Below are 57,671 nucleotides of genomic sequence, written 5' to 3' on the forward strand. Positions count from 1 at the left end.
AAAAAGAACCTTTTTCGCGAATGAGGTTTAGGGGGGGGGGGGGGGGGGGGGTTTTGGGGGGGGGGGGGGGGGGGGTTTTTGGGGGGAAACCCAAAAACCCCCCCCACGACCCTCTCGGGAACCCTGCATATAGGTATCAATCAGACATTCAATCGCCATGAAGTGTCCCTTGTGGACGAATGGGGTGCGAAGGCCGCCCTCTGCCTCGAAACCGGCAAAGAAGGTCTACGTGGCAGAGGGCCTCGCGGTCGCGCAACGTTTGCCTTGTCCCTCTATAGGCCCTGTATCTGTGGCGCCCCAGTGGGTCACCGGTCCCGGTCGGCGAGGGCGGAGGCGATCAGCGCGACAGCCGGATTGGGGTCCCCGGCCAGCAGCTCCAGCATGCCGCCCGCCTTGGCTCCTGGAATCTCCGCCAGGGCTTGGACCACGCGGATCCGGACCGCGGAATCCCCGGTGTGCGCCGCGAGCGCGTCGGCCAGGGCGGCCATGATCCGTTCCTCGGAGCCGGGAAGCTCCACCAGCGCGCCGAGGACCTCCGCGGCTTCGACGTCGTTCGTGCCGTCGACCACCATGCCGACGAGGGTGGGGATGGCCGCGGTCGTGCCCCTCCCGCCCAAGGCGAGCGCGGCGGGCCCGCGCACCCTCGCGTCGGAGTCCCCGAGCGCCTCCGTGAGCGCCTTGCCCGCTTCCTCGCCAGGGATCTCGGCGAGCGCCAGTACCGCGCGCTGCCGGACGTCCGCGTCCTCCGCGTGCAGTCCTGCCGCCACCTCGGCCACCCCGTCGCCGCCCGCCCGCGCGAGAGCCCAGCGCAGGGCTCCGGCGACGTTCGGGTCGGCCTCGGTCAGGATCGCGTCGGCGATCCGGTCGGCGGGAACCGGCATTTCTTCGGCGGGGTTCAGGGCGGCCTGCTGGCGGCGCGCCGCGTGAGGCGAAGTGAGCCCTCTCAGGAGCTCCACGATCCGAAGGGCGTCCTGCCAGTCCGAGGGGGCGGACGCGTCGACCGTACGCAGCCGCGCGAGCAGCTCCCGTTCCCGGTTCAACCGGTCCTCCGCCTGACGGATGAGATCGCCGACCAGCGTCGACGGCGTGAAGGTCGGATCCTCCAGCGCGCGCGAGATCTGGCGCAGGGACAACCCGAGTGAGCGCAGGCTCTCCACATGGAAGATCCTGCGGATGTCCTCGTCCTGGTACTCCCGGTAGCCGCCGACGGTGCGTCCCGTCGGCCGCACCAGCCCGAGGGAGTCGTAGTGGCGCAGCATCCGCGAGCTCACTCCCGAACGCCGCGCCACCTCGCCGATCAGCACGCCGATCCTCCGGCCCCTTGCGGACCGAGCGCCATGATCCGTTTCGCCTCGTCCGCCGTCACGTCGAACCCCGCTTCCGGGTCGAGCAGGAGGCGTTCCGTGGCGACGGCGTGCGCGCGCACCGCGTCATCGCGGCTCTCCGATGCCTTCCGCAGGGCTGGCTCGCAGGCGTCCCCGAGCGCGACGAGCGCCCGGCTGAGGCTCAGCCGCCTGTTCCGGTCACCACGGCCGAGCTCGATCGCCAGTTCAGCGGCCAGCCCGGCTCGTTCCCCCTCCGGCACGAGGATGACGGCCGCACGCCAGGCGCTTCGCGCCACCTCGTCGTCCGCGTCGTGCAACAGGGATGCGGTGATCGCGGGCCAGGCGGCGCGGTCCCCGATCTTCGACAGGGTGTGCAACGCCTGGCTCCGTGCTTGCGCCCGCTCGGATCGAAGCTCCACCAGGAGCCGGGGCACCGTGCTCGACGGCGGGAGACGGGTCAGCGCCCAGGTGAGCATGTCGCGGACGAAGAAGTCGGGCTCGATCGCGCATCGCGCGACCAGGGCGTCGGTGAAGCGCGGGTCGGGCCGAGTGCCTGCGGCCATGGCGGCCTTGAGCCGCGTCGACGAGTCCTCGGCACCGAGAGCGTCGAGCAGCGGTGTGTCCGTGGTCGGGTTCATGGGAACCACCTCCTGCGCTTCAGTGAAGACCTTGTCACGATGTCAAGGTCAACCCTCAAGCTCCGGAACCCGGCGTGTCGGCCTCAGCGCAGCTTGTCGACCTCGGCGATCCGCTCCCAGCGGGCGCCCAGCGCGTTGAGCAAAGCCGCCATGTCGATGTCGTCGTCGCCGTCGAGGAGTGCCTTGTCCAGACGGCGGGCGCGGCGGTTCACCTGGCTCAAGACCGACTTGCCCTCGTCGGTGAGCGAAAGCAGTTTGCGCCGCGCGTCGTGAGGGGATTCGACACGCCGGATGAGCCCCCGCCGTTCGAGCCTGCGGCACAAATCGGCCATCGTCGAGGTGTCGAGCGCGACGGCGCCCGCGAGTGAACTCTGGTCGCTGCCGGGATAGGCGCGGACCGCCGACAGGACCGCGAACTGCGGACCGGTCAGCACCGGATCCACATGGCGGTTCCACGCGGCGAGGTACGCCTGGTACAGCCTGCGGGCGCCGTAGCCGGGAGCGGCCAGCAGGTCCGACGGCGGCGCGGGAGTGACGGCCGGTGTGTCGTCCCTGCGCCGGCCCGTGCGCGCCGATTCACCCATCGCTGCTCCTTGTCGGCTCCGACCCGCTGCCCGGGCCCCCGCGGTGATCCTACGTGTCCGGACGGTCGCTCAGTGGCAGGCCGCCGAGATCTGTCCACGGTCACCTCTTGCGTATCCGGATAGTACGTGTTCGGATGAAGGTCCGACTGAACTCTTGCGTACCCGGATAGTACGTGCTCGGATCAATATGGAGGTGGTCGAGGATGGACCGGAACCTGTTCAACGACATCTGCTTGCGCCAGTTGACGTTCTCGGGGGTGCACGAGGGCGAGACCGTGGTGGTGCTGACCCGCGGCGGGGAGCGCGCGGAGTACGCCGACGCGTTCCTGTGGGCCGCCCAGCGGCTGGGTGCCTCGGCGTACCACATGCGGCTGCCGTCACCGATCAGCGCCGCGGGGGCGTGGGCGGTCGGCGACTCGGGGCTCGGGAACATTCCGCTGGCGGTCGAGGCGCTCAAGAGCGTGGACATGGTGGTCGACTGCACGTTCCTGTTGTTCAGCAAGGAACAGTTCGCCATCCAGGACGCGGGCACCCGGATCCTCACCGCCGTCGAACCGCCCGAGCTGCTGGCCCGGCTCATGCCGACGAAGGAACTGCGCGAGCGGGTGGAGATCGGCGCGGAACTTCTCGCCAAGGCGGGCACGATGCGGATCACCAGCCCGGCGGGCACCGACGTCACCTATCAGCTCGGCGTGTACCCGACGCTGTCCGAATACGGCTACACCGACACTCCCGGCCGCTGGGACCACTGGCCGGCGGCGTTCGTGTTCACCGGCGGGGCCGACGACGGTGTCGACGGGAAGATCGTGCTTTCGCCGGGGGATGTGCTGCTGCCGTTCAACACCTACGTACAGACACCGGTGGAGATCACCATCGAACAGGGGTTCATCCGGGACATCCGCGGCGGCGCCGGATCGTCCGGGCTGGACGCGGATCTGCTGCGCTCGTACATCGAGAGCTTCGACGATCCGCGAGGCTACGGCATGAGCCACGTGGGCTGGGGGCTCGACGAGCGCGCGCACTGGCACGGCCTGACCCAGTTCCCCGGCGGGATGGGCATGGAGCTGCGGAGTTTCTACGGCAACGTCATGTTCTCCATCGGCCCCAACAACGAGCTCGGCGGACCGAACGACACGCCTTGCCACTTCGACATCCCGATGCGCGGCAATTCCCTTTACCTGGACGACGAACTGATCGTCGACAACGGTGAGCTGACCGTCGCCGAGATGCGCCCGGCGGCCCGCCGATGAGCGACCACCACATCGGGATGATCGTCCCCAGTTCGAACCTCACCATGGAGACCGAGCTGCCGCGGATGCTGCGCGCCAGGGAGGAGGCCGAACCGGGGGACCGGTTCGTGTTCCACTCCGCGAGGGCCAGGATGCGGCACGTCGAACCCGAACAGCTGCGGGCGATGAACGCCCAGGCCGGGCGGGCGGCGGCCGAACTCGCCGACGCGCGGCCCGACGTCGTCGCCACCGCGTGCCTGGTGGCGATCATGGCCCAGGGGCCCGGTTACCACTGCACCGCCGAGGACGACATCACGCGCGTGCTGCGCGAAGAGGGTTGCGAGTCACCGGTCGTCTCCAGCGCCGGCGCGCTGTTGTCCGGGCTGAGCGCGCTCGGCGCCCGCAAGGTCGCGATCATCACGCCGTACATGAAGCCGCTGACCACGGCGGTGGCGGAGTACATCGAGGACGCCGGGTTCGAGATCGCCGACGCGCTTTCGCTCGAAGTGGCGGACAATCTCGCCGTCGCCCGGCTGGATCCCGCCGGGCTGCGAGAGCACCACCGCAGACTGAATCTGTCCGATGTGGACGCTTTGGTGCTCTCCGCCTGTGTCCAGATGCCTTCGCTGCCCGCGATCCAGCCGGTGGAGGACGAGATCGGGATCCCGGTCCTCTCGGCGGCGACGGCCACGACGTTCCGGATCCTCTCGGAACTCGGCGTGGAGCCTTGGGTGCCCGGTGCCGGCAGCTTGCTCAGTGGCGCGAAAGCTATGACGAAGACGGGAGGCGGGCATGGCCGCGAGTCAGTCGTTTGAGGTCGTTGTCGTCGGTGGCGGGCTCGGTGGGCTCTGTGCCGCGTTGTCCCTGCGGCAACGGGGTCTGCGCGTCACCGTGGTCGAAGCCGCCCCTGAGCTGGGCGAGATCGGCGCGGGGATCCAGACCGCGCCGAACGCCAGCCGGATCCTCATCGGGCTCGGCCTGCGCGCCCGGCTCGAGCGGGTGCGGACCGAGCCGCAGGACCAGGTGCGCCGTCGCTGGGCCGACGGCAGCATCATCGCCCAGCTGGCGCTGGGCAGGCGCGTGACCGACCAGTACGGCGCGCCCTACTGGCACTACCACCGCGCCGACCTGCACGGAGTGCTGCTGGACGCCTGCCTCGATCCGGAGGTCCCCGGTCCGGTGGTGCGAGTGGCGACCGGCGCGCGGGTGGTCGACCTCGACCGGTCGGTGCCGGACCGGCCGACCGTGATCACCGCCGACGGACGCCGGTTCACCGGTGACATCGTGGTCGGGGCGGACGGCATCCGGTCTTCGGTGCGCGACCTCGCCGGCTTCGACGACACCCTCGCGTTCTCCGGAGAGATGGCGTACCGGGCCTTGATCTCCGGCGACCTGATCGCGCAGGATCCCGCCACCCGGTTCCTCGTCGACCGGTACCACTCCACGATCTGGTACGGCCCCAACAAACACCTGGTGCACTACATGATCCGCGGCGGGGAGTACCTCAACGTGGTCGCGATCGTGCCGTGCACCGAAGCGGTGGCCAAGGACTGGAGCGGCCCGGCCACCGCCGCCGAACTCGCCGCGGAGTACCACGACTGGGACGATCGGGTACCGACGATGCTGGCCAAGGCGAAGGACGAGGACGTCTCGGTGTGGGCGATGTACCGCCGCCGCCGCGATCCGGTCTGGGTCGACGGCCGGGTCGCCCTGCTCGGCGACGCGTGCCACGCGATGCTGCCGTATCAGGCGCAAGGCGCGTCCCAGGCGATGGAAGATGCCGCGGTGCTGGCCGAGGAACTGGGGCGCGTCACCCGCGACGGGATCGACGGTGCTTTGATCCGCTACGTGGACCGGCGCGCCAAGCACGCGGGCATGGTGCAGGACGCCTCGCTGCAGAACATGGACTTCTATCACCTGCCCGACGGTCCCGAGCAGCGCGAGCGCGACGAGAAGCTACGGCGCTTCGACGGCGAATCCGACGTGTCCTACGACTGGCTGTGGAACGGCAGCCCGCTCACCGACCCCGACACCGAGTCCATCCACTACCAGTTCGCCCGCTGAGGCGCGCTGGCCGGCAATCGCATCGGAGTGGTTCATGCGTACTGGTGATCAGATCGTCCAGGACCTGCCCTGGCGTTGGAGCGTGCAGGGAAAGATCTTCCTCATCGGCGGGCTGGGCTACATGTTCGACGCCTGGGACGTCGCGCTGAACGGATTCCTCACCCCGCTGGTCGGGGCGGAATTCGGGTTGTCCGCCGGCGCGAAAGGGCTGGTGGCGACCGCGAACCTGATCGGCATGGCCGTGGGGGCGGTCGCCTGGGGCACGGTCGCGGACCGGATCGGCCGGAAACGGGCGTTCAGTGTCACGCTGCTGCTGTTCGCGCTGTTCTCCGTGCTCGGGGCGTTCGCCCCGAACGTCGAGACGTTCCTTGCCCTGCGTTTCCTGGCGGGTATCGGACTCGGCGGCTGTATCCCGGTCGATTACGCGATCGTCAGCGAGTTCTCCCCGCGCCGCCATCGAGGCCGGGTGCTGTCCGCGATGGACGGCTGGTGGCCGATCGGGACCACGCTGGCCGCCGTCACCGCGACGCTGCTGCTCCCGGTCGAGGGGAACTGGCGCTGGATGCTGGTGCTGATGATCCTGCCGGCGCTGCTGCTGTTCTGGGTGCGGCGTGGCGTCCCGGAATCACCGCTGTACCTGGTGCGCAAGGGGCGCGAGGCGGAGGCACGCGCCGTGATCGACGATCTCGTGCGCCGCACGGGCGCGACACCGGAGCCCTACTCGGTCCCGCCCGCGGTGGTCGAGGACACCCGCGGTGGCGCGGTCGCGGCCGCGTTCGATCAGTTGCGCCGGGTGTGGGCGTTCAACCCGCGGATCACCGCGGTGGCGTGGTCGCTGTTCATCAGCGTCATGCTGGTCTACTACGCCGCGCTCAGCTGGATGCCGTCCATCCTGCGGGCGCAGGGATTCGGCGAGATCGCCGCCTTCGCGTCGACCGCGCTCATGAACGCGACCGGCATCGTGGGTGTCGCGGTGGCCGTGCTCCTGGTCGACAAGGTCGGCCGCAAGCGGATCATCATGGTCGCCGGTCCGCTCACCGCACTGTCGCTGGTGGTGTTCTCCCTGCTGCTCGACACGCCTGCCGCGGCGGTCGTGGCGATCGGCGCGTTCGGCCTGTTCGCGCTGGTGGTCATCCCGGTGATGTACGCCTACGTCTCCGAGCTGTACCCGACGGAACTCCGGGCTTCGGGGTTCGGCTGGGCGTCGTCGTCGAGCCGGGCGATCACCGGTTTCGCGCCCCTGCTGTTCGGCAGCGTGCTGTGGCCGGTGCTCGGGCTGCCGCTCACCTTCACCGTGCTGGGTGTGCTCGTGGTGGCCGCGGCCGTGTTCATGATGACGGGCGCGCCGGAGACCCGCGGCCGCGAACTCGACCGGATCGTCGACCCGGCCGAGCCTGCCGCCGAGACCAGGCCGGCTCTGTGAAGCCCGCCGCGTTCCGGTACCACCGGGCCCACGACGTCACCGACGCCGTCGGCCTGCTCGGCGAACTCGCCGCGGCGGGCGAGGACCCGAAACTCATCGCCGGCGGCCAGAGCCTGATGCCGATGATGAACTTCCGGCTCGCCCGGCCGACGGCGCTGGTGGATCTGGGCCCGTTGCGGCGGGAACCGGCGCTGAACTCGTTCCGGCGTAACGGTTCCAGCCTCACCATCGGCGCGATGGTCACCCATCGGGCGGTCGAGGTCGCCGAGCTGGGACCGGATTTCTCCGTGCTCTCCCGCGCGATGCGGTGGGTGGGGCATCTACCGATCCGGTCCCGCGGCACGGTGGCGGGCAGCGTCGTCCACGGTGACGCGACCGCCGAATGGTGCCTGCTGGCCCTGCTGCTCGACGCGGTGATCGTCGCCGAAGGTCCGGGCGGGCCCAGGGAGATACCGGCCGCGGAGATGTTCCACGGCTTCTACACCACGGCCGTCGAACCGGACGAGGTCGTGACCGCGGTGCGCTTCACCCGCCCGTCGCCCCGGGCCGCGCTGACCGAGTTCGCCCGCCGCCACGGCGATTTCGCGATCGTCGACGCCGCCGTGAGCATCGACGCGGAGCACGGGGGCCGGGTCGTGCTCGGCGGCGTGGCGCCCGCGCCGGTCAGGGTTCCCGAGGCCGAGGCGCTGCTCGACGGCGGTGTCCCCGGACCGGATCTGTTCGCCGAGTGCGGGGAGGCCGCCGCGGCGGCCATCGATCCGCCCGACGACGCGGCGGGCGGTGCCGCCTATCGCCGCCGCCTGGCGCGCACCCTCGTCATCCGGGCGCTGCACGAGGCTTGGGAGAAAGGAGAAACGCGATGACTCCGCGGTTCGACGGGCGCAACGGCCGCTGGGTCGGCGCGTCGGTGCCCCGGCGCGAGGATCCGCGCCTGCTCACCGGCCGGGGCCGCTTCGTGGACGACATCCAGCTTCCCGGAATGCTGCACGCGGCCTTCGTCCGATCGGCGGTCGCGCACGGCACGATCACCGGGATCGATCTGTCGGCCACTCTGGCGGTCGACGGTGTCGTCGCCGCCTACACGGCGTCCGACCTCGATCTCGGTGACATCGTCGCCCTGCTCGACCGCCCGCCCGAGGAGTTCTCGCCGACCGCGATGCCGATCCTCGCCAGGGAGAAGGTGCGGTTCACCGGCGAACCGGTGGCACTGGTCGTCGCGCGCGATCCGTACAGCGCCGAGGACGGCGTCGAAGCAGCGGTGGTGGACTACGAGCCGCTCGGGGCGATCGTGTCGGAGGAGTCGGCGTTCGCCGCGGACGCGCCGCTCGTCCACGACGAGGCGCCCGGCAACGTGCTGGTCGACGTCTCGATGTTCGACACACCCGGTGTCGACGCGGCGTTCGAGGCGGCCCGCGCGGGCGGCGGCCGCGTGGTCGAAGTCGTCACGAAGAGCGGACGGCAGAACGCGCTCCCGCTCGAGACGCGGGGAGTGGTCGCCTCCTGGGACGACCGCGACGACCAGCTGCTCGTCCAGATGTGCACGCAGGTGCCGCATCAGGTGCGCACGGCGATGGCCCGTTCGCTGCGGGTCCCCGAACGCACCGTGCGGGTCACCGTTCCGGACATGGGCGGGGGTTTTGGTCAGAAATGCGTCGTCGGCCGCGAAGAGATCGCGGTCGCGGCGGCGGCCCGGCGGCTGAACCGGCCGGTGAAATGGATCGAAGACCGGCGCGAGGCGCTCACGGCCGGATTCCTTGCCAGGGAACAGCGTTACCGCACGCTGGCGGCGTTCGACGAGGACGGGCGGATCACCGCGCTGGACGTCGACGTCGTCTGCGACATGGGCGCGTACTCCTGTTACCCGTTCACCGCGGGTATCGAGCCGCTGATGGCGTCGGCCGAGATGCCGAGCGTGTACCAGGTGCCCGAGTACCGCGTTCGTGCCCGCGCCATCGCGAGCAACAAGGCACCGACGGCGCCCTACCGCGGGGTCAGCCGTCCTCAGTACGTGATGGCGATCGAACGGGTCATGGAACGCGCCGCCAGGGAACTCGGCCTCGATCCGGTCGAGATCCGGCGGCGCAACGTGATCACGCAGTTCCCGTACACCGGCGTCAACGCCATCACCTACGACCCCGGCACCTACCGCGAATCGCTCGAACTCGCCGAGGCGGCGATCCGCGACGAGGGGTGGTACGAGATCCAGGACCGTGCCGCCGCCGAGGGCAGGCACATCGGCATCGGTTACTGCTGTTTCTCCGAGCGGACCGGATACGGCTCGGGCGCCTTCGCCAAGCGGAAGATGGCCGTGGTCCCCGGCTTCGACATCTCCGAGATCCGGATGGACACCACCGGCTCCGTCGTGGTCACCAGCGGCACCATGAACCACGGCCAGTCCCACGAGACGACGCTGGCGCAGATCGTGGCCGACCGGCTGGGCCTGCACCTCGACCAGGTCAAGCTCCGCCAGGGCGACACGGAGCGCATCGCCTACGGATGGGGAACCTTCGCCTCCCGCTCGGTGACGATCGGGGGCTCGGCGGTGTCCCTCGCGGCCGGGAAACTGGGCGAACTGTTGTGCAGGATCGCCGCGCACCTGCTCGAAACGAGTCCTGACAACGTCCGCCTCGACGGTGACGGAGGCGTCGTCCAGATCGACGACCCGGAGCGGCGCGCGTCGTTCGAAGAGATCGCCGACGTGGCCTACCTGCGCAGTCATCTGCTGCCCAAGGACGTCGAACCGACGTTGACGGCCACGGCGAGCTTCGACGTGCCCGGCGACGGCACGTTCTCCAACGCCACGCACGCCGTGGTCGTCGAGGCGGATCCGGGCACCGGCCAGATCCGGATCCTGCGCTACGCCTGCGTGGAGGACTGCGGCGTGGTGATCCATCCGCAGGTCGTCGACGGCCAGTGCCGCGGCGGGATCGCGCAGGGCATCGCCGGCGCGTTGTTCGAGGAGATCACCTACGCGGGCAATGGGGAACCGTCGGCCGCGAGCTTCATCGACTACCTCGTCCCGACCGCGACGGAGATCCCCGACATCACCGTGACCCACCTCGAAACCCCTTGCGCCTTCACGGAAAACGGCGCGAAGGGCGCGGGGGAGGGCGGCACCATCGGCGCGCCGGCCGCGGTGCTGAACGCGATCAACGACGCGCTGCGCCGTACGGGGGTCGAACTCGACACGACCCCGGTCCACCCGCAGACCGTGCTCGCCGCGCTCGACGCGGAGATCCACCAGGAAGTGAGCGTCCCATCATGAGCGACCGGCACCTGATCGTCCTGAACGTCAACGGCGAGTCGCACGAGGCCCTCGTCGAGCCGCGCAAGACCCTGCTCGATGTGTTGCGCCACGACCTCGGGCTCACCGGCACCCACGTCGGCTGCGAGCACGGGGTCTGCGGCGCCTGCACCGTCCTCGTCGACGGCGAGCCGGTGCGGGCGTGCCTGATGTTCGCCGTCCAGGCGGAGACGGCCGAGATCCGCACGGTCGAATCGCTGGGGCAGGACGGCGAACTTTCCGATCTGCAGCGGTCTTTCAGCGAGCACCACGGTCTGCAGTGCGGCTTCTGCACGCCCGGATTCCTCATGCTGGCCGAAGGATTCCTCGCCCAGCGGCCGGACGCCTGCCGCGAGGAGATCCGCGAGGCCGTCTCGGCGAACCTGTGCCGCTGTACCGGTTATCAGACGATCGTCGACGCGATCGAGGCGACCGCGACCCGCCGGTGCCACGCCGCGAAGAAGGAGGCGACAGCGTGATCCTGGAAAACCAACTGTCCGTCCCGGCCGGACCCGACGCGGTCTTCGCCTTGATCAACGACGTCGAACGGGTGGCCGGTTGCCTGCCGGGCGCGATCCTCGACGGGCGGCAGGACGACGCCTATCTCGGCCGCGTCAAGGTCAAGGTCGGCCCGATCACCGCGGCCTACTCGGGCACCGTGCGGTTCACCGACGTCACCCCCGCCGACCGCAGCCTGCGGCTGGTGGCCAGGGGAGCCGACGCCCACGGCAACGGTGACGCGGAGGCCGACGTCACGCTGACCGTGCGCGAGGCACCCGGCGGCGCCACCATCGAGTTGCGCACCGATCTGTCGATCCGCGGCAAGCTCGCCCAATTCGGCAAGGGCGCGATCGGCGCCGTCTCCACCCGGCTGCTCGACCAGTTCGCCCGCAATCTCGCGGACCAGCTGGAAGGGCGGCCCGCGCCGGTGGCGAAACCCGCTCCGGCCGGCGGCGGCGAGGCTCTCGACGGTCTGGCGATGCTGGTTCCCGACAACGTCAAACGCTACGGCGTGATCGCGGCCGCCGCGGCCCTCGGGTTGTTCCAGGGCTGGCTGCTGGGCCGGATCCGTACTCAGGACAAACTGATCAAGGAGTTGCAGCGTGCCCGTCGATGAACGTCTCGACAGCGTGTACGACCGAGCCGGTTTCGGCGCGAGCGTGCCGCGCGGATCGCGCCCGGCCCTGGTCGTGGTCGACCTGACCCGCGGGTTCACCGAACCCGGCTTCCCGTCCGGAGCCGACCTCACCGCCGAGGTGACCGCGACCGCCGCTCTCGTCGCCGAAGCCCGGCGGCGGGACGTGCCGGTGATCTACACCGCGATCTCCTACACACCCGCCGAAGCGGACGGCGACGCCGTCGCGTGGCTCCGGAAAGCGCCCGGGATGCGGGCGCTGCGCGAAGGAAGCGAAGCGGTCGCCCTCGACCCGCGGCTAGACCAGCGGCAGGGCGACCATCTGATCCTGAAGAAGGGCGCGTCGGCGTTCCACGGGACCTCGCTGGCGGCGCTCCTCACGAGCCTGGGCACGGACACCGTCGTCGTCTGCGGCGCGACCACTTCGGGATGTGTCCGCGCGACCGCCGTCGACGCCGTCCAATCCGGCTTCAATACGCTCGTCGTGCGGGAAGCCTGCGGTGACCGCGCGCAGGGACCGCACGATGCCGCTTTGTTCGACCTGCAAGCGAAATACGCGGACGTCGTCGATCTCGACGAGGCCCTGGCGTATCTCGCGGATCTGGATCGCCGCACGCTCGGTCAACCCGCCTTGGCGGATCTCGGCGACGTTCCGGCGACCAGCCGCTGGGTGACGTCGGGCCCCGTCCGGCTGCACGTGCTCGACTACGGTCCCGCCGACGGCGTCCCGGTGCTCGTGCTGCCGGGGATCACCAGCCCCGCGGTCACGATGGACTTCGTGGCACGGGAACTCACCGACCTCGTGCGGCCACTCGTGCTCGACGTCCGCGGGCGCGGGCTGTCCGATGACGCGCCCGACTACGACCTGGGAAGCTACGTCGCGGACGTCGAGGCGGTCGTGGACGGACTCGGGCTGCGTGATCCGATCCTGTTCGGACACTCCATGGGCGCGCGGATCGCCGCGCGTGCCGCCACTACCCGGCCACTTCGGGGCACGGTGCTGGCCGACCCTCCGCTGAGCGGTCCCGGACGGGCGCCGTATCCCACCACTCTCGACGCCTTCCTCGGGCAACTCGCGCAGGCCCGCCGGGGCACCGACGCCGACGAGGTGGCCCGGTCCTGGCCGCGATGGCCGCGCCGGGAACAGGAATTGCGCGCCCGCTGGCTGTCTTCGTGCTCCCGCGACGCGATCGTCGCCACCCACGCCGGGTTCGAATCCGAGGACTTCTTCGACGACTGGTCGAAGGTGCCCGCTCCGACCTACTTCCTTTACGGCGGCGCGAGCCCGGTAGTCACCGCCGCTGGTGCGGCTGAAGCGGCCGAGTGCAATCCGTCGGCCGAGTTCGCCGAGATCCCGGAGGCGGGGCACATGATCTTCTGGGATGAGCCCGAGGCCGCTCTTGCCGCGCTGCGGGAGGCGTTGCGGAAGCTGCTCTGAAGCATGTCGCGAAGGTGGCTTTCGCGACGGGTGGCGGTGAGTGTGGGTGCGTGGGACCGGCATCTTCTTTGGCCGACGGTGTCCGTGAAGGCCTCCTTGCCTACCCTGAGGGTAGTGAAGGGGCCCTTCACGGACGCCAGCGTTGAGCGGGTCGGGACCGAGCCGCGCCTTCAGGCGGCGTGCGCCAGCGTCAACGCGCCACCCGCCGCCGAAAGCACCAGAACGGACCAGCGGACGGCCCGTTCGCCGACCCGGCGGCTCAGCGCCCGCCCCAGCAGGTCGCCGGCGAGCGCGGCGACCGCGACCGCGAGGAGCACGCTCACGGGCACCTCCACCCAGCCGAGACTGGGCAGCGCGACCAGGCCGAGCAGGAAGAAGTAGATCGACAGCGTCCCGCGTGTCTCGTCCGCGCCCCAGCCCGCGCTCGCCCCGTACACCGCCACGGCGGGACCGGAGAGCCCGGCGACGGAGTTCATCGCCGCGCTCAGCACGCCCGCGCCGACAGCGCCTGTCCTGCCCGCGAGCCGTCTGCTGGTGATGCCGCTGGCCAGCACGCCGACGGCCAGGACGCAGCAGCCGCCCGCGGCGAGCAGCAGCGGCCGCGCGGGGACACCGCGGACCACGAGCGCGACGACCGGGGTGAACACCACCGCGGGCACGGTCAGCCACGCGACCTGTGCCCATCTGATCGCCCGCCAATGGGTGATCGCGACCGCGAGATAGACCGGGAAGCCGAGCAGCAGGGTGAGCCGGACGGCGTCGAGCGGACCCAGCGCCAGCGCCAGGAACGGTACGCACAGCAGGGAAAGCCCCATCCCGGAAAGGCGCTGGGCGACCACCCCGGCCGCCGCCGCCAGCGAGGTCATGGCCAGGGTTCCCACGAGTCCATTGTGGAGCCGACGCGATCACGCCGGTAGGCGGTATCCGGCGAAGACGTCATAGTCCAACGCTATGAGCGGTGAACTGGACCCGTCGAACGCGTGGGTTCTGGCACTTCTGGCCGTTCCAGCCGTGCCGCACGCTCAGCGTCATTGCCTTTGGAACAGACGGGAGCGTGAGATGAAGATCGGTGTCCCTCGTGAAGTCAAGAACCACGAGTACCGGGTCGCGGTGACGCCCGCGGGCGTGCACGAATTCACTTCGGCCGGGCATGAGGTGTTCGTCGAGCGTGGAGCAGGCGAAGGTTCCTCCGTGCGCGACGAGGATTACGCCGCGGCAGGGGCGAAGGTGCTCGACAGCGCCGACGACGTCTGGGCGACCGGAGACCTCGTGCTCAAGGTCAAGGAGCCGATCGCGGAGGAGTACCACCGGCTGCGGCGCGACCAGTTGCTGTTCACGTACCTGCATCTCGCCGCGAGCGAGCCGTGCACACGGGCGCTGCTGGACGCGGGCACGACGTCGGTGGCCTACGAGACGGTGCAGCTGCCGAACGGTTCTCTGCCCCTGCTGTTCCCGATGAGCGAGGTCGCCGGACGGCTGGCCCCGCAGGTCGGCGCGCAGACGCTGATGCGCGCCAATGGCGGACGGGGTGTGCTCATCGGCGGTGTCTCCGGGGTGGCCCCGGCGCGGGTGGTCGTACTCGGCGCCGGTGTCGCGGGCATGAACGCGGTCGCCGGCGCGGCCGGGACCTGGGCCGACGTCGTCCTGTTCGACAAGAACGTCGACAAGCTCCGTGCCGCCGACCGGATGTACCAGGGCCGGATCCGCACCGCCGCGGCCAACGCGTACTCGATCGAGGAGGCCGTGCTCGAGGCGGACCTCGTGATCGGCGCGGTGCTCGTGCCCGGTGCCAAGGCGCCGAGCCTGGTGTCGAACGACCTCGTCTCCCGGATGAAGCCGGGCAGCGTACTCGTCGACATCTCCGTCGACCAGGGCGGCTGCTTCGAGGACACGCGGCCGACCACGCACGCGGAACCGACGTTCGCCGTGCACAACTCGGTGTTCTACTGCGTCGCCAACATGCCCGGCGCGGTTCCGCACACCTCGACTTACGCGCTGACGAACGTCACGCTGCCCTACGCGCTGGAGCTGGCGAACAACGGTCTCGCCGGCGCCCTCGCGCGCTGCCCGGAGCTGCGCGGCGGGGTCAGCACGGTCGACGGGCGGCTGACGTCCGCGCCGGTCGGCGAGGCTCTCGGAATCGGCTCGGTTTCGCTGGACGACGTGCTCGGCTAGGTGGTGCGGGCCGGGATCTGGAGCTAGGTTCAGATCCCGGCCCCGTCGCCGAAAGGGAGGTGCCGTTGCCGCGAACGTTGATCGAAATCGACCGGACGTCCGCCGAGCCGCTCTACCGGCAGGTGCGGCGCGCCATCGAGCACGGCATCGCGATCGGCACGTTCGACCCGGCGCACCGGCTGCCGAGTTCGCGTGAGCTGGCCGCCGAACTGAGCGTTTCCCGCAACACCATCAACCTCGCCTACCAGGAGCTGGTCGCCGAGGGGTTCGTGGAGAGCCGGGAGCGCAGCGGCCTGTTCATCAACGCGGAAATGCGGCCACATTGCGCGGTGCAGGAGCGCGGCACCAGCCCGGCCATCGACTGGAGCGCGCGGGTGCGCCGGTATCCGGACGCCGGGGTGCCACATATCGAGAAACGCGTGGACTGGCACACCTATCCGTACCCGTTCCTCGCCGGTCAGGTCGACGTCACCGCGTTCCCGGCGCGGTCGTGGACCCGCTGCCTGCGCGACGCGCTGTACCGGCCGCACGTGTTCCCGAGCCTCCAGGACAGCGTCGGTTCGGACGACCCGATGCTGGTCGACCTGATCTGCCGTCAGCTGCTCACCGCGCGGGGGATCGAGGCCGACCCGGCCGAGGTGCTGATCACCGTTGGTTCGCAGCAGGGGCTCGACCTGCTCGGCCGCGCCCTGCTCGGACCGGACAGCGTCGTGGCGATGGAGAACCCGGGGTATCTCGACGCCCGGCACATCTTCCTGCGCACCGGCGCCGGGCTGCGTGGCGTCGACGTCGACCAGAGCGGCCTGCGCCCGCCGGAGACACTCGACGGCGTCGACCTGCTCTATCTCACTCCGAGCCACCACCATCCGACGAACGCGACGTTGAGCATCGGCCGCCGCCGTCGCCTGCTCAGCCTCGCCGCGAGTGCGGGCACGGTGCTCGTCGAGGACGACTACGACAGCGAGTTCCGGTACCACGGCAGTCCCACGCCCGCGCTCAAGGCGCTCGATGGCACCGGCGATGCGATCTATCTCGGCACCTTCTCCAAGTTCCTCTCACCCGGCCTGCGGCTCGGGTACCTGGTCGGGCCGCGTGAGCTGGTGCGGGAACTGCGGGAGATCCGGCGGTACGTGCTGCGGCATCCGCCCGGTCACCTCCAGCGGGCGCTGGCGCTGCTCATCGACAGCGGCGAGTACCACCGGTCCCTGCGGCGGTACCGCACGAAGCTGATGCGGAAATGGGAGGCGACCTGCGCCGCGGTCACCGAACACCTGCCGTGGACGCAGACGGCGTATCCGCCGGGCGGGGTCAGTCTCTGGATGACCGGGCCGTCCGAACTGGACTGCCGGGCGCTGATGGAACGCGCCGAGCGCGACGGCGTCCTGATCGAGCCCGGCGACATCTTCTTCGTCGGGGATGAGCCGCCGCGCAACCACTTCCGGATCGGTTTCGCGGCGGTGCCGTTGCGCGACATCGACCCCGGTATCCGGCTGCTCGGCGAGGCCTGCCGCGACCTGCTCGGCGGCTGAACCGCGCAACTGGTACCACCGCACCGGAGCGTTCTGGACCTGTTCAGGCGGCCAGATGTGCCGCACTGTCTGGGGATCCTTCGTGAGCCAGGACACGTCGCCAGGAGGTCCGTGTGGTGGAGTTCGTTCGAGAAGATCCCCGGAATGCCGCCGATTTCGTCGCGCTCGGCGGCACCGTGCTCACGCTGGACGCGGCGGGGAGACGGGTCCGCGCGCTGGCCGCGTCCGGCGGGCGGATCACCGCGCTGGGGGCCGAACGGGAGATCTCGCGGTTGATCGGCCCGGAGACGACCGTGCTCGACCTGGCCGAGCGCACGGTGATCCCCGGCTTCGTCGAGTCCCACAACCATCCGGCGTTCTTCGGGATGACACTGGCCGCGCCGGTCGACGCCGGCAGCCCGCCCAACGACACCATCGCCGACATCGCCGGCCGGGTCGCCCAGGCGGCCAAGGACCTCGGACCGGGGGAGTGGATCCGCGGTTTCCGTTACGACGACACACTGCTCGCGGACGGCCGTCATCCGACGCGCGCGGACCTCGACCCCGTCTCCGGTCGCAATCCCGTGGTCCTGACCCATGTTTCCGGGCATTTCTGCACCGCGAACTCGCTCGCCCTGCGCGAAGTCGGGATCACCGCCGAGACCCCGGATCCGCCCGGTGGGCTCATCGTGCGGGACGCCCGGGGCGAGCCGACCGGGGTGCTCGTCGAGACGGCGGCCTTCCTCGTCACGTCCCGGCTGCCCGGTCAGAGCGCGGGCGAACTGGCCGAAGCCCTGCTGCTCGCCGACGAGGAATACCTCGCCAACGGCGTGACTTCCGTGCACGACACCGGGATCGGCCTCATCGGCGGAGCGGCGGAACTTGAGGCGTACGCGTTGTTGCGGCGGGCCGGGAAACTGCGCGTCCGGGTGCGCGGCTACCTGTTCGACGGCCTGCTTCCCGGCCTCGACGAGGGCGACCCGGAAGCTCCGGAAGCCCGCGTGGACGACAAGTTCGCGATGACCGGCGTCAAGATCGTCGCGGACGGGTCGATCCAGGGCAAGACCGGATGCCTCGCGGAGGGCTACACGTGCGACCCGGACGAGCACGGCATGATGCTGCTCGAACCCGCCGACCTCGGCCGCCGGATCGCGGCGCTCGACGCGGTGGGCTGGCAGGTCGCCGTGCACGGCAACGGGGACGCGGCGATCGACGCGATCATCGACGGCTACTCGCGGCTGGGGTCACCGAGCGGAACCGGCAGGCGGCATCGGATCGAACACTGCCAGACGGTGCGCGAAGACCAGTTGGACCGGATGGCCGCCCACGACATCCTCGCGTCGTTCTTCGTCAAACACGTCTACTACTGGGGCGACCGGCATCGTGACGTCTTCCTCGGCCCCGAGCGGGCGCGCCGGATCAGCCCGCTGGTCTCGGCCCGCTCGCGCGGAATCCACTTCGGACTGCATTCGGACACCCCGGTGACCCCGGTGCCGCCGCTGGAGGGGATCTGGTGTGCGGTACGCCGGATCACCAGGCAGGGCAAGGTGCTCGGCCCGGAACAGGCCGTGGACGTGGACGCCGCGCTGCGCGGCTACACGATCGACGCCGCCTATCTGGCGGGGGAGGAGAACGTCAAGGGCAGCCTGGAGGTCGGGAAGCTCGCCGATCTCGCGGTGCTGTCCGGCGATCCGACCACGATCGACCAGGACCGGATCCGCGAGCTGACCGTGGACGCCACCGTCAGCGGCGGCGAGGTCGTCTGGCGGCGCGAGGCGACGGGGGCAGGACGATGATCCGCAGCTGGCCAAGTGTCCTCATCGGACTGTTCGTTCCCGCTTTCGCCCTGCTGGCGGGAATTCTGCTGCTCTCCGGATCGACGGCATCGGTGCTGGGCATTCCGGTGCTGTTCTTCTGGGTGTTCTGCTGCTGCCCGCTGACCACCCTGTGCCTGTGGATCAGCTGGCGTTTCTTCGACCGCGCCCACTACCCGGAGGACGACTGATGCTGATCGCGATCGTGGCGGTGGTGATGGCGGGCTCGATCGGGCTCGCGGTGTGGGCGGGACGGTCGACGCGCGGTGGCGGGATCTCGGAGTTCCTCGTCGGCGGCCGGTCGTTCCCGGCGTGGCTGGTGTACTTCCTCGCGGTCGGCGAGGTGTACAGCATCGGGACGATGATCGGGTTCCCCAGCGGGATCTACGCGCACGGCGCGAGCTACGGGATCTGGTTCCTCGGCTACATCCTGCTCGCGTACTCACTGGGCTACTTCCTGGCGCCGCTGGTGTGGCGGGCGGCGAAACGGTACGACGCGATGACCGTGCCCGACGTGTTCGGACGGCATTTCGGCAGCAGGCGGCTCGAGCTGATCACCTGCGTCACGATGCTGATCGCGTTGATCCCGTGGGGGCAGTACCAGTTCATCGGCCTCCAGGTGGTGCTCGGCAATCTGGGGCTACCGCTGGATCCCGTGCAGTGCGTGGTGCTGGCCGGCATCGTGGCGTTCGTCTACATCGCCGTCTCGGGGGTGCGGTCGCCCGCGTTCGTCTCGATCCTCAAGGATTTCTTCATGCTGCTCGGTGTCGTGCTCGTCGGGGTGGCCGTCGTGATCGCCGCCGGCGGCACCGCGAAGGTCAGCGGACCCGAGGTGCTGAGCGCGGCACAGACCACCATGGGCGGTTCGGAACTCACGTTCGCGATGACGACGATCCTCTTCCAGAGCATCGTGTTCTACCTCGGTTTCGGTGGCGCCTACGTGTTCCCGGCCCGTTCCGAACGCGCGGTGAAGAGTTCGACCGTGTGGATGCCGATGTACATGCTGATCTACCCGTTCCTGGTGCTGGCCGCCTATTACGGCGTGCGCGCGCATCCGGACCTGGAGAACCCGAACACGGTGTTCATGGTGACAGCCAAGGGATTGCTGCCGGACTGGCTGCTGGGCCTCGTCGCCGCCGGGGCCGCGCTGTCGGGCGTGCTGGTGCTCGCCGCGACCGCGCTCACCATCGGCGGCATGGTCTGCCGCAACATCGCGCCGAACGTCCCGGCCGCGGCGCAACGGCGGTGGACGGTCGTCGCGGTGGCGAGTTTCCTGGTGCTGGCGGCGGTACTGACCCTCGTCGCGTCGACGTTGATGCTCACCATCCTGAACCTGACCTACAACCTGCTGGCTCAGGTCGTCCCCGGCTGGCTCGCGATCCTGTTCGTGCGTCGGGTGCGGACCGCCGCGGTGGCCGCCGGGATGGTCACCGGTGTGCTCACCGCGATCGTCCTGTACGTCACCGGCGCGACGTTCGGCGGTTTCAACGCGGGGCTGGTGTCACTCGGGGTGAACCTGGCCGTGGTGGCGGTCTGGAGCCTGGCGGCGCCGGACAAGGCCCGGGTTCCGGTGGCGCGGTCGGCCGACAGCGTCTCGGACGCCGAGGCGGTGCCCTCCCTCAGCCGGTGACACGAACGATCTCGCGTGATCAGAGACGTAACTCGCGTGCTTGAAGGCGGAACTCGCGTGATTGGAGGCGTAACTCGCGTGCTTGAAGGCGGAACTCTCGCACCGCGTGTCTTACGGCTTCAAGCACGCGAGATCCGGCTCCAATCACGCATCATCCGGCTAGCTCGACCGGGTCCGCCATGAGCGCAGGGCGAGGCGTCGCGTCGCGGGCTGTGCCGCCTCGGCCACCGGACTTCCGTACACCGCCTTCGCGACCGAGAGTTTCAAGTCCCGGGACCGCCGGACGACGTGCGGCGGGAACCCGCTACCGGTCGGCCGGTCCGGCGTCCCGCCCGTCTCGGCGTCGAACGGCGTCCAGCCCGAGCCGAGATCGATCAGGCTGCGGTGCTTGGTCGTGTAGTACCCGCGCGACACGCTCATCGCGAGGCCGGTCGCGCCTGCCGCCGCGGCGACGAGGTGCAGGTGGTACCGGCTGGAGATCCAGGTCTGCCCGGGCGCCAGCGGGAGGCCGTGGCGCCAGATGTCGCGGAACGGGTGGAATTCCGCGCCGGCGAGTTCGTGTTCCAGCAGTGCCGGAACGGCGCGGTCGACCCGGGGGATCCCTTCGACGACGGCGAGTTGCTCAGGGTGGACTTCCCATGCGCGCAGCAAGCCGAGTACCTGGGCGGCCAGCGCGGACGGCTCGAAGGCGCCGATGTCGGACTGGACGCACAGCACGAATTCGCGCGCCTGCGCGGCGGGTCTCCGCTCGGGCGGTTCCAGGAAGACGTCGTCGCACGTCCGGACGGCGCCGGTGAGCAGTTCCGCCGAGGGGGCGTCGCGGACGTCGACGACGTCGAAGCGGTCGGTGAGTGAGCGGAGGAGGTCGGTCGCCCCGGGCGGGAACGGTGTCAGGCCCTGCCCGGTCATGGCCGCACGGGCACCCGATCGGCGTGCGGCGGCCGCGGCGCCCGCGATCAGCCCGATATGCCGGGGCCACAACGCGTTGAGGTAGCCGCCGCCGATCAGGTGCACCACGTCGGTCCGGCCGAGGAGGTCGATGCCCGCGTCCCACCGCGGCGCGAGCCCGGGGTCGTCCACCGCCGACTGCACCCAGCGCGCGACCTCCCACGGATCGTCCGACGGCGCTTCACCGCACAGCCGCCACAGGGTGTCCGTGCAGCGGAGGCGCGGATGCAGATCGTTCAAGAGCAGTTGCGCGGGTCCCGGCGAATGGGTGTCCAGCCAGACGTCGGCCTCCGGCGCGGTCCGCGCCAGATGACGCAGCCACGTCGCGGCGATCAGTTCGTCGCCGTAGTTGGGAAAACCGCTCGGGCCGATCAGATAGTGACAAGCGCGGGAGGGCGAATCGTTCCGCCCACCCGCGCTTCCGTCGAGGGTCACTGGGCGACGGTGATCTGCGTGTCCAACGCCTTGTCGCCCTGCGCCTTTTCGTTGCCGGTCGCCTCGGTCTTGACGCGGTCCTCGGCCACGCCCGCTCCTTCGAGCGCGGCGGTGATCGCTTCGGCGCGCTTTTCGGAGAGCGCCTTGGACCTTTCCGCGTCGGGGTAACCCGCGTGGGTCGCGACCATGATCTTCACGTCGTTGCCCTGCATGGCCTTGGCGATCTCGCCGAGTGCCGCCTTGCTCTTTTCGGACAGTTCGGCGCTTTCCGTGGTGAAGGCGATCGGCGCCTGCTGGAGCGCCTGCTGGATCGCGGCGGTCACCTTCTGCGCCGCCTCGCCGCCTGCCTGACCCGCGTCTCCGGTGCCGGCTCCCGAGGAAGCGGGGGCTCCGTCGCCGGAGGACGGCGCAGCGGCCGCGCTTGAAGCGGTTCCATTCGCGCCAGATGTTCCAGCCGCACCGTTCTCGCCCTCGGAGCCGCACGCGGCGACCAGGCCGGCCACGATCGCCACGCCCGATACCGTCCGGGCAATATTCCTGCGCATGAAGTTCGAACTCCCTTTGGCCGTGTCCGCATTGGTGACCCCAGGGATACGAACACGAAAGAGCTAAATGCGCCAATCGTGAACCGGTGGAGCGGCGGTAAGTCCACCCGAGTGAGCTACCTCCGGCGATCCGCGTTCGCGGTGGTCGAGTCCGATTTCCTTACCCGCAAAGGGTAAATGAGGTGAAGTTCACGCGACTCACCCAACCGTCCGGCTCAAGTTGCGATGGAGCGCGAAGGGACTTTGATAGGAGTTATGCGCCGGTAGTCGGCGTATTCACAATAGGTGAGGAGTTCTCATGGGTATCAACTTCGAAGGCATGAAGGACAAGGTGAGCGGGGAGCACGTCGACAAGGCCGCCGATTTCGCGAAACCCCGCTTCGGTGACCACTCCGACAAGATCGACTCGGCCGCCGACAAGGCGAAGGACTACCTCGGCGAGTCCGGCGGCGAGCAGCAGCCGGGCGAGGGGCAGCAGGATTCACCGCAGGGTCAGTAACCCGAGGACGTCACGGAACGGCGCGTACCCGGACGTGACCGAGGTGTCGAGAACCCGGGAGCGGCGGTAGAAGGGGCTGAGGTCGAGCCCCACGCCGATCCCGCGGATCTCGACGATGTTCTCCTCCCGCGGCACCGTTTCCCGCAGATGCTCGTCCAGGTAGTGCGGATCGTTCGCCAGGCACGTCGCGCTGTCCATGGGGCTGCCGTCGGAGAGGACGAGCAGGATCCGGCGTGCCTCCGTTCGCGCGCGCATCCGGCCACAGGCCCAGGCCACGGCCTCGCCGTCGATCCCTTCCCGGAACAGATCGGCTTTCAGCAGTGCCGCGAGATCCGGGCGCGCCCGGCGCCATGGGGTTTCGGCGTCCTTGAACACGAGGTGCAGGCGTTCGTTGAGCCTGCCGGGATGGCGCGGCCGTCCCGCTCGTCTCCATTCCCGCCCGGGTCCGCCGCCGTTCCAGGCGCCGGTCGTGAAGCCGAGTACCTCGCAGGACGCGCCGGCGAGTTCGATCGAGCGCGCGAAGAGGTCGACCAGCGCCGTGACGGGTTCCGCGTGCGCGGTCATCGAGCCCGAGCAGTCGATCAGGAACGTGACGAGGGTGTCCGCCACCGGTTCGATCCGCTCGGTGCGGAAGATCCGGCGTTCGGTGGGCGAGCTGATCAGCTGCGCCAGGGTGCGGCCGTCGAGCCGGCCTTCCTCCTGGCCGCCGTCCCAGCCGTCGCGCGCGGGTTCGGCGAGCACCGCCTTGAGGTCGCGTGCCAGCCGTCCCGGCCCGACGCCCTGCCTGGCGACCCGCCGGTCGAGCCGTTCGCGGAGTTCGGCCAGCAGTCCGGGGCGCACCAGATCCGACGCACGCCGTTCGCGGTCGTACGCGGTGGTGAAAACCCGGTACGCCGCACCGGATTCGCCCAACGTCCGGCTGGTACCGGCGGTCGCGGAGGGAATCTGCTCGCCGAGGCTCGCGTCGAAGTCGATCACGAGGCTGAACCGCGGGTCGGTGGGATCACCATCGTCCTCGGCGTCCTGCTCGGTCCCGGCGAGCAGGACGCCGGTCGTCCGGGCGATCGCCAGCGCGTGTTCGGCGAACGCCTTCTGGTCCGTCCGGTGCCGCCGAAGCCCGGCGAGGTCGTGGCCGAGCGAAGGGGCCAGCGCGAACCTGGTCGCCTCGATGAGGTCTTCGGTCTCCTCGACCACCGGTTCGCCGGTGATCCGTGACCGGCAGATCTGCGCGACCGTGTACAGCAGCAGTCCGCGTGCGGTCTCGGTCAGGCCGGACCGGTGGAACTCCAGTGACCAGCGAAGATGGCGGAGGCGCAGGTTCCGCCGCATTCCCGGTAGGTCCGCGGGCGGGAGCGACTCGACGCGGAACTGTTCCAGCAGCTCGAAAATCCCGCGTTCGGCCGGGTCTCGCGGGCACAGGCTCCGGTGCAGGGCGACGTCGGAGGACGTCAGGCGCAGCGCCATCCCGTCCGCGATGCCGCGGGACGACAGCGGATCGTCGTCGGCCGACGGACGAAGATGCGGTGCGTGCAGGGGGAGCGGTTCGCGTCCGCGGTGCAGCCGTCGTGCCCGGAAGTGGAGCGCCGGATCGCCGCTGAGTGCCCGGATCGCGGCCGCACACAACTCCTCGACCTGGTTGCGGCGCCGGGTTTCCGCCTGCCCCGTGGTCATGCCGAGAGCAGCTGGAGCTCGTCGTCGAAGCAGCGCTGGAAGTACTCCGCCACCAGGTCCCGCTCGGCTTCGTCGCATTTGTTCACGAAGGACAGCCGGAAGGCCGTCGCCGGATCACCGAAGATCTCGATGTTCTCCGCCCAGGTGATCACCGTGCGCGGGGACATCAATGTGGACAGATCACCGGCCTGGAAACCCTTGCGGGTCAAGGCGGCCACCGCGACCAGCGACGCCGCCAGCGTCTCGGAGACACTGGGAACCCTCGCCCGCACGATCGCGATCTCCTCGGCGGCGGGCAGGTAGTTCAGCGAGGCCACGATGTTCCAGCGGTCGATCTGCGCGTGGTTCAGCCGCTGCGCGCCGTGGTAGAGCCCGTTGAGGTTGCCCAGCCCGACCGTGTTGGCGGTGGCGAACAGCCGGAAGGACGGATGCGGCCGCAGAACCCGGTTCTGATCGGTGAGGGTGAACTTGCCGTCGCGTTCGAGGACCCTCTGGAGCACGAACATGACGTCCGGGCGGCCCGCGTCGTACTCGTCGAGCACCAGCGCGACCGGCCGCTGCAACGCCCACGGGAGGATGCCCTCCTGGAACTCGGTGACCTGCTTGCCCTCGCGCACCACGACGGCGTCGCGGCCGACGAGGTCGAGGCGGTTGAGGTGACCGTCCAGGTTGACGCGCACGCACGGCCAGTTGAGCCGTGCGGCGACCTGCTCGATATGGGTCGATTTCCCGGTGCCGTGCAGACCTTGCACCAGCACCCGGCGGTCGCGGGTGAAGCCGGCGAGCAGGGCCAGCGTCACGTCCGGGTTGAAGCGGTACGCCTCGTCGACCTCGGGGACGTGCTCGCCGCGCTCTCGGAACGCGCCGACGACGAGGTCCGAATCGATGCCGAAGACTTCGCGTACCGGGAGCCGAAGCTCGGGGATCATGAGAACTCCTTACGACGGAACACTTTCCGGTTCGGACGCGCCCTCGGCGTCGACTCGGCTGATCGCCTCGGCCGCGCGCTGGAGTGCGGGCAGCGTCTGTAGCGCCTTGTCCGGTGTCAGGCGCATGACGGGCGCCTGCACGGCGACGCAGAGGTTGGCGCGCCCCGGCACGAGGACCGCGACGCACACCAAGCCGGGCAGGAACTCCTCGTCGTCGAGCGCGAACCCGTCGCGGCGGATGCGGGTGAACTCGGCTTCGAGCGCGTCGAGGTCGGTGAGGGTCTTGTTCGTGTACCGCTTGAGCGGCGCGTGCGCGAGCAGCTTCCGCCGCTGCGACGGGCTCATCTGCGCGAGGATCATCTTGCCGCTGGCCGAACAGTGGATCGGCACGCGGGAGCCGGGCCGGAGGTAGAACCGCAGCGGCTCCGGCGTCTCCACCCGGTCGAGGTACACGATCTCGTTGCCCGACAATGTGGTCACGTTGCAGCTCTCGCCGAGTTCGTCGACGAGGTGGCGCAGGACGGCGTGCCGGGCGCCGTGGTGGGTCGCGTTGAGGAGCAGGTTCTCCGCGAGCCGTCGCAGCCGGTGGCCGGTGCCGTAGTGGCGGCCGTCGGCCTGGCGGACCAGCAGGCCCGCCCCTTCGAGTTGCTGCAGCATGCGGTGCAGAGTCGGTTTCGGCAGGCCGGTCTCCTCGACGAGGCCCTGCAGGGAGACCAGCTGGTCCTTGGCGGCGATCAGCTCGAGCAGGGAGAACAGCCGCATGGTCGGCGTGTCCCCGTTGATCGGATCGGGTTCGCGAAGCAGCTCCATGTTCCGGAAAGTAGCACATTTCGTCTCGGTTTTCAGAATCCGACGTTGACGCTCGGCGATCCGCGTCCTATCGTCGGTCGCATCCTGATTTCAGGAACGCCACGTATCGTTTTTTGTAAATCTTGCCTGTCGAAGGAGCGCAACATGACGGAACGGAAGACGGGTGACGGCCGCGTGGTCGTCAGCGGCCGGAAGAAGATGACCCCGTCCGAGGCCTTCGTCGAGACGCTCGTGGCGAACGGCGTCACCGACATCTTCGGCATCATGGGGTCGGCGTTCATGGACGCGATGGACATCTTCGCGCCGGCGGGCATCCGGCTGGTACCGGTCGTGCACGAACAGGGCGCCGGGCACATGGCCGACGGCTACGCCAGGGTGAGCGGCAGGCACGGCGTCGTCATCGGGCAGAACGGCCCCGGCATCAGCAACTGCGTGACCGCGATCGCGGCCGCCTACTGGGCGCACAGCCCGGTCGTCATCGTGACGCCGGAGGCGGGCACGATGGGCACCGGCCTCGGCGGCTTCCAGGAGGCCAACCAGCTGCCGATGTTCCAGGAGTTCACGAAGTACCAGGGGCACGTCAACAACCCGAAGCGGATGGCCGAGTACACCGGCCGTTGCTTCGACCGGGCACACTCGGAACTCGGCCCGACGCAGCTCAACATCCCGCGCGACTTCTTCTACGGCGAGATCGAGGCCGAGATCCCGGAGCCCGCCCGGCTCGACCGCGGCCCAGGCGGCGAGCGGAGCCTCGACGAGGCCGCGGCGCTGCTGGCGACGGCGGAGTTCCCGGTGATCATCTCCGGCGGCGGCGTCGTGATGGCCGACGGCGTCGAGGAGTGCAAGGCGCTGGCCGAACGCCTCGGCGCGCCCGTGGTGAACAGCTACCTGCACAACGACTCGTTCCCGGCGAGTCACCCGCAGTGGTGCGGACCGCTGGGGTACCAGGGTTCCAAGGCCGCGATGAAGCTGATCTCGCAGGCGGACGTCGTGATCGCGCTCGGCTCGCGCCTCGGCCCGTTCGGCACGCTGCCGCAGCACGGCATGGACTACTGGCCCAAGGACGCGAAGATCATCCAGATCGACGCGGACCACAAGATGCTCGGCCTGGTCAAGAAGATCACCGTCGGCATCTGCGGCGACGCCAAGGACGCGGCGGTCGCGCTGACCAGGCGCCTGGCGGACCGTACACTGGCCTGTGACTCCACAAAGGACGCTCGCGCGGCGAAGATCAAGGCGGAGAAGGACGCGTGGGAGGCCGAGCTCGACGCTTGGACCCACGAGACCGACCCGTTCAGTCTCGACATGATCGCGGAGCAGGAGAGCGAGGAAGGCAACTGGCTGCACCCCAGGGAAGTGTTGCGGGAGCTGGAGAAGGCGATGCCGCCGCGGGTGATGGTGTCGACCGACATCGGCAACATCAACTCGGTCGCGAACAGCTACTTGCGCTTCGAGGAGCCGCGCAGTTTCTTCGCCCCGATGAGCTTCGGCAACTGCGGGTACGCGCTGCCGACCATCATCGGCGCCAAGGCCGCCGCGCCCGACCGGCCCGCGATCTCCTACGCCGGCGACGGTGCGTGGGGGATGAGCATGGGTGAGATCATGACCGCGGTCCGGCACGACATCCCGGTCACGGCGGTGGTGTTCCACAACCGGCAGTGGGGCGCGGAGAAGAAGAACCAGGTCGACTTCTACAACCGGCGGTTCGTCGCGGGCGAGCTGGAGAGCGAGAGCTTCGCGGGGATCGCCAAGGCGATGGGCGCGGACGGCATCGTCGTCGAGAAACTCGACGAGGTCGGCCCCGCCCTGCAGCGTGCCGTCGACGCGCAGATGAACGAGGGCAAGACCACCGTCATCGAGATCATGTGCACCCGCGAGCTGGGCGACCCGTTCCGCCGGGACGCGCTGTCCAAGCCCGTGCGGTTCCTGGAGAAGTACAAGGACTACGTGTAGGTCTCGTTATTTGCGCGTGAAGGCCCCCTTCCTCTTGGCTCGGTCGAAGGTGAAGGGGGCCTTCACGCGCGTTCAGCTGGGAAAGCTGGAAGTGCCCATCGGGCGGCGAGGTGGTCGTCCGCACGCGACGGCGTGAAGGGGACTTTCCCCCAGTCCTCCCCTTCTGCCTGCGACCACGCCGTGAAGGCCTCCTTCCCTACCTTGAGAGTAGGGAAGGAGGCCTTCACGGATCGGCCACCCATGGCTGGGCAACTGGACCCATCGATCGTCGCCGCTCTGGTGCTGGGCCGGTGCCAGCCGGGTTGCGAAAGTCGAAGCACAGACTCGTGTCTCGAAGGAGGTCTCCGGTGGACGTCACCCAGCTGCGAGCGCAGGCTCGACGGCATCTCGGCCCGCACTTCACCCGCAAGGACACCTGGGCCTCGGATTTCCCGGTGTTCGTACGCGGCGAGGGAAGCTACCTGATCGACACCGAAGGACGCCGTCATCTCGACGGGCTCGCCGGGCTCTTCTGCGTCAACATGGGCCACGGGCGGGCGGACATCGCCAAGGCGGCCGCCGACCAGGTCGGCACCCTGGCCTACGCGAGCAACTGGGGTTCGGCGCACACCCCGGCGATCGAGGCGGCCACGCTGCTGGCCGAGCTCGCGCCCGGCGACCTCGGGACGACGTTCTTCGTCAACTCGGGCTCCGAGGCGGTCGAAACCGCGCTGAAGTTCGCCCGGCAGTATCACCGCAGCCAGGGGGAGCCCGAGCGAACGAAGATCATCAGCCGGGACATGGCGTACCACGGCACGACCATCGGCGCCCTCTCAGTGACCGGGCTGGCGAAGATCAAGGAGCCCTTCGGCCCGCTCATGCCGGGCGTCCGGCACGTGCCGAACACGTTGGGACTGCTGGGAGACTGCGGTCCGGCGTCCGAATTGGACTGTGTCACGGCGATCGAGCGGGTCATTCTGGAGGAAGGGCCGGAGACGATCGCGGCGCTGTTCGCCGAGCCGGTGCAGAACGGCCGCGGGGCGCTGGTGCCGCCGAAGGGGTACTGGCCCGCTTTGCGCGCCCTGTGCGACAAATACGGCGTCCTGCTTGTGTCCGACGAGGTCATCTGCTCGTTCGGCAGGCTGGGGCACTGGTTCGGGCACGGTGTCACCGGGGTCGTGCCGGACCTGATCACCTTCGCCAAGGGATCGACGTCGGGCTACGCGCCGCTCGGCGGGGTGATCGTGCGCGAGAAGCTGGTCACCGAGCTGTACGACTCCCCGAAGGGTGGCGTCTTCACCCACGGCGCCACGTGGGGCGGGCATCCGGTCGCCACCGCCGTCGCCGTCGCGAACCTCACCGCGATGCGGGACGAGCGGGTGCTCGACAACGTGCTCACCGAGGGGCCGGAGCTGTTCGCCGCGCTGAACTCGCTCAAGTCCGCGCACCGCTGCGTCAAGGACGTCCGCGGTACCGGGTTCTTCTACGCCATCGAGCTGATGGCCGACCGCGACAGCGGCCGGGAGCTGACCGAGGCGGAGTCGTTGAAGGTGCTTCGCGAGGTGCTCCCGGAGGCGTTCCGGCGCACGGGCGTCATCCTCCGCGGCGACGATCGCGGTGCGACGATGCTGATGATCTCGCCGCCGCTCGTCGCCGATCGCGAGGTGCTCACCGAGCTTCTCCACGGCGTCGACGCGATGCTCAACGACGTCGAGAAGGCCGTCCAGCCCTGATCCTCTTTTCACCAGGTGGGGGTCGCCGTCTTCCGGCGGCCCCCGCTTCGTCCGTGGAGGTACTTCGATGAGCCTGACCACCGAGGTCACGCCGGACGCCACGCTCGACGCATGGCGGGAGGCGTTGCGCGGCCGGGATCTCCGCGTCGCCTTGCCTGACGGTGACGACGAGCGCGCCGTCCGCGCCGCACTGACGCTGCGGGACGAGGGGATCGTGCGGCCGCTGCTTTTCGGCGACAGGGCGCGCCTTCGCGCGGTAGGGGCCACGGACGACCTGATCGTGGACCTCGCGGACGCTCTTGCCGACGACGGGATCGAGGCCGCGCTGACAGCGGGATTCGCGCGTCGTCCGCAGAACCTCGACGCCGCCCGGCGCGATCCGGTTTTCGTGGCGGCCGCGGCCTTGCGGGCGGGCGTCGTGGACGCTTGTGTCGCCGGCGCGACCAGGCCGACCGCCGACGTCCTGCGCGCGGGGCTGCGGGTCGTGGGCCTCGCGCCGGGAGTGTCCACTTTGAGCAGTTGCTTCCTGCTGCTGCTCCCGGACGGGCGGCGGCTGACCTTCTCGGACTGCGCTGTCGTGCCCGAGCCGGGGGCGGCGCAGCTGGCGGACATCGCGCTCGCCGCGGCGGCGACCCATCGCGGCCTGACGGGCGAAGACCCCGTGGTCGCGATGCTGTCGTTCAGCACGCAGGGGAGTGCCGCCCATCAGCGCGTCGACGTCGTCCGTGAGGCGACTTCGTTGGTGCGGCAGCGGGAACCCGGCCTTCCCGTGGACGGAGAATTGCAGTTCGACGCCGCGCTGGTGGCGTCGATCGCGGCGGCCAAGGCTCCCGGATCCGCGGTAGCCGGCCGCGCGAACGTCCTCGTCTTCCCCAATCTGGACGCGGGCAACATCGGCTACAAGATCGCCGAACGGCTCGGCGGCGCCGTCGCGCTCGGCCCGATCCTTCAAGGCCTCGCCGCGCCGCTCAACGATCTCTCCCGCGGCTGCTCGGCCTCCGACATCGAGACGCTCGCGCTCCTGAGCGCCGTCCAAGCTAGCCGAGCACGGCAAGGGTGACGTAGGCGATGGTGCCGACGAGCAACGTGGAGAGCAGGCCGAGCAGCAGCGCCCGGCCACCGGTGCGGACCAGGGTGCCGATCCGGACCGCGCAGCCGAGCCCGAAGAGCGCACCCGCCAGCAGCAGCGTGCAGACCACCTTGGCGACGTCGAGTGCGACGCCCGGCAGGATCCCGGTGCTGCGCACCACCACCATCGCCAGGAAACCGAGGACGAACAGCGGGACCAGCGGCGTGCGCTTCCCGCCGGCGGACGGGCGGCGACGGCGTTCGTGCACGCTGACCGCGGCGACCATCGGCGCCAGCAGGACGACCCGGCTCAGCTTCACCACCACGGCGACCGCCACCCCGGCGGTCCCCGCCGGGGTGGCGGCCGCGACGACCTGCGCGACCTCGTGCACGCTCAACCCGGCCCAGCCGCCGAGCCGCAGCGCGTCCATGCCCAGCCAGCCGCCGAGGAGGGGGACCGCCGCGATCGCCAGGCCGCCGTAGAAGGTGACCAGCGCGACCGCGGTCGCGACGTCGGAGTCTTCACGCTCGACGACGCCTTCCATCGCCGCGATCGCCGACGCGCCACAGATGGAGAACCCGGTCGCGACCAGCATCGCGAGACCGCGCGGAACGCCGATCAGCCTGCCCAGCCCGAGCGTGCCGAGGAACGTGAGGCCGACCGTCAGCACGACCGCGAGCAGGGTGCCAGGACCGAGGGAAAGCACCGAAGGGAGCGCGAGTTGCAAACCGAGAAGGACGACACCGGCGCGCAGGAGCTTCTTCGTCACCTTCGCGATGGCTTGCCTGGTGCCGTCCGAGAGCACCGGCAGCGAGCCGGCGAGCACCCCGAGCACGACCGCGAGCGTGAGGGCGCTGAGCACGGGAACGGCGGTGCTCAGCAGATACGCGACGGCCACACCGAGCGCGGTGACGGCGAGACCGATCAGATGCGGCTTCGTCCGCCGCGCATACGTGGTGCTCATGCTGACGAGCGTCGTCCGGAAAGCACGGTGCCGGTAGCCGGGAATACGGCGGGTAGATCATGCAGTTTGGCTATGACAGCACCGGAGCTGGATTCGTTGCGCCTGCTCGTCCTCGTCGGCGAACTGGGCAGCATCGGGCAGGCCGCCGCCGTCCTCGGACTCGCGCAGGCGTCGGCGAGCAAGCGGCTGTCCTTTGTGGAACGACGACTCGGTCTGGTGCTGATGGACCGGACCCGCCGCGGTTCCGCGCTCACCCCGGACGGTCGCGTGATCGCCGGCTGGGCGCGCCGCGTGCTCACCGAGCTCGACGGGCTGCTCGACGGCGCCGAGGCCCTGCGGACCCGGCACGAGGCAGAGCTCCGCGTCGCGGCGAGCATGACCTTGGCCGAACACCTGGTCCCGGGCTGGATCGGCGAGCTCAACCGCGCGAACCCCCGCCTCTACCTCGGCCTCGATGTCACGAATTCGGAGCAGGTGGCCGTACTGGCCCGCGAGGGCAAGGTCGACCTCGGCTTCGTCGAGTCGCCTGGGGCGCTGCCCGGTCTCGCGTCGCGGAAAGTCGCTGGTGACCATCTCGTGGTGGTCGTCTCCGGCACCCATCCCTGGGCGCGCGAACGTCGTCGGCTGACCCCGGCGGAGCTGGCGAGTACGCCGCTCGTGGTGCGGGAACACGGCTCCGGAACCAGGGAGACCGTCGACACCGCCTTGCGCGAGGCCGGCGTGGGGCCGGTGAAACCGCTGCTGGAGCTGGGTTCCGCGTCCGCCGTCCGCAACGCCGTACTCGCGGGAGCGGGCCCCGCGGTGATCAGCGCACTGGACGTCGCCGGACACGATCTCGTGGTCGTCGCGGTGGAAGATGTCCACTTCGGTCGCGTCCTGCGCGCGGTCTGGCCCGCCGGACGGCGCCTCGACGGCCCGGCGGCGGAACTGCTGGCCTTGGCGACGCACAAGCCGTCCTGAGTGGTATCTGGACCCCTTTCCCGCATCGTAACTGGCACTCGCTCAGGGCCCGACTTGTTCCTACGGTGACCGGAACCACAATGGAGCTCCCAGCGCCACCGCCCCGGCGGTGCGTGCGAGAAGGAGGAGACGTGACTTCAGCGTCCGACCCGGCACAGAGCAGCGGCCTGAAACCAGGGCTCAAGCAGCGACATATGAACTTGATCGCCCTCGGCGGCGTCATCGGGGCCGGGCTGTTCGTCGGCAGTGGCGTGGTCATCCAGTCGGCCGGTCCGGCCGCGGTGGTCTCGTTCCTCATCGCCGGCCTGATCACCGTGCTCATCATGCGGATGCTCGCGGAGATGACGATCGCCAAACCCGCGCTCGGCTCGTTCTACGTCTACGCGAGGGAAGCGCTCGGCAACCGCGCGGGTTTCGCCGTCGGCTGGATGTACTGGTACTTCTTCGTCATCGTCGTGGCGGTCGAAGCCGTCGCGGGCGGCCGGATCCTGCAGCTGTGGGTACCGGACGTGCCACTGTGGGTGCTCAGTCTCGGCCTGCTCCTGATCCTCACCGGCACCAACATGGTCTCGGCCCGGTCCTACGGCGAGTTCGAGTACTGGTTCTCCTCGATCAAGGTCGTCGCGATCGTCGTCTTCTTGGTCGTCGGTGCCCTGTACCTGTTCGGCTTCTGGCCGGGTGCCCAAGGTGGACTGACGAATCTGGTCTCTCACGGCGGATTCGCGCCACTCGGGATCGGCGCGGTACTCGCGGCGGTGGTCCCGTGCATCGGTTTCTACACCGGCGCGGAGATCGTCACCATCGCCGCCGCCGAGTCCGCGGAACCGAAGAAGGCGATCGCGAAGGCCATGCGGTCGATCATCTTCCGGGTCGTGCTGTTCTACGTGGGTTCGGTGTTCCTCGTCGTCGCGATCAAGTCCTGGGACGACCCGGCGACCGCGGTGAGTCCGTACGCGGCCGTGCTGGAGGTGCTCGGTATCCCGGCCGTGGCCACGATCATGAACGCGATCGTCCTGACCGCGGTGCTCTCCTGCCTGAACTCGGCGCTGTACACCTCGTCGCGGATGCTGTTCGCGCTCACCAGCAACGGCGACGCGCCGAAGGCCTTCACCGCGCTTTCCCGCAGCGGTGTGCCGCGGCGCGCGATCCTGGCCGGGACCGCGATCGGGTACGTGTCCGTCATCGCCGCCTACACCTCGCCGGATCTGATCTTCCAGTTCCTGGTCAACTCCTACGGTGCCGTCGCGCTGTTCGTGTACCTCTCGATCGCGCTCGCGCAGGTGCGGCTTCGCCGCAGGCTGGAACGGGAGGATCCGGACAAGCTCACGCTCAAGATGTGGTTGTTCCCGTGGCTGAGCTACGCCACCATCGCGCTGATGGCCGCGGTGATCCTGGCGATGGCGCTGCTGCCGTCGACGCGCTCGCAGTTCTGGCTCAGCGCGGTGACACTCGCGTTGATCCTCGTCGGATTCGAGATCCGGCGGCGGCGGGGGAGGCCGGTGGCCAAGGTGCCCTCCGGGCCCATCGATCCCGAACCCACGAGGGACGCGGCCCCGGCCGCCGTCCGGGAGTGACCCGGCGGGCACCGTGAAGCCCGGCCCGCCCGCGGGTTCTCCTGCGGGCGGGCCGTTTCCCCGTTCACCGGCTCACGGTGATCTCCCTTGTCACGCTTGAAAGTTTCTCGGGATTGCGGACGTGGTAGGCGCCGGTGACGTAGCCGTTTTCGACCCGTACCGCCAGCACGCCGTCGATCTCCCGCCTGCGCGAAACCCGGCCAGCGCACCTGCTCGATATTCAGATCCGGAACCAGCACCGGCGATCCGCTCGTGAACGCTTCCACGCCGGGCCCCTCGCCGACGGTGTACTGCGCTTCCGCGAGGTCGGCGGCCCCCTGTTCGCTGGCGCCCAAGACCTCCTCGGCGTGTGAACCACCCCGCAACGCCAGGATCGCCGCGTCCACCTGGCCCAAGGTCTCCACACAGGCGAGACAGACCGTCTGCGCCCAGCTGTCACGACGACCCGCCACCTCGGCGGCGGAGGCGATGGCCCGCCACAACGGTCTTCGACGCCGCCCATCCACCGCCGTGCTCCTTCTCCGCCTGGGCCACTCCGGGGCCGGCGCCCCGGAACAGTAACCCTACGAGATGACGCCGGTGACGGCAGCTTCGTCCTCGCCTCGTGGGAACGGAGGTCGTGGAACGACGCGACGACGGTGAGGATGACGGAGCCGCACTGAACGGCCGGCTTGCCCCCGGGACTTTCCGCCCTCACCAAGGGAAAGCCGGCCGCCCTGTGACGCGGTGGGACGCGTGCACGCCACCGCCGTCAGGGAGTCTGCCGGCCTGGCAAGGGGCTACCCGCGTGCAAGGGGTCCAAACCGATGACCACGAGGGGGCCGCCGTTCTGGTCCTCACCTGCTCGGGTGGGCGCCGCCGTTGACTCCGAGAGTCTGTCCGGTGATGTGCCGAGCGCCCGCGGAAGCGAGGAAGTACACCGTTTCGGCGATGTCGACGGGAATCCCGGCACGGCCGGTGCAGGTCGCGTCGACCAGTTGCTCGGCCCGCTCGGCGGGGAGCTTGTCCCGGAAGAACTCGGTTTCCCGGATGTAGCCAGGCGCGACCACGTTCGTGGTGATCCCGCGGGCGCCGAGCCGGCGGGCCAGGTCGACGTTCCACGACGCCAGCCCGGCCTTGGCCGCGCCGTACGATCCGGCACCCTGGTCGGCGGCGATGGACCCGATGTGGATCACCGATCCGCCTTCGGACAGCCTGCTCTCCACGGCGGTGGTGGTCAGCACCGCGCTGATCAGGTTTGCGTCCAGATTGGCGCGCCACCGCGCGAGGACTCCGGCGAGCCCATCCCGCTCGGGGAGATCGAAGTCGGTGTTGCCGCCGGCGTTGTTGACCAGCACGTCGATCGGTCCGTCCAGCTCGGCCAGCGAGGCGACGACCTGCTCGGGATCGGTGCTGTCGCAGACGAGTGGCCGGACCGACGAGCCGCCCAGTCCGGCCGCCGCCGCGACCAGTACGTCCTCGCGCCGTCCGGTGATGTGCACGACGGCGTCCGATGCCGCGAATTTCGCCGCCACGGCCTTGCCGATGCCGGTGCCCCCACCGGTGACCAGGATTGTCCGAGTCATCTGACTTCCTTCGTGTTGGCCGATCCCTGTCACGTTTAGACCTAAATGATAGGCTGGGCGGCGTGTGGCGACAACCGTGGTGGAGGTCTGGATGAGTGCAGCGGCCGAACAGGATCCGACGCCGGACGCGGCGGACGAGATCGAGGCGGCGTGGCAGCGCGAACGGCCCGGAACGTCGACCGAGTCCATCGGCATCGTGACCCGGGTGTGGCAGCTGGCCAAGGTGTTCGGCGAGGACCGCCGCCGCGTCCTCTTCGACTCCGGCGTCGATTCGGCCACGTTGGACCTGCTCAGCGTGCTCCGGCGCAGCTCGCCGCCATACTCGTTGACGACCAGGGAACTGGCGAGGTCGACCCTGGTCACGGCGGGAGCGATCTCGCAGCGGGTGGCCCGCGCGGAACGCGAGGGATTGGTCGAGCGGCACACCGAACCGCCCGGCCGCAGCGTGTACGTGACACTGACCCCGGCCGGGCACGCGCTGGTGGAGCAGACCGTCGACCGGGTGCTCGAGCGGGAACTCGAACTGATTTCCGGGCTGAGCGACGAGCAGCGGGCCCAACTCGCCTCACTGTTACGGGTGCTGCTCGCCGAGGTTCAGAGCCGGTGCGACGATCACGGTGTTTCCCATGTCGGCGATGTCGGTACGGCCCTCTGAACCCGCCGGGGGATCGGTTGACATTGTTCACTGTGCTCGCTTTCACGGCCGCGGCGGCGGTCATCGTCATCGTTCCGGGGCCGGATCAAGCGCTCCTGCTCCAGACGAGTGCCGCCGCCGGACGTCCGGCGGCGGTGCGCACCGCCGCCGGGGTCCTGCTCGGCATCGTCTTGTGGGGTATCGCTTCGGTGGTGGGGCTATCGGCGTTGCCGGCCAACGGCAGTGTGGCTTTCCGGGTCGTCACGGTGATCGGCGCGGCCTACCTGATGTGGCTCGGGGTCATGGCTCTGCGTTCCGCGCTGTCGCCGCCTGCTCCCGCGCCGAACCGGGAAGGTCGCGGGAACACGGGTTTCTTCCTGCGCGGACTGCTCATGAATTGCCTGAATCCGAAGATCGGCCTGTTCTATCTGTCGATTCTTCCGCAGTTCCTCCCGGGTTCGGCGGCGTCGGCCCTCGGCGCCGAGCTCGTGCTCTTCGCCATCTATGTCACGGTGAGCGCCCTGTGGTTGTTCGGGTTCGCGTTCGCGGCCGGAAGTCTCCACCCGTTCCTGAACCGGCCGCCGGTCAAGAGATCGTTGGATTCGGTCGTGGGCGTGATCTTGCTGGGACTCGGAGTCGTCGCCTTGGTGGGAGTGTGACGGTGTGGTCGTACGACAGGATGAACCGGCTCTGTGACAGGAGATTCTCGTGCCGCGGCCAGGGTGAACGGCGGTGTCCGGTGCCGGGGCCACGCGTTCCAGCTTCGTCCAGCCGGTCCAGCCTCGCGTTCTCAGCAGCTCGATCAGGCGGCGGGCCGGCGGGGCGGTGTCGAAGGCCAGTGTGTCCATCAGATCGGCGAACGGTGGGGTGACCTCGGTGTCGCCGACATAGGCCTCGTCCCGCTCGTCGGCCATCCGCGTGATGTAGACGGCCAGCTTGTCGGCCAGCTCGACCAGTTCGGGATCGTCGCCTGCCCGGTCGAGAGCCTGTCCCAGGGTGAGATAGAAATCGATGAGCGGTGGGTCGGTGATCTGCTCCCTCTTGCGCGCCGCCCACTCCGGGACTCGCTCGGGTGAATGCGCGGCCAGCAGGATCCAGCCGTCCCGCTCGACCTGGACGATCCGCTCGTCGACACCGTGCGCCCGCAGCCGGTCGAGAATCTCGACCACCTCCGGGGGCAGCACCAGACCGTCCCCGGAGGCGAGCCGGGCGATCCGCTCGCGATGCCGCTGCCGCTGCCGGATCTCGGCGCGCAGCCGCTTGTCGATGTCGGTGACCGCCGCGGCGAATTCCCTCTCCCCGGCGTGGAGCAGTTCCCGCACCCGCGACAGCGGGACCCCTGCTTCGGCGAGAGTCCTGATCCTGATCAGCTCGACCACGGCACCGGCGTCGTACCTCCGGTAGCCGGAGTGGTCGCGCCCGGGCTCCGGCAGCAGGCCCTTGGCGTGATAGTGCCGCACCGCGCGCACCGTCACCCCCGCGTACGACGCCAGCTCGCCGATGGTCAGCATCTGTCCAGTGTCCTCGCCTCGCGTGCTGGTCAGAAGGTCGCCTCGCGGATCAACCGGGCGATGTCCCGGGCGTGGGTGACGACGAGCCGGTGGTCGGCGTCGAGCCACGACGTGGTGAGGTGTGGCCGTTCCCGGACGAGCCGTTCGACTCCGGCCCGCCAATTCTCGTTGCGCCGCCGCGCCTGATCGTCGTCGCTGTTCCCGGCCATCGAAGCCGACATGATCAGGTGGATCGGGCGGTCGATCTTCCGGTACCGGTCGAGGATGCCGGAGCGCACCGCTTCGATCTCGATGTTCAGATCGAGGAAGTCCTGAGGAGTCAGCAGCACCTGACGCTCGGTGCCCGCGACCCGCTCGAACTCGTGCCGCAGTCCCTCGGCCATCGCACGGAACCCCGGCAGGTCGGCCTCGGTGAGGAACGGTTCGGGTACCGGGTTCGCGCCGTCGATGAGGACGAGCCCGGACACGGCGTCCGGATGACCGGCGGCGTAGTGCACGGCCAGGTCCGCGCCGAGCGAATGCCCCACGAGCAGGGGCGCGTGGTCTTCCGACTCCGCCATGACGGCGCCGAAATCGCCGAGGAACGCCTCGAAGGTGTACCGGTCCGCGGACGAGGAGAGGCCATGACCCCTGAGGTCGAAGGTCATCACGTCGTGGTCGCGGCGCAGCAGCTCGATCAGCTCGCGCAGGTCGGCCTGAGTCGTGAGGAGCCCGGGACACAGGACCAGCGGCCGTCCCCGGCCGCCGCGGGAGACCTCGATCGCGACGCCGTCCCGGTGGACCGTGAAATAGCTGTCTTTCGTGCTCATGGCGGCCATGCTGACGGGTTGACCCAGCGTCAGGGTCAACCCGCCGGCGGCTTCAGTGCGGGTACAGCCGGATGATCGCCGACGGCGGCACCGCGCCGCCCAGGAGAACCCCCTTCGATCGCGACCGTCCGTTGACCGGGTTTACGCCACTTCTTCGTGACCCGGTTGTCCTTCGTCGTGGAGATGAACCGGTCCTTGAACTTTTTCTTGCCGCCGTGCCCCCATATGCCCGTCCGCGTGCCCGGCTTTGTTCTTCCTGTACTTCAGTGGCCGGTGTGCGAAACGGTTTCGGGTGAGGTGTCGCAGTCGGTACCGTACTGGCGACAGCGGTGTACCGAGAGTCGAGACAGTGCGAGGTGCGGTGTCCGTGGCGGGTGAACGGGTTCCGGAGGGTGTCGACATCCGGGTGCCCAGTGCGGCACGGGTCTACGACTGGCTGCTCGGCGGTAGCCACAATTTCGACGCCGACCGCGCTGTCGGGGAGAAGGTCATGGCGGTCCTGCCCTCTGGCCGTCAGGTCGCCGCGTCCAACCGGGCGTTCCTTCGCCGTGCCGTGCAGTACATGGTCGGACAGGGCATCACCCGGTTCCTCGACCTGGGCTCAGGGATCCCGGCGGTCGGGAACGTGCACGAAATCGCCCAGGACATGGATCCCGAATGTCAGGTGGTCTACGTCGACTACGACAAGGTCGCAGTCGCCCACAGCCGCCTCATCCTGGACGGCAACCCGAACGCCGCCGTTGTCGAGGAAGACCTCTGCGAGCCTCAGGCGGTCCTGAATTCGCCCGCGGTGCGGGCGTTGCTGGATTCCGACCAGCCGATCGGGCTGCTCATGGTGGCCGTGTTCCATTTCATCCCGGACAGCCTGCACCCCACCGAGATCGTCGCCCGTTACCGGGAGGCACTGCCGGCAGGCAGCCTGGTCGCGCTGTCGCATCTGACCGCCGACCACGCGCCCCGGGAAATGGCGGCGGTCACCGAGGCGATGAAGAACAGCAGGGATCCCATGTACTTCCGCCCCTACGCCGAGGTCGCCGCGCTCTTCGACGGACTGGAGCTGATCGATCCCGGTGTGGTGAGCGCGCCACAGTGGCATCCCGAACCCGGCCTCCGTGACATCGAACCGGACGACGTCTACGCCGGGGTCGGACGCAAGGTCTGAGGTCCTCAGCGTCCTGTTCGCGACGGGAACGGATTTCCCGGCTTGCCCATGCGCGTCATCCGGTGGCGTCACCGTCGGGGGACGAGTCGGTACGACGACTGGCTGCGCATACCGCGCAGAATCTCGGCGTGGCGGACCGGCTCGATCGTCCGGACAGTCCTCACGCGCTTGCCGCGGCAGTCACCCATCGAGATGAATGGTTACGCGTCCACCGGGAAGCTTTCGGTTTCGTCAGCCTCGTACTCCGCCCGGCCTCCGGGTGACGCCGCGGTCGACGCAGAAGTCCCACAACGGGCCGGAGTGGCAGATCATGACGATGTCTTTCTTCTTCGAGATCTTCTTGTCGTAATGCGTGCACTTCGGACTTGAGGTCGTGTCCCGGTAGTAGGGATTTGCCGAAACCCGACCCGGCATACCGCGATTTGGACAAAGTTTCCCCTCTCTCGGAGCTTTGCGTGATTCGCTCGTCTATTCCGTTGGGCGCGGGAATCGGCCTCTCCGGTGAAAAACCAAACTGGGGATTGCCGCGCGCAGGTCGACAGAACGCTGTCGACCTGTCGGTGTTCGTCCGACGATGGGCGGTGCCGGACGTGACCAGCCCGGTCGTGGATACCGCCGGGTGGCGACCGGGCTTGAGTCCGTTTGTCATGCTGCCGGTGTGGCAACCACGGAAACACAGCCTGTCCAGGCGCCCGCCGGCCGGGGGCGAGCACTGGTTCTGGTGTGCCTGGCCGGCGTGCTCTGGGGCACGATCGGTCCGGTCATCCCGGTCGTCCACGACGCTTCGGGCCTCTCACCACTGGCCATCGGCGGGTACCGCGCCTTCGTCGCGGTGGTCGTCCTGGTGATCGCCGCTGCCGTGATGCGGCGGTTGCGCGACTGCGTGCGGCTCGGTCGGCGGCATTGGCGGCGGGTGGCGGCGGTCGGGGTTTCGACGGCGATCTTCCAACTGCTCTTCTTTGTGGCCGTCCTGTGGGCCGGCGTGAGCATCACCACCGTGGTGTGTCTCGGGTTCGCGCCGGTGCTGTTGCTGATCACCGGCAGCGTCCGGCGTCGCCGCCGGCCTTCCGCCGGCCAGTTCCTCACGGTCGCAGTCGCACTGGCCGGGCTTCTCCTGGTCAGTGTCGCCGGCAGCCCCGACGGCGAAGCGCCGTACCCGGTGCTAGGTGTGCTCACCGCACTCGCGTCCGGAGCCGCCTACGCCCTCTCCGCCGACGCGGCCGGGCCGTTGTCCCTACGGCTCGACACGCTGACCATGACCACGACGACGACCTGCGTCGCGGCGATGGTGCTCGTTCCCGCCGGACTGATCGTGCCGTTGGCGAGCGGCGGTGGGACGTGGACCGGCGACCTCGGGTCGTGGGCGCTGATCGGCTACCTCGGGGCCGTGACGATGGCGCTCGCCTACGCGCTGCTGTTCACCGGCCTGCGGACCACACCCAGCGGCGCGGCGGTGGTGGCGACCCTGCTCGAGCCGGTCACCGCTGTCGTGATCGCCGTCGTCTGGCTGGGTGAGCGGCTGACGGTGGCCGGTGTCGTGGGAATCGTGCTGATCATGACCGCGATCGGCAGCCTCGGACGTCAGTCGAAGGAACCGGCACCGCAGTGATCCGGCGCTAGTGGGAAAATCGCCGGTCGTCCAGAGTGGACTCAGCGGTCGAATCGGTCGGCGAAACCAGCGGCCCCGGCGCCGATCCGCGGCCCGAGTTCGTCACGTCGACCGGTATCCGGCCCGGTGGTCGAAACGCTGTCCATCACTTCCTTTGGTGATGAAGAGCTGTCGTTCTATTTGATCCGTATGGCAAAGGTGGCGTGATCGAGTTCCCGTCATGAAGGTCGACGGAAGAAGGTTTGAAGAGGGTCGTGAGTGGCGTTTCGGGTTAGAACCCGAAACGCCACTCACGACCACCCCGCGCCGACCACGCCACGTTTGCCTTACCCCTTATAACTCCACGCCGCCACCCGTGACCAGGGGCCACTGGGATGGCCTCTTTTTCGATTCTGCGGCGAACAGCAGACTGTGACGGCCCGAAGCCACGGTCTGTGCTCTACGGCACCCGAACCGGGCGCGAAACACCACGCAATGATGGAAAGGTCTCCTGTTGAGCGACGGACTCGATTTTGTCACTTTGTTCCGCAACCGGGTTGCCGAAAACGCCGACAAGCGTGCGCTCGTCTTTCTCCGGGAGTCAGGGACCGGCATGACCGAAGAGAGCGTGACATATCGCGATCTCGATTCGAGGGCCAGGCGTGTCGCGATCTGGCTGCGGGAAAACACCGAACCGGGTGAGCGAGCGATCCTGCTGTTCCCGCCTGGACCAGAGTTCGTTGTCGGCTTTCTGGGATGCCTCTACGCCGGCGTCATCGCGGTACCCGCGCCGCTTACCGCATCAGGCGGGAATGGCGCTGCTCGTTCCCGGGCCCTCGCGCACGATGCTCAAGCGAGCGTGATTCTCACCGAAAGCAGCTACGCGGCGACCATTCGCGACTGGCTTGATCACCACGTCCTGCCCCGCCGGATGCGTCACGCCGCGACGGACATGCTTCCCGCGGCCTCGCCGCGTGCGTGGTTCCCCGTCAAACTGACCTGGCAGACGACCGCGTTCCTCCAGTACACGTCGGGCTCGACCGATCGGCCCAAGGGAGTCGTGGTCACTCAGGGGAACCTGATGAGCAACCAGCACCTCATCCAGCAGTCACTGGGCACGGGCCGGGATGACTCGCTGGTGGGCTGGCTTCCGCACTTCCACGACATGGGTTTGATCGGGCAGCTGCTGCATCCGCTCTACTTGGGTGGAACTACGCAGTTCATGTCCCCGATGACGTTCCTGATGCGTCCACACCGGTGGTTGTGGGCGGTCAGCCGCTACCGCGGCACCGTGAGTGTCGCACCGGACTTCGCCTTCAGGTTGGCTACGGACAGGGTCACCGACGATCAACTCGCCGAACTGGATCTGTCTTCACTGCGTGTGCTCTGCAACGGATCCGAGCCCGTGCGGCACGACTCACTGAAGGCCTTCATCGAGCGGTTCCGGCCCGCCGGACTGGATGAACGCGCGATCCTTCCGTGCTACGGGCTCGCCGAGTCGACTCTCTTCGTCACAGGTACCAAGGGCCGGGGAATGGTGACCCGCGCGGTGGACGCCCAAGCGCTGGAACGAAACGAACTGAAGGACGCGGATTCGTCGGCGAACAGCAGTGTTCTGGTGAGCAGTGGAACGCCATCGGGGGTCACGGTCCGAATCGTCGACCCGCTGACCCGGAGGCCCTTGCCGGACGGTCAAGTGGGTGAGATCTGGGTACGCGGCGGCAGTGTGGCGGCGGGATACTGGAACCAGCCGATGGAGAGTGTGCAGACGTTCCGTGCGACGGCCGCCGACGGTGACTACCCCTTCCTCCGTACCGGAGACCTCGGCGTGCTGGACGGCGGCGAACTCTATGTGACCGGCAGGCTCAAGGAGCTGCTGATCGTCAACGGCCGCAACCTCTACCCGTGGGACATCGAGCGAACAGCCCACCTGGCCCATCCCGCGCTGGGCAAGGGAAGGGCTGCCGCCTTCGCCATCGGCGAGCGCTGGGATCAAGTGGTTCTCGTACACGAAGTGAGCGCGGCGCGGTTGCGGGAGGCCAGTGCCGACGAACTCGCCGCGCTGGTGCGGCGCAAAGTGCGAGCCGACCTGGACGTCCAGTTGGCCCACGTGGTCATAGTGCGCTCCGGCGCGATCGCGAAGACGACCAGTGGCAAGGTGCAACGACGGCTGATGCGGGAGAAGTTCCTCTCCGGGCAGCTGAAGTCCCATCCGGCGTCCTCGACCACCGTGACCTTCGCCGACTCGAAGGTGGGTCGATGAAGTACCGGCCTTGGGAGCCCATACAGCGTTTGGAGCCGGTCCTCGGAAACCCCGAGGACCAGGGTCAGGAATTCGGCTATGCCCAGCTTGCCGCGCTAGACCACTCCGGCGAATTCCCGCATGGTGTCTGCCGGTACTTGGACGAACTCGGTCTGGGCCGGTACTACGTTCCCGCGCACCACGGCGGCCTGCTCACCAGCTATGAAACCACCGCGCATTTGGTGCGGATGCTGGCGAGGCGGGACATGGGAGTCGCCGTCGCGCACGCCAAGACCTACCTCGGTGCCGTTTGCGTCTGGATTGCCGGGAACCGATCCCAATCGACTTCCCTCGGCCGCATGATCACCGCCGGCGTCCCGGTGTCCTGGGGCCTCACCGAGCGGGATCACGGGAGCGACCTGGCCGGCGGCGAACTGGTCGCGGAGAAGTCGGGTTCCTCATACCGGTTGCGGGGTGAGAAGTGGCCGATCAACAACGCGACCAGGTGTGGCGTGATGTGCGTACTGGCGCGGACCGATTCTCTGGGTGGGCCGCGGGGTTTCAGTCTCTTCCTCGTCGACAAATCCACGCTGCCCGGCAGCTACCGATATCTGCCGAAAGTTCGCACGCTGGGCAATCGGTGCGCTGATGTCAGTGGAATCGTGTTCTGTGACGCCGAAGTTCCGGCGGATGCGCTGATCGGCACCGAGGGCTCCGGGCTGGAGAACGTCCTCAAGGGGCTACAGGTCACCCGGACGTTGTGTTCCGCACTGTCCCTCGGCAGCAGCGATCACGCGCTCCGGATCGCCATCGACTTCTTGGAGAACAGTAGCCGGGATGGCCGCACCGTCATCGATCTCCGGCGAGCGAGGAGGACCATAGCACTCGCGTACGCGGATCATCTGCTGGCGGAAGCGCTTTCCGTCGTGGCCGTTCGCTCCGTCCACACGCTCACCTCCGAACTCGCTGTGATCGCCGCCGTCACGAAGTACCTCGTCCCCACCCGCACGGAGGCGGCGATCGCGCGCCTGCGGCACTTCATGGGACCGGCCGCGCTTCACCAGGACGACCAGCGCCGGGGCAGCCTCGGCAAGGTCGAACGCGACCATCGCGTCGTCTCACTGTTCGACGGCAACACCGTGGTCAACCTGCATTCGCTGATCAGCATGTTCCCACTCCTTTCCCGGGCGCGCGACAAGCGGCTCGCTCCGGACCACGAAGGGCTCGCGGCATGCTGCGAGCTGTCCCGGCCGACACCACCGGCCAAACTCGACAGGCTGGCTCTGATACCGCGAAACGGAGCGAGCTTTCTGCTCGCGGCGGAATCGTCGATTTCGAAGATCGCCGTGCTCGCGAACGACAACCCATTGCTCATACCACTCGCCACAACGGCAAAACGGCTGGGCGAGGCATTGGACGAACTGTGGATGGACATCGCCGAGGAACCTTTGTCCGGAACGGACATCTCGAACCGCCTCTTCGCCGTCGCCAAGCGTTCCGCCCTCTATTTCGCCGGCGCGGTAGCGATCGAACTGTGGTTGCGAAACCATCGAGAAGTACCGGTACGGCGTCCCACGGGACGTCCGAGGCAGGCCGAAGATCTGCTGTGGCGTAACGGTGTCTGGCTTCATGCAGCGCTATACCGGATCCTGGCCGCGACCGGCGACCGGCACGGCGCCGTCGCCACCCCGCCGTTCGACGTGCTCTTCGACGTCTTGGCCGACCAGGTGAAGGACGAGCGACTTCCGTCGCTCTTCGGTTTTCAGCTCGCCGAGGCGACGACCGCGGGGACCCCGAGCAGTTACGGCAAGCTGTCATGACAGTGGATCTCGAGACCGAGTTCGGAGATCCGTATCTGCCCGGAAACCCGCTCGGACACAATGCCATCATCGAAGCGGACGAACGAGGCGAGGTCTTCGAAGCCGGCGAGGAACTCCTCGATTGCTTGTCCCTCAATGCCGAGTTCGTGCCACCGCGGCTGGGTGGCAGGCTGGGCACCGCGGACGAATTCATCAGACGTTTGCGACCGGTGTTCCGGCGCGACGCCGCCCTGGGCATCGGCTACGGGGTGCCGACACTGCTGGCGTCTCTCAACGTGTGGCTCGCGACGGACAACGCCCAGCAGCAGAATGCCCTTGCCGAGAGGATCTTGGGCGGGAGCAAGGTCTGCCTGGCCCATGGGTCACCGGGAACGTACCCGGACCCGGCCGCACTCGAGCTCACGGCTCGTGAGCGAGGCGACCGGTACGTCCTCGACGGACACGCCGGTCTCGTCTTCAATTCCGACCGTGCCGACAGCGCTGTCGTCATCGCGCGAACCGCCTACACCCAGAATCAGCGCTCGAGGTCGCTCCTGCTCGTCGACTTGACGGCGCTGCCCGACGAGAGCCGACGGAGATCACCCAGGGTCCGCACCCTCGGGCTGCGAGATTGTCATCTCGGTGGACTGGAGTTCAGCATGTGCCCCGTCCCGCGGGACAGCCTCATCGGCTGGTCGGGCATCGGCGCCAGTCTCTCGCGTCGCTCTTCCGAGATCGGCGGCTGTCTGACCACGGGACTGTCTCTCGGCATGCTCGACGCCAGTCTTTTCACCGTGTTGCGTTTCGCGCTTCACCGCCGGCTCTACGGCCGGGCCGTCAGCGACATGCCCCATGCCAAAGCGACCATCGCCGGCGCGTTCGCCGATTTACTGGTCGCCGATTGCCTCGTCACTACGGCGGCCCGGGCCCTGCATCTACTACCGGGCCATTCCCGGGCCTACGCGGCGGCTACTCGGTATCTGGTCCCGCTGTTGATCGAAAACGCGATGAACGAGTTGTCAGTGGTCCTCGGCGCGAGGTATTACCTTCGCGAGGGGGAACATGCGATCTTCGGCAAACATTTCCGTGATCTTCCATCCCTGAGCTTGGTCTACCCGGACCACACGCCCGATGAGATCACCATCGCGGCGCACCTGCCCGCCTTTGCCCACGCGCAGCGCCATCCCTCGAGTTCGGCCGAATCGATGTCCATCTTCACCCCGGACACGACGCTGCCCCCGCTCGAGCACAACCCGCATCCGACGCGCGCGCAGGGCGATCCCCTGCTCGCCTGCCTTGAGCCCTGGCTGGGCGAGTTGCGCGGTGAGACGAGGACGACCACGGACCTCTCGACCATCGCCACCCTCCTGCTCACCGAGTTGGACCACCTCGCGACCCACGTCAGCCGAGCCCACGTTTGGCAGCTGGACCCGGCGAACAATACGGACGGCGGAACGCTGTCGGAACGCTATGCGATCTTGCTGGCAGCGACCGCATGCCTGGGCATCTGGCGGCACAACAGAGATCGGCGTGTACTGGCCGGCTCGGCTTGGATCCGGGTCGCTCTGCGACGGCTGCTCGGCCGGCTCATGCCCGGAACCCCACCCGGCGCGAGTGAACTGGACGACGAGCTGTTCACCGAGCTGCTCACCCGCGCGGCCGAAGAGACCAGCTTCTGCCTCGACGAAGACCCCGTCCGCCGAACGCTGCCTCGTTGAGCGGCGAACCGCCCTCCCCCACGACAAGGACAAGATCATGCCCGCAAACGAAATAGCCAGGTGGCTCATCCAGAAAGTCGCGAGCTATCTCGCGATGGAGCCGGACCGTATCGACATAGCCCGTCCGCTCGCCGAGTACGGACTCACTTCGGTGTACGCGCTCACCTTGTGCGGAGAAATCGAAGACCACTTCGGCGTACCGGTCGAACCGACGCTGGCGTGGGACTACCCGACCGTGACCGCGATGTCCGAGTACCTGCGCACCCAGTTGGCGGCGCCGCGATGACATGGGGAGCAGGACCGATCAGTCCCGTGGCCGTGGTCGGCATCGATTGCCGATTTCCTGGAGCGCCTGACAAGAACGCATTCTGGGATATGCTGCTCAAAGGTGATCATGGAATCACCAGGATTCCCTCCGACCGATGGGACGCTGAGGCGTTCTATTCAGCCGAAGGTAAACCGGGAACCATGAACACCACGATGGCAGGCTTTCTCAGCAACCCGGCGTCCTTCGATCACGAGTTCTTCGGTATCTCACCGCATGACGCGCGCGAAATGGACCCTCAGCAGCGCCTCCTGCTCCAGACGAGCTGGCGTGCGATCGAGGACGCCGCCATCGACCCGGCGTCGTTGGCAGGCAGCCGGACGAGTGTCCACGTCGGAATCATGTCCAGTGAATGGGCCATGCTGCACATGGCGGACTACGCGGAGATAACCCCGCAACGGGGCACGGGCAACGGCTACCACATGGCGGCGAACCGTATTTCCTACCACCTCGATCTCAAGGGGCCGAGCGTGGCGGTGGACACGGCCTGCTCGTCGTCCCTCGTGGCCGTACACCTCGCTATCGCCGCGTTGTCCGCCGGCGACTGCGACCTCGCGATCGCGGCCGGCGTCAACATCATCCTGACTCCCGCGCTTTCGATCTTCTACACGCAGGCGGGTCTGTCCGCGGCTGACGGGGAGTGCAAGCCGTTCAGCGCTCACGCCGATGGGATCGGCCGGGGCGAGGGGGTAGGCGTGGTCGTGCTGCGGCGGCTGAGTGACGCGATCGCCCACAAGCAGCCCATCTACGCGGTCATCGAAGGGTCCGCGGTCAGTCACGACGGCCGAAGCAATGGCGTGACGGCACCGAACCGATGGTCACAGCAACAGGTCATCGGTAACGCGTACGCCCGCGCCGGAGTAAGGCCCGGCGAAGTCAGTTTCGTCGAGGCACACGGAACAGGCACCACGCTCGGCGACATGATCGAAGTCCAGGCTCTCGGCGCTGTGCACGCGGGTGAACGGGAACAACCTTGCGCGCTCGGTTCCGTGAAGGGGAACATAGGACATACGGAAGGAGCGGCCGGCGTCGCGGGGTTGATCAAGACTTGCCTCGCCTTGGATCGTCGAATACTGCCGCCAAGCAGGCACAGCGACGACGAGAACGCCGATCTGCGCTTGGACCAGCACGGCCTGTGGCTGGCCCGGCTGCCGATGCGGTTGCCCGCCGAGGGCACGGTTCGCGGCGCGGTGAGCAGTTTCGGCTTGGGCGGTACCAATTCTCATCTGGTATTGGCGACTCCCCCGGTCGCGGACCGCCGGCCGGAACGAGGTGGTGCGGGTGTGCTGACCGTCTCGGCCGGCACTCTCAAGGCGCTGCGGCGCAACATCGCCGCCCTCGCCGAGGTGATCGATCGCGAGCCGTCGGAACGTCTGCCTCAGATCTGCCACAGCACCAACCTCGTGAAGACCTCCCTCAAGCACAGGTGGGCCTTGCCCGCCTGGAATCGTGAGAAACTCAAAGCCGACCTGCGCTCGCAGATCGGCGATCCTCGAATGCCGGTCGGCAGCGGGTATGCCACTCCGAAGGTGATCTTCCTGTTCACCGGCCCCGGCGCCCAGTACCCCCGGATGACCCGCGCACTGTACGACAACCTTCCCGCTTACCGCGATCGGTTCGACGAGGTCGACTCGGCCATGCGTCCGTATTTCGGCCGGTCGATAGCCTCCGTGGTCATTGACGACATGTGCCCCGACGGCGCCTCCATTCACAACCCCGCGCTGGCCCAGCCCGCATTGTTCGCGGTCGGGTATGCGCTGGGCGCCACCCTCCGGGACCTCGGCGTGTGGCCGGAGGCGATGCTCGGGTATGGCATCGGCGAGTACGCCGCCGCAAGCCTCGCGGGGGTGCTGTCGCTATCCGCCGCCTGCGAGATCGTCGTGGCGCTCGCCGCATCGGTCCAGAAATTGACCGACTACGGCGCCATGGTCGCCATCGAGGCGACGGCCGCTCAAGTGCAACCGCACGTCGATGCCGAGCCGCATGTCGCGATCGCCGCGTTCAACGGCCCTCGCGACTTGATCATCGGAGGTGACGCCGACGCCATCACCCGGCTCAGCGGCACGCTCAGTGAAGCCGGCATCGTCACGAAGCCGGTGCTCGGCGCGCCTGCCTTGCATTCGCCACTGATGGGGCCGATGGTGACCGAGTTCAGCAGGACCGCCGACGGTATCACCGCTCATCGTCCGGCCGTCCCGATCGCGTCGACCGTGCACGGCCGTCTCGTCACAGACGATGAACTGGGCTCCGCCTACTGGGTCGAGCAGGTCACCGCCCCGGTCCGGTTCGATGCCGCACTCGGCGCGGTACGTGCACTTACGCCGACCCACCTGATCGAGATCGGTCCCACGTCGGTCGCCTCCGACCTCATCCGGCGCGCCGATCCCGGCCATGAGATGGCCATCCTCACGCCGTGCCCCGGCGAGGCGGCCACCGGCCACGAGGTCGCTCAGGTACTGGCCTCGTTGTATCGCGATGGGCACACCCCGCGCTGGCAGCGGCTGTACACCAAACAACAGCAGGTGCCTTGGCGGCTGCCGCCATACCTTTTCGACGATCAATCCGTTCCTTTACCCGTCACGACCACCCGGCGCGCGAACATCGAAGGTGGCACGACGGCCCCTGCCCCTGCCCCTGCCCCCGCCCCCGCCCCCGCCCCCGAATCGATCGTCGAGCGAACGCTCGCGGCGCTGGCGGAGGTCGGTGGGTACGCGACGGCCGACCTGGCGATGGACGCCCGGCTGCTCGACGACCTCGGGTATGACTCGCTCACCCTGATCCGGTTGAGCGACCGGCTCACGACGATCCTTCCCCTCGACGGGTCGATGGATCTTTCCGAACTCCCCCAGCTCGAAACCGTGAGGGACGTTGTCTCGTACATCTCCTCGCGGCACAACGCTTCCTAGAGAGGAACGACCATTGCCCGCGGCACACATCGTGTCCACCGGAACGGCCTTGCCCGGCGACGCGATCGACAACGAGGTCATGGCCAAGAAGCTCGGCATCAGCGCCGAGTGGATCGAAATGTTCATCGGAACCAGGAAGCGGCACTTCGCGATCGACCTGGAAACCGGCAAGCCTACGCACACGCTGGCGGATCTCGGTGCGCAAGCCGGTGCTCAGGCGCTCGCCAGAGCGGGTCTTGAACCCGAAGAACTGGACTTCGTCATTCTGGCCACGGCCACTCCCGACACACTGATGCCCGCGACCGTGAACCTGATCGCCAGCCGGCTCTGCGTCAATCACGTCTCCACGTACCAGCTCCAGTCCGGCTGTGCCGGTGCCGTGCAAGCGTTGGACCTCGCTCGACGACTACTCGATGACCAGCACCGTCTCGGACTGGTCATCGGTGGCGACGTCAGCGTGAAGCACTTCGTCGCCGACCGGGAAATGCAGGGCCTGCCCACTGCCGAACTCGTCAACTACCTCCTGTTCGGCGACGGTGCGGGCGCCGTCGTGGTCACGGCGGATGCCGTGCCGGGGGCGATCGTGCTGCGCCAGGTGCTCAACCGGTTCACCGGGCTCGGCCGCGCACCCGGGCAAGTCGTGCGCTGGTTCGGTGCGGGAGATCTGGCCCGTTCGCAGTCCGAGCCAGACCCGCCGTTCGAAGAGGACTACAAGGCGATCGAGGAGCAAGTACCACTGCTGGCCAAGGAAGCTCTCGACGAGATCCTGTCCTCGACGGACTGGGATCGGGAGTCGACGTCTTATCTGCTGCCTCCGCAATTGTCAGGACGCATGACCAGCAGGATCACCTCCGATCTCGCCCTTGGTCACGCGACGGAGATCAGTTGCGTCGCGGAAACCGGCAACACCGGTAACGCCACACCGTTCTTCCAGCTCGATCTGCTCTACGACCGAATCCGGCCTGGCGAACGTGCGGTCGCGATCGCGATCGAGTCCAGCAAATGGATCAAAGGCGCATTCACCGTGGAGGGAAAGTGACGACGGCCACCACGACCCAGTTGCTCGGCAGGTGCCCGGCACCCGGCGACGTCCGCCTCAGCCACCTGCACGCCACCGGAGAACTCATCGACAGCTACACCGCGGTGCCCGAGCTGCTGGCGGGTTTGGACGAAGCCGCCCTCCTTCGCGCCGGAACCGTGCTGTCCCAAGTGCACCCCGATGCCCTGATCCGACGTCATCCCGACCTTCCCGAGGCGACCGTGGCGATCACCGGAAGCTCCACCATCCGGCCGCTGGTGTCGCCGTTGAGCGCACAGCTGGCCCGGCATGGTTTCATTCCGCGCATACAGGTCGGCGGTTACGGCCAGTACGCGATCGAACTCCGGGAAACGCACAACGAGCTGTTCGCGACCGAACCGGATGTCACGGTGTGTCTGCTGGACGCCGACGCGGTGTTCCGGCGGATCCGGACTCCCTGGACACCGACGGATGTCCGGTACACGCTGCGGCAGCTGAGCACGTCGCTCGAGGAGATCACCGACGCGTATCAAACCAGGCACACCGGCACGTTGGTCTTCAACACGGTTCCGCTGCCTTGGTACTGGGCCGCTCAGCTCATCGACCACCGTTCGCGTGCGCTGCTCGGTGCCGCGTGGCGAGAATTCAACGCGCATCTGCTCAGGTTCTCCACGAACCGGCCGGGGGTGCTGGTCGTGGACACCGAACCGCTGCTCGGCGAGTCCGGCGTCCTCGCCGACCCCCGGGCGAGCAGCTACGCCAACGTCCACTTCTCGGACGAGTTCTTTTCCGCCTATGCCAGGGAAACCGGCCATGTGGTGCGATCGCTCACCGGGCGCACCGGAAAGTGCCTAGTTGTGGATCTCGATGGCACGTTGTGGGGTGGAAGCCTCGCCGACGACGGCCCGAACGGTATCGAAGTCAGCGAGGGTTTCCGGGGTGAAGCCTTCCGCTCCTTCCAGGCGGCCGTGAAACAGCTCAGCTCCCAGGGTGTGCTGGTCGCCGTGTGCAGCAAGAACGACGAGGAAAAGGTCCTCGAGGTGTTCAAGCAGAACCCAGACCTGGTGCTACGTGCGGACGACATCGTGGCGATGGCCATCAACTGGGGTTCCAAACCCGGCAACCTGACCGAGATCGCCGACAAGCTGGGCATTGACGTGAGCAGCCTCGTCTTCGTCGACGATTCGGCGGCCGAACGTGGCATGGTTCGCAGTGCCTTGCCCGGTGTCCCGGTGATCGAGGTCGACGCCGACGAGCCCGCGCTGCATGTTCGCCGCCTTCTCGCCGACCGCTGGTTCGTCACCGACGAGATCACCCAGGCCGACCGAACCCGCGTTCAGCGCTATCTGACCGAGCGGAAACGCGTGCAGCTCCGCGAACAGGTCGAATCGAAAGCCGAGTACCTGGCCGGCCTTGGGACCACGGTAGAACTGTTTCATGCCGGCCACGGCAACGCCGGGCGGGTCGCACAGCTGACCCAGCGCACCAACAGGTTCAATCTCACGGCGGACCGCCTGGACACCGCGGCCGTGCTCGACCTGATCGCGGGCCAGGACACCGAGGTGATCGCGGTCCGCTGCACCGACCGCTTCGGCGAATACGGGACGGTCGGCGCGGTCTTCACGCGCCGACGAGGTCCGGAGCTTCGAATCGACAACTTTGTCCTGTCCTGCCGCGTCCTGGCCCGGGACGTCGAGACCGCCTGCCTGCGGGCGATCCTCCGCCAAGCGGCACAGGCAGGGGTCACAAAGGTCACCGCCGCGTTCCGTCTGACCGGGATGAACGACGCGGTCAAGGACTTCTATCCGTTGAACGGGTTCATCGCCGATCCCGACTGCGAAGACGCCGACACCGGGTTCGTGCACGACCTGAGCACGGTGCCGCCGAACCCATCTCACATCGAGCTCATCGTGCGGCTGAACGAACTTCTCGGCGATCGGGCGGCCAAATGAGTATCGACGAATTCCTGGAGATCGTGGGCAGGGAATGCGGTCTGTACCTCACCAAGGACGATCTGCGGACCGATTTCGACCAGTTGCCGCGGTGGGATTCGTTCCACTTGCTGAAACTGCTGTCCGCGTTCGAAGCCGCGACCGGCCGGCTCCTGTCCGCCACCAGCTTTCTCGAAGCACGCAGCCTGGCCGACCTCCACGCACAGGTGGGAGCGACCAAATGACGACGATCCGGTGCCTGCCCGCCGCGCGACGGCATACCTGGCACTTCCTCCGATTCGTCCGGGCGGCCAGCCCCGTATACCTCGACACCGAAGTGGACGCCACGAAGCTGCTGGCGCACAAACATGCGGCGAACCGCAAGTACTCCGTGGTGAGCTACGTGATGCACGGCGTCAGCCGCGCAGTGGCCGAGTACCCCGCGGCGAACGCCGCCTGCGCGGGCGGTCTCCGTCCTCGCATCGTGTACCGCGGCTCCGTCGATGTGAAGCTGGCCCTCGACAAGGGAATCGGCAACCAGCGAGCGGCGCTTTCGGTTGTGATTCCCGACAGCAACCTCATGAGCATCGACGCGATCCAGGACACTGTGGACCGCCTGCGGGACACGCCCAGCGACGAGATCCCCGAACTTCGCGGCGCTCGTGCCTTGCAGCGGCTTCCGTTGCCCGTGGGACGGGTCGCCTTCGGCTGGGCCAATCGGCCGCGAAGCCGCCATCGGCGAATGGGGACCGTCGCGGTCACGTCCTTGGGCCACCGGCCGGTGGCCCGGTTCTTCTCCTCGGGTGGTACCACACTGACCTTCGGACTGGGCAAGATCACAGACCGCCCGGCGGTGCGTGATGGAGGAATGTGCGTCATGCCGATCCTCCCGGTCTCGCTCACCTTCGACCACCGCACCATCGACGGTGCCACGGCGGCCGACGTCCTCGGCAGTCTCAAGAACCGGCTCGAAACACTCACGAGCCGGAACGCCGGCGGGCCGATTCCCTGATGCCATACCTCGCCGAACTGAGCGATCTCGTCCGGTTGCACGCACGAGTGCAAGGGCTTCCCGGCGCAGTGTGCAGGGAAATACTCGAACGCATCGACCACACCGACGGTGACGGGCCGGGATCCTGGTGCTGGGAATGGGCGCTCGCCGCCGACCGGATGGCCGAAACAGGACGTCACCTCGAGTCCTGCAAGCTGAACAACCTGGCGCGTTTTCCCTATCCGTCGAACCCGGCGCAGGAGCGCGCCGCACACCGGTGCGTGGCCGAGTTCGATCAATGGCGATCGAGCCGGGGAGGGATCGATCGGCTCGAACTGGAACTGTCCGGGCACCGCGTGCCGGTGTGGGCCACCGGCCTCGACCCCGATGCGCCCCGCCCGCTGCTGCTGCTCATCGGCGGGATCGTGAGTGTCAAGGAGCAATGGGCTCCCTCACTTCCGACGGCGAGGAAGCTCGGCATGGCCGCCGTCGCCGCGGAAATGCCCGGCGTGGGGGAAAACCCGTTGACCTACGATCATGACAGCTGGCAGATGCTTTCCGGCCTGCTCGACAGGATCAACGAGATCGCCCCGGTGCGCGAGGTATACGCGGTCGCCATGAGCTTCAGCGGGCACCTCGCGTTGCGCTGCGCCGCACACGATCCGCGGCTGAGCGGTCTGGTGACCGTCGGCCCGCCGGTGTCGGCCTTCTTCCAGGACCGCACCTGGTGGGCAGGGGTGCCCGAAACCACGAAGCGAACGCTTGCCCATCTCCTCGGGGTCCCGGAAGGCGACGTCCCGGAACGTCTCGGCACCTTTGCCCTGCGGCCCGACGAGCTCACCCGGGTAACGGCTCCGGTCCATTCCGTCGTGAGCCTCCGCGACGAAATCATCCCCTCCGCGGACACTCGCTTCCTCGAGCGGCACCTCGCGAAGTTCAAGTCGATTCGGTTCGACGACGTCCATGGCTCACCCGGTCACGTGCTGCGGACCAGGCTGTGGATCGCCCACTCCCTCCTTCGCTTTCGTACGGCCCGTCATACGGCCTCGTTATTCAAGGGGTTCAATGGATAAGTTGTCCGTGGATGTCTGTGTGGTCGGCGGCGGACCGGCAGGGATGGCCCTCGGCCTGGAGCTTGCTCGCCGCGGGTGCGACGTCGCCGTCGTGGAGCAGACCAGTCATTTCAACCGATCGTTCCGAGGCGAAACGGTATCCCCCGACGCCGTATCATTGCTGGCCCGACTCGGGATCCTGGAGAACATCACGGCCGCCGGCGCGTTGGTGAATCGGAAGATGAAGCTCGCCGAACACGGGCGAACGCTTCTGGAAGTCGATTTCGACGACTTTCCGCATCACCATCGACACCCGCTGGATGTACCGCAGCCGACCTTGCTGGCCATCATGGAGCATGAGGCCCGCCTCCACGCCAGCTTCACCTTGCTGCGGAATACCTCGGCCATCGGCCTCGTGGAATCCGATGGAGCCGTCGTGGGTATCCGCAGCCGAGGTCCGGCCGGCGAGCAAGAGATCCACGCACGAATGACTGTCGGCGCCGACGGTCGATACAGCAACATACTCGAAATGTCAGGCCTCACGTACCGCCGGGAGCCGCTCGAGCGCGATGTCGTGTGGCTGAAGCTTCCCGCCCCGGCGGACTGGACGAGGGACACGTACCACATCCGGATCGCCGGTGGTCGGCACGGCTTGTTCATCCCGACCTATCCAGACCTCATGCGAGTCGGCTTCAACATCCCCAAGGGCGGACTCCGGAACCTTCGACGAGCCGGTCTGACGAGTTTGCACACCCGCTTGGACGAGCTCGCACCCGAACTCGCCGACTTGGTCCGAGACAACATCCGGAACTGGTCGGATACCTCGGTTCTGGACATCTTCACGAGCGTCGTGCCCCGGTGGTCCCGACCGGGGCTGCTGCTCATCGGTGACGCCGCGCATACCCTCTCGCCGATCTTGGGCCAAGGGGTCAGCCATGCCTTGTTCGATGCCATGACACTCGCACCGCTCCTGTCCGAAGCACTGCCCAAGGGCCGGGACGAACTCACGCTGGCGGCCAGGGAGTTCCAGCGGATCCGAGAACCGAGTCTACGGCGATCCCGTTCGCTGCAGCTTCGCCAGGAAAAACTGTTCACCTTTTCCGACCCGGTAAGGGTACTTCTGCGGTCCACGTTCTACCGGTCATTGAATCGGACCCCTTGGCTGAAGAAGAGGCTGTTGAACAACGTCTTCTTCCAACTACAGAAGCAGTGATCGAGGAGACAACAAAGCATCAGCCCAATAATCGCGCCAGTCACTTTCAATACGCATGTCTCGCCAAAGCGGCTTTCGCGACATTATCCCGACACCTTTCCTTGCCCGTCAAGAGAGGCTCTGCCGAACTTCCTGGATTCACCCATTCGGCCTCGCGCCATCCGCCAGGAGGGAGCCAGTCACCTGGCATCTTCCGGCCTACCACAAACCCTGGAAAGAATCGCTGCGTCCTGAACGAAAAAGAAAGGTAGGCACCAGCGTGCGTCGAATCTTCTCGGTTCTGCTCATCACCGCGGCCGCGATCGCCATCCCCTTCGTGGCTCCTGCGACCGTCGCCGCGGCACCGCGGCCGGATTCCGTTACCGCGAGCGGCGTGGACCTTGGGGTACGGCTGGGCGGGCTGGTCGGGACGGTCCACCTCGACCGCGGATGCGTCTCCGAAGAGCTGACCGGGGAGCTCTTGCGCCTCGATCAGTATCTGACCCTCGGTTGCTGATCCGCGACAGGCGTTGACCCCATGGTGCCGCCCGGTTGCCGGTTCGGGCGCCGGGCGGCACCTTCTTCGAAAGGCTCTCATGAACGGCAGCACTACCGGTTTTGTGGAACGGCCCGACGGAAGGCTCGCCTGCACGGTGACCGGGGAAGGGCCACTCGTGGTGTGCTCCCCCAGCCTCGGCGATCTCAGGAGTACCTACACCTATCTCGCCGACGACCTGGCGTCCGCCGGATTCAAGGTGATCTCGGTCGACTTGCGTGGGCACGGTGATTCGAGCGTCGGCTGGCAGTCCTACTCGGCCGATGACGTCGCCGATGACCTGCTCGCCGTCGCCCGCGCGCATGATGCGGATACCGTGACACTACTCGGAAACGGCTTCAGCGGGGGCGCCGCCGT

The 57,671-nt window shown here is 68.3% G+C and carries 49 protein-coding genes and 1 pseudogene (1 of these 50 running past the window's edge); 37 read left to right on the plus strand and 13 right to left on the minus strand.

Annotated elements, in window-relative coordinates; genetic code table 11:
- Positions 1–305: 305 nt before the first annotated feature.
- The 3 genes from AC069H_RS10505 to AC069H_RS10515 form a co-directional block, all read right to left on the minus strand.
- On the minus strand, positions 306–1,304 hold the full coding sequence (locus AC069H_RS10505) for a HEAT repeat domain-containing protein (protein ID WP_478232077.1): 999 nt from the start codon (positions 1,302–1,304) through the stop codon (positions 306–308).
- The gene (locus tag AC069H_RS10510) at positions 1,298–1,963 is read right to left on the minus strand and encodes a HEAT repeat domain-containing protein (protein ID WP_478232078.1); all 666 of its coding nucleotides are present in this window, start codon (positions 1,961–1,963) and stop codon (positions 1,298–1,300) included. Before AC069H_RS10510 ends, AC069H_RS10505 begins: the two co-directional genes overlap by 7 nt.
- 83 nt (positions 1,964–2,046) lie before the next feature.
- Entirely contained in the window at positions 2,047–2,547 is a 501-nt protein-coding gene (locus tag AC069H_RS10515) for a MarR family winged helix-turn-helix transcriptional regulator (RefSeq protein WP_465455551.1), read from the minus strand.
- 203 nt (positions 2,548–2,750) lie between these two features.
- On the opposite strand from AC069H_RS10515, the gene AC069H_RS10520 reads away from it, so the two are divergent.
- From AC069H_RS10520 to AC069H_RS10560, 9 genes are read left to right on the plus strand one after another with little or no spacing between them, the layout of a single operon-like run.
- Complete coding sequence (locus AC069H_RS10520; RefSeq protein WP_478232079.1) at positions 2,751–3,797, plus strand: 2,5-dihydroxypyridine 5,6-dioxygenase NicX family protein; 1,047 nt, start codon at positions 2,751–2,753, stop codon at positions 3,795–3,797.
- Entirely contained in the window at positions 3,794–4,591 is a 798-nt protein-coding gene (locus tag AC069H_RS10525; protein WP_478232080.1) for a maleate cis-trans isomerase family protein, read from the plus strand. The genes AC069H_RS10520 and AC069H_RS10525 overlap by 4 nt, the downstream gene beginning before the upstream one ends.
- A complete protein-coding gene (locus tag AC069H_RS10530) occupies positions 4,569–5,840 on the plus strand; it encodes an FAD-dependent oxidoreductase (RefSeq protein WP_478232081.1) in 1,272 nt (423 codons plus the stop codon). Before AC069H_RS10525 ends, AC069H_RS10530 begins: the two co-directional genes overlap by 23 nt.
- 34 nt (positions 5,841–5,874) lie before the next feature.
- Positions 5,875–7,263, plus strand: a complete 1,389-nt coding sequence (locus AC069H_RS10535) for an MFS transporter (protein ID WP_478224631.1) — start codon at positions 5,875–5,877, stop codon at positions 7,261–7,263.
- A complete protein-coding gene (locus tag AC069H_RS10540) occupies positions 7,260–8,126 on the plus strand; it encodes an FAD binding domain-containing protein (RefSeq protein WP_478232082.1) in 867 nt (288 codons plus the stop codon). Before AC069H_RS10535 ends, AC069H_RS10540 begins: the two co-directional genes overlap by 4 nt.
- Positions 8,123–10,528 (plus strand): xanthine dehydrogenase family protein molybdopterin-binding subunit, encoded by a 2,406-nt coding sequence (locus AC069H_RS10545; RefSeq protein WP_478232083.1) that lies wholly within the window; start codon positions 8,123–8,125, stop codon positions 10,526–10,528. The genes AC069H_RS10540 and AC069H_RS10545 overlap by 4 nt, the downstream gene beginning before the upstream one ends.
- On the plus strand, positions 10,525–11,025 hold the full coding sequence (locus AC069H_RS10550; protein WP_340688410.1) for a (2Fe-2S)-binding protein: 501 nt from the start codon (positions 10,525–10,527) through the stop codon (positions 11,023–11,025). The genes AC069H_RS10545 and AC069H_RS10550 overlap by 4 nt, the downstream gene beginning before the upstream one ends.
- Positions 11,022–11,663: an SRPBCC family protein gene (locus AC069H_RS10555; protein ID WP_478232084.1), complete on the plus strand. Its 642-nt coding sequence runs from the start codon at positions 11,022–11,024 to the stop codon at positions 11,661–11,663. Before AC069H_RS10550 ends, AC069H_RS10555 begins: the two co-directional genes overlap by 4 nt.
- A complete protein-coding gene (locus tag AC069H_RS10560) occupies positions 11,650–13,119 on the plus strand; it encodes an isochorismatase family protein (RefSeq protein WP_478232085.1) in 1,470 nt (489 codons plus the stop codon). The genes AC069H_RS10555 and AC069H_RS10560 overlap by 14 nt, the downstream gene beginning before the upstream one ends.
- A gap of 170 nt (positions 13,120–13,289) precedes the next feature.
- Here the strand turns inward: AC069H_RS10560 and AC069H_RS10565 are convergent, their stop codons facing one another.
- Entirely contained in the window at positions 13,290–14,000 is a 711-nt protein-coding gene (locus AC069H_RS10565) for a TSUP family transporter (RefSeq protein WP_478232086.1), read from the minus strand.
- 178 nt (positions 14,001–14,178) lie between these two features.
- Here AC069H_RS10565 and ald point away from each other — a divergent pair, with 178 nt between their 5' ends.
- From ald to AC069H_RS10590, 5 genes are all read left to right on the plus strand, one after another.
- Positions 14,179–15,294 carry an alanine dehydrogenase gene (ald, locus tag AC069H_RS10570; protein WP_478224625.1) on the plus strand — a complete coding sequence of 372 codons (1,116 nt, stop codon included), beginning with the start codon at positions 14,179–14,181 and terminating at the stop codon, positions 15,292–15,294.
- A 65-nt stretch (positions 15,295–15,359) separates the two neighbouring features.
- Positions 15,360–16,823, plus strand: a complete 1,464-nt coding sequence (gene pdxR / locus AC069H_RS10575; RefSeq protein WP_478224624.1) for a MocR-like pyridoxine biosynthesis transcription factor PdxR — start codon at positions 15,360–15,362, stop codon at positions 16,821–16,823.
- Between the two features lie 113 nt (positions 16,824–16,936).
- A complete protein-coding gene (locus AC069H_RS10580) occupies positions 16,937–18,598 on the plus strand; it encodes an amidohydrolase (RefSeq protein ID WP_478224623.1) in 1,662 nt (553 codons plus the stop codon).
- Positions 18,595–18,807 carry a DUF3311 domain-containing protein gene (locus tag AC069H_RS10585; protein WP_037339284.1) on the plus strand — a complete coding sequence of 71 codons (213 nt, stop codon included), beginning with the start codon at positions 18,595–18,597 and terminating at the stop codon, positions 18,805–18,807. Before AC069H_RS10580 ends, AC069H_RS10585 begins: the two co-directional genes overlap by 4 nt.
- A complete protein-coding gene (locus tag AC069H_RS10590; protein WP_478224622.1) occupies positions 18,807–20,246 on the plus strand; it encodes a sodium:solute symporter family protein in 1,440 nt (479 codons plus the stop codon). Before AC069H_RS10585 ends, AC069H_RS10590 begins: the two co-directional genes overlap by 1 nt.
- 159 nt (positions 20,247–20,405) lie before the next feature.
- Here the strand turns inward: AC069H_RS10590 and AC069H_RS10595 are convergent, their stop codons facing one another.
- Positions 20,406–21,629, minus strand: coding sequence for a polysaccharide pyruvyl transferase family protein (locus AC069H_RS10595; RefSeq protein ID WP_478232087.1), 1,224 nt, complete (start codon positions 21,627–21,629; stop codon positions 20,406–20,408).
- A complete protein-coding gene (locus AC069H_RS10600; RefSeq protein ID WP_478232088.1) occupies positions 21,626–22,141 on the minus strand; it encodes an OmpA family protein in 516 nt (171 codons plus the stop codon). Before AC069H_RS10600 ends, AC069H_RS10595 begins: the two co-directional genes overlap by 4 nt.
- A 331-nt stretch (positions 22,142–22,472) precedes the next feature.
- On the opposite strand from AC069H_RS10600, the gene AC069H_RS10605 reads away from it, so the two are divergent.
- Positions 22,473–22,673 carry an antitoxin gene (locus AC069H_RS10605; protein WP_478232089.1) on the plus strand — a complete coding sequence of 67 codons (201 nt, stop codon included), beginning with the start codon at positions 22,473–22,475 and terminating at the stop codon, positions 22,671–22,673.
- Here AC069H_RS10605 and AC069H_RS10610 read toward each other — a convergent pair.
- From AC069H_RS10610 to AC069H_RS10620, 3 genes are read right to left on the minus strand one after another with little or no spacing between them, the layout of a single operon-like run.
- Positions 22,656–24,344, minus strand: coding sequence for a cobaltochelatase CobT-related protein (locus AC069H_RS10610; RefSeq protein ID WP_478232090.1), 1,689 nt, complete (start codon positions 24,342–24,344; stop codon positions 22,656–22,658). The genes AC069H_RS10605 and AC069H_RS10610 overlap by 18 nt on opposite strands.
- The gene (locus AC069H_RS10615) at positions 24,341–25,273 is read right to left on the minus strand and encodes an AAA family ATPase (RefSeq protein ID WP_478232091.1); all 933 of its coding nucleotides are present in this window, start codon (positions 25,271–25,273) and stop codon (positions 24,341–24,343) included. Before AC069H_RS10615 ends, AC069H_RS10610 begins: the two co-directional genes overlap by 4 nt.
- 9 nt (positions 25,274–25,282) lie before the next feature.
- Complete coding sequence (locus AC069H_RS10620) at positions 25,283–26,083, minus strand: IclR family transcriptional regulator (protein WP_340688425.1); 801 nt, start codon at positions 26,081–26,083, stop codon at positions 25,283–25,285.
- Between the two features lie 144 nt (positions 26,084–26,227).
- On the opposite strand from AC069H_RS10620, the gene xsc reads away from it, so the two are divergent.
- From xsc to AC069H_RS10635, 3 genes are all read left to right on the plus strand, one after another.
- Positions 26,228–28,036, plus strand: a complete 1,809-nt coding sequence (gene xsc / locus AC069H_RS10625) for a sulfoacetaldehyde acetyltransferase (protein ID WP_478232092.1) — start codon at positions 26,228–26,230, stop codon at positions 28,034–28,036.
- Positions 28,037–28,383: 347 nt separating this feature from the next.
- Positions 28,384–29,748 carry an aspartate aminotransferase family protein gene (locus AC069H_RS10630; RefSeq protein WP_478224617.1) on the plus strand — a complete coding sequence of 455 codons (1,365 nt, stop codon included), beginning with the start codon at positions 28,384–28,386 and terminating at the stop codon, positions 29,746–29,748.
- 67 nt (positions 29,749–29,815) lie between these two features.
- The gene (locus AC069H_RS10635; protein ID WP_478232093.1) at positions 29,816–30,808 is read left to right on the plus strand and encodes a phosphotransacetylase; all 993 of its coding nucleotides are present in this window, start codon (positions 29,816–29,818) and stop codon (positions 30,806–30,808) included.
- On the opposite strand, the gene AC069H_RS10640 is transcribed toward AC069H_RS10635, so the two are convergent.
- Positions 30,786–31,781 (minus strand): YeiH family protein, encoded by a 996-nt coding sequence (locus AC069H_RS10640; protein ID WP_478232094.1) that lies wholly within the window; start codon positions 31,779–31,781, stop codon positions 30,786–30,788. The two genes, AC069H_RS10635 and AC069H_RS10640, sit on opposite strands and share 23 nt — an antisense overlap.
- Positions 31,782–31,853: 72 nt before the next feature.
- On the opposite strand from AC069H_RS10640, the gene AC069H_RS10645 reads away from it, so the two are divergent.
- Positions 31,854–32,741: a LysR substrate-binding domain-containing protein gene (locus AC069H_RS10645; protein ID WP_478232095.1), complete on the plus strand. Its 888-nt coding sequence runs from the start codon at positions 31,854–31,856 to the stop codon at positions 32,739–32,741.
- 194 nt (positions 32,742–32,935) lie between these two features.
- A complete protein-coding gene (locus AC069H_RS10650; protein WP_478224894.1) occupies positions 32,936–34,315 on the plus strand; it encodes an amino acid permease in 1,380 nt (459 codons plus the stop codon).
- A gap of 836 nt (positions 34,316–35,151) precedes the next feature.
- Here the strand turns inward: AC069H_RS10650 and AC069H_RS10655 are convergent.
- On the minus strand, positions 35,152–35,880 hold the full coding sequence (locus AC069H_RS10655; protein WP_478232096.1) for an SDR family NAD(P)-dependent oxidoreductase: 729 nt from the start codon (positions 35,878–35,880) through the stop codon (positions 35,152–35,154).
- A gap of 91 nt (positions 35,881–35,971) precedes the next feature.
- Here AC069H_RS10655 and AC069H_RS10660 point away from each other — a divergent pair, with 91 nt between their 5' ends.
- Together AC069H_RS10660 and AC069H_RS10665 are read left to right on the plus strand one after the other, a co-directional pair.
- Positions 35,972–36,535 carry a MarR family winged helix-turn-helix transcriptional regulator gene (locus AC069H_RS10660; protein WP_340688439.1) on the plus strand — a complete coding sequence of 188 codons (564 nt, stop codon included), beginning with the start codon at positions 35,972–35,974 and terminating at the stop codon, positions 36,533–36,535.
- Positions 36,536–36,567: 32 nt separating this feature from the next.
- The gene (locus tag AC069H_RS10665; RefSeq protein ID WP_340688643.1) at positions 36,568–37,173 is read left to right on the plus strand and encodes a LysE family translocator; all 606 of its coding nucleotides are present in this window, start codon (positions 36,568–36,570) and stop codon (positions 37,171–37,173) included.
- Between the two features lie 657 nt (positions 37,174–37,830).
- On the opposite strand, the pseudogene AC069H_RS10670 reads toward AC069H_RS10665, so the two are convergent.
- Together AC069H_RS10670 and AC069H_RS10675 are read right to left on the minus strand one after the other, a co-directional pair.
- Positions 37,831–38,025 (minus strand): annotated as a pseudogene (locus AC069H_RS10670) (MerR family transcriptional regulator); the annotation flags it as partial.
- A gap of 29 nt (positions 38,026–38,054) precedes the next feature.
- Positions 38,055–38,834 (minus strand): alpha/beta fold hydrolase, encoded by a 780-nt coding sequence (locus AC069H_RS10675; protein WP_478224612.1) that lies wholly within the window; start codon positions 38,832–38,834, stop codon positions 38,055–38,057.
- 367 nt (positions 38,835–39,201) lie between these two features.
- Here AC069H_RS10675 and AC069H_RS10680 point away from each other — a divergent pair, with 367 nt between their 5' ends.
- From AC069H_RS10680 to AC069H_RS10750, 15 genes are all read left to right on the plus strand, one after another.
- Positions 39,202–39,996 carry an SAM-dependent methyltransferase gene (locus AC069H_RS10680; RefSeq protein ID WP_478232097.1) on the plus strand — a complete coding sequence of 265 codons (795 nt, stop codon included), beginning with the start codon at positions 39,202–39,204 and terminating at the stop codon, positions 39,994–39,996.
- A gap of 658 nt (positions 39,997–40,654) precedes the next feature.
- Positions 40,655–41,605, plus strand: a complete 951-nt coding sequence (locus tag AC069H_RS10685; RefSeq protein ID WP_478232098.1) for a DMT family transporter — start codon at positions 40,655–40,657, stop codon at positions 41,603–41,605.
- A gap of 520 nt (positions 41,606–42,125) precedes the next feature.
- The gene (locus AC069H_RS10690) at positions 42,126–43,847 is read left to right on the plus strand and encodes a fatty acyl-AMP ligase (protein ID WP_478232277.1); all 1,722 of its coding nucleotides are present in this window, start codon (positions 42,126–42,128) and stop codon (positions 43,845–43,847) included.
- On the plus strand, positions 43,844–45,646 hold the full coding sequence (locus tag AC069H_RS10695; protein ID WP_478232099.1) for an acyl-CoA dehydrogenase family protein: 1,803 nt from the start codon (positions 43,844–43,846) through the stop codon (positions 45,644–45,646). Before AC069H_RS10690 ends, AC069H_RS10695 begins: the two co-directional genes overlap by 4 nt.
- A 2-nt stretch (positions 45,647–45,648) precedes the next feature.
- On the plus strand, positions 45,649–47,343 hold the full coding sequence (locus tag AC069H_RS10700) for an acyl-CoA dehydrogenase (protein WP_478232100.1): 1,695 nt from the start codon (positions 45,649–45,651) through the stop codon (positions 47,341–47,343).
- Positions 47,344–47,380: 37 nt separating this feature from the next.
- Positions 47,381–47,629, plus strand: coding sequence for an acyl carrier protein (locus tag AC069H_RS10705; RefSeq protein WP_478227759.1), 249 nt, complete (start codon positions 47,381–47,383; stop codon positions 47,627–47,629).
- 26 nt (positions 47,630–47,655) lie between these two features.
- A complete protein-coding gene (locus AC069H_RS10710; RefSeq protein ID WP_478232101.1) occupies positions 47,656–50,574 on the plus strand; it encodes a type I polyketide synthase in 2,919 nt (972 codons plus the stop codon).
- The gene (locus tag AC069H_RS10715; protein ID WP_478232102.1) at positions 50,537–51,613 is read left to right on the plus strand and encodes a 3-oxoacyl-ACP synthase III family protein; all 1,077 of its coding nucleotides are present in this window, start codon (positions 50,537–50,539) and stop codon (positions 51,611–51,613) included. Before AC069H_RS10710 ends, AC069H_RS10715 begins: the two co-directional genes overlap by 38 nt.
- On the plus strand, positions 51,610–53,544 hold the full coding sequence (locus tag AC069H_RS10720) for an HAD-IIIC family phosphatase (protein ID WP_478232103.1): 1,935 nt from the start codon (positions 51,610–51,612) through the stop codon (positions 53,542–53,544). The genes AC069H_RS10715 and AC069H_RS10720 overlap by 4 nt, the downstream gene beginning before the upstream one ends.
- Positions 53,541–53,768, plus strand: a complete 228-nt coding sequence (locus AC069H_RS10725; RefSeq protein WP_340684131.1) for a hypothetical protein — start codon at positions 53,541–53,543, stop codon at positions 53,766–53,768. Before AC069H_RS10720 ends, AC069H_RS10725 begins: the two co-directional genes overlap by 4 nt.
- Entirely contained in the window at positions 53,765–54,535 is a 771-nt protein-coding gene (locus tag AC069H_RS10730; RefSeq protein WP_478227756.1) for a 2-oxo acid dehydrogenase subunit E2, read from the plus strand. Before AC069H_RS10725 ends, AC069H_RS10730 begins: the two co-directional genes overlap by 4 nt.
- A complete protein-coding gene (locus tag AC069H_RS10735; protein WP_478227755.1) occupies positions 54,535–55,587 on the plus strand; it encodes an alpha/beta fold hydrolase in 1,053 nt (350 codons plus the stop codon). The genes AC069H_RS10730 and AC069H_RS10735 overlap by 1 nt, the downstream gene beginning before the upstream one ends.
- The gene (locus AC069H_RS10740; RefSeq protein WP_478227754.1) at positions 55,580–56,779 is read left to right on the plus strand and encodes an FAD-dependent oxidoreductase; all 1,200 of its coding nucleotides are present in this window, start codon (positions 55,580–55,582) and stop codon (positions 56,777–56,779) included. The genes AC069H_RS10735 and AC069H_RS10740 overlap by 8 nt, the downstream gene beginning before the upstream one ends.
- 259 nt (positions 56,780–57,038) lie before the next feature.
- Complete coding sequence (locus tag AC069H_RS10745) at positions 57,039–57,275, plus strand: hypothetical protein (RefSeq protein ID WP_478227753.1); 237 nt, start codon at positions 57,039–57,041, stop codon at positions 57,273–57,275.
- A gap of 79 nt (positions 57,276–57,354) precedes the next feature.
- A protein-coding gene (locus tag AC069H_RS10750) for an alpha/beta fold hydrolase (protein WP_478232104.1) crosses the window boundary here: on the plus strand, positions 57,355–57,671 show its beginning. The gene runs 511 nt beyond the window's last position; 317 of the gene's 828 nt are visible here — the first part of the coding sequence; it begins with the start codon at positions 57,355–57,357; its stop codon lies off the right edge, out of view.

Source organism: Amycolatopsis sp. NPDC043887 (assembly GCF_056435665.1).

Coding starts and splice junctions, on each gene's coding strand:
- AC069H_RS10510 (WP_478232078.1), bottom strand. CDS start 1,963: ATGAACCCGACCACGGACACACCGCTGCTCGACGCTCTCGGTGCCGAG.
- AC069H_RS10515 (WP_465455551.1), bottom strand. CDS start 2,547: ATGGGTGAATCGGCGCGCACGGGCCGGCGCAGGGACGACACACCGGCC.
- AC069H_RS10520 (WP_478232079.1), top strand. CDS start 2,751: ATGGACCGGAACCTGTTCAACGACATCTGCTTGCGCCAGTTGACGTTC.
- AC069H_RS10525 (WP_478232080.1), top strand. CDS start 3,794: ATGAGCGACCACCACATCGGGATGATCGTCCCCAGTTCGAACCTCACC.
- AC069H_RS10530 (WP_478232081.1), top strand. CDS start 4,569: ATGGCCGCGAGTCAGTCGTTTGAGGTCGTTGTCGTCGGTGGCGGGCTC.
- AC069H_RS10535 (WP_478224631.1), top strand. CDS start 5,875: ATGCGTACTGGTGATCAGATCGTCCAGGACCTGCCCTGGCGTTGGAGC.
- AC069H_RS10545 (WP_478232083.1), top strand. CDS start 8,123: ATGACTCCGCGGTTCGACGGGCGCAACGGCCGCTGGGTCGGCGCGTCG.
- AC069H_RS10550 (WP_340688410.1), top strand. CDS start 10,525: ATGAGCGACCGGCACCTGATCGTCCTGAACGTCAACGGCGAGTCGCAC.
- ald (WP_478224625.1), top strand. CDS start 14,179: ATGAAGATCGGTGTCCCTCGTGAAGTCAAGAACCACGAGTACCGGGTC.
- AC069H_RS10585 (WP_037339284.1), top strand. CDS start 18,595: ATGATCCGCAGCTGGCCAAGTGTCCTCATCGGACTGTTCGTTCCCGCT.
- AC069H_RS10590 (WP_478224622.1), top strand. CDS start 18,807: ATGCTGATCGCGATCGTGGCGGTGGTGATGGCGGGCTCGATCGGGCTC.
- AC069H_RS10605 (WP_478232089.1), top strand. CDS start 22,473: ATGGGTATCAACTTCGAAGGCATGAAGGACAAGGTGAGCGGGGAGCAC.
- AC069H_RS10610 (WP_478232090.1), bottom strand. CDS start 24,344: ATGACCACGGGGCAGGCGGAAACCCGGCGCCGCAACCAGGTCGAGGAG.
- AC069H_RS10615 (WP_478232091.1), bottom strand. CDS start 25,273: ATGATCCCCGAGCTTCGGCTCCCGGTACGCGAAGTCTTCGGCATCGAT.
- AC069H_RS10620 (WP_340688425.1), bottom strand. CDS start 26,083: ATGGAGCTGCTTCGCGAACCCGATCCGATCAACGGGGACACGCCGACC.
- xsc (WP_478232092.1), top strand. CDS start 26,228: ATGACGGAACGGAAGACGGGTGACGGCCGCGTGGTCGTCAGCGGCCGG.
- AC069H_RS10635 (WP_478232093.1), top strand. CDS start 29,816: ATGAGCCTGACCACCGAGGTCACGCCGGACGCCACGCTCGACGCATGG.
- AC069H_RS10640 (WP_478232094.1), bottom strand. CDS start 31,781: ATGAGCACCACGTATGCGCGGCGGACGAAGCCGCATCTGATCGGTCTC.
- AC069H_RS10645 (WP_478232095.1), top strand. CDS start 31,854: ATGACAGCACCGGAGCTGGATTCGTTGCGCCTGCTCGTCCTCGTCGGC.
- AC069H_RS10650 (WP_478224894.1), top strand. CDS start 32,936: ATGAACTTGATCGCCCTCGGCGGCGTCATCGGGGCCGGGCTGTTCGTC.
- AC069H_RS10655 (WP_478232096.1), bottom strand. CDS start 35,880: ATGACTCGGACAATCCTGGTCACCGGTGGGGGCACCGGCATCGGCAAG.
- AC069H_RS10660 (WP_340688439.1), top strand. CDS start 35,972: ATGAGTGCAGCGGCCGAACAGGATCCGACGCCGGACGCGGCGGACGAG.
- AC069H_RS10675 (WP_478224612.1), bottom strand. CDS start 38,834: ATGAGCACGAAAGACAGCTATTTCACGGTCCACCGGGACGGCGTCGCG.
- AC069H_RS10695 (WP_478232099.1), top strand. CDS start 43,844: ATGAAGTACCGGCCTTGGGAGCCCATACAGCGTTTGGAGCCGGTCCTC.
- AC069H_RS10705 (WP_478227759.1), top strand. CDS start 47,381: ATGCCCGCAAACGAAATAGCCAGGTGGCTCATCCAGAAAGTCGCGAGC.
- AC069H_RS10725 (WP_340684131.1), top strand. CDS start 53,541: ATGAGTATCGACGAATTCCTGGAGATCGTGGGCAGGGAATGCGGTCTG.
- AC069H_RS10730 (WP_478227756.1), top strand. CDS start 53,765: ATGACGACGATCCGGTGCCTGCCCGCCGCGCGACGGCATACCTGGCAC.
- AC069H_RS10735 (WP_478227755.1), top strand. CDS start 54,535: ATGCCATACCTCGCCGAACTGAGCGATCTCGTCCGGTTGCACGCACGA.
- AC069H_RS10740 (WP_478227754.1), top strand. CDS start 55,580: ATGGATAAGTTGTCCGTGGATGTCTGTGTGGTCGGCGGCGGACCGGCA.